This is a genomic window from Corallococcus aberystwythensis (assembly GCF_003612165.1).
Lineage (GTDB): Bacteria > Myxococcota > Myxococcia > Myxococcales > Myxococcaceae > Corallococcus > Corallococcus aberystwythensis.
In genome coordinates, this window is record NZ_RAWK01000047.1 from 1 (window position 1) to 43,948 (window position 43,948).

Sequence of the window (43,948 nt, forward strand, 5' to 3'; positions counted from 1 at the left end):
GTTCCCCCACCCTGGGGCCGCAGCACACAGAGCGCGTGCGACTGCACCACCGCCATCGCGGAGACACCCTCCTCCTCCACCTCCATCAACGAGGTCCCCATCGAGGATGGAGGCGACAGGAAGAACAGCCGGTCCTTGCCGTCCTTCAACCACAGTTGCTCATGCCCCCCCAGCGGATCCATCCAGCTCACGAGGTTCAACGGGAGCGCGTCCGACGCGGTATCCGGCCGCGTGGAGTCATGCATGACGTAGTAGCGCGCCTTCTGGAATCCCTCCCGCGTGCGCACCTTCCCGTGCATCACGTACGTGTCGTTGTGACGCGCGAGCACGAGCAATCCCCCCGAGGAGCGCCATCCGGCTGCGATGACCGTCTGGCCGGGAGGCACCTGGACGCGCCGGGGCCTGGGCACGCTCGCGCGCGGCGAATGCGGCACCGCCATGGCCTCGACAGCGCCATTCGCGGAGAACAGCAGCACGCGCCGGCCATCCCCCGCGAAGGCGAACTTCACGATGCGCCGGTCGCTCCCGCGAGACTGCAACCCCACCGGGCTCCGGTTGGAAGCGAAGGGGTTGCGCAGCAGGCGCAGGCAGTCGTCCGGAGAGGGCAACTCCAGCACCACCGAGCGAGGAACACGGGCCGAGGGCCGCACGTCCACGGTGAGCCGGTGCGCGCCGGGCTCCATCGGCTCGGAGACCTCCACGCGGGACATGCCCTCCGCGCCCTCCAGGCGGCCCAGACGCGAGGAGCCGATGAGCCACACGTCCTCGCGCGCGCGGGGAAGCGACAAGGCCTCACCCCACGCGGCCAGGTGCCGCGAGGACGCAGGCGCGGTGGAGCGCGCTTCGAGCCACGCGAGGAGCGACGTGCCGCCCAGGCCCGTATGGGTCGCATGAGCCGGGTCGGTCTGGAGCGCGCCCCAGGTGAACGCCGCGCCCGCGGCCTCTGCCCGGCGCGCGAGCACGACCAGCAGCGCGAGGTGCGCGATGCGCGGCAGGCCCAGTTGATCCGGTCCCACGTCCAGCAGCACCACGGTGCGCCGCGCCCCTTGGGGTTGCCGGAACGCGGGCTTGAGGAACGACAGCTCACCGAACGCCGCGCGGCGCACCAGCTCCTCCGGCGCCTCCAGCGCCCAGAGCCATTCACTCACGAGCAAACGGTCGAACGTCCCCCGGCGCGACAGGCCGTCATAGCCCTGCGGCTCACCGCCCTCGGCCTCACCGCGAGGGCGCAGCGTCCCAAGCGCCGCCGACAGCCGAGCGACATGCGGCCCCAGCTGCCGCGCCAGGTCCTCCGGGAAGAGCGACAACTGCGCCGCCCAGGGGCGCAGCACAGGAGGCAGCGCGGTCACGAACAGGACTCCGCGCCATTCAAGGCGAGCAGCCACGCGGCCCGCGAAGCACGCGCGACCACTCCGGATGCGGACACCACTGCCAGCGGAAGCGTGCTCATGAAGCGGCCTCGATGCCATCCGCAGCGAGCACCCACGCGGTCAGCGAAGCACGCACGACCACGCCGGATGCGGACAACACGACCAGCGGAAGGGCGGTCATGAAGCGGCTCCGGTGCCATCCGCGGCGAGCAGCCACTCGGTCAGCGAAGCACGCGCGACAGGCTGCGCCGATCCCACGGACACGAGCACGCCCGACGCGGGCAGCACCGCGAGCGGCGCATCCCCCTGCCCCGCGAGCAGCGCGCGCTCCAGCCACGAAGGCGCCACGTCCGGCTCCAGCGCGCAGGGCAGCAGCAGCGCGGGAGCCAGCGGGTCTCGGCCCAGGTACACCGCGCCATCCACCCAGGGCAGCGAAGCAGCGGCCCCCAGCAGCACGAGCACCTCCGGGCCCGCGACGCCGGTCCACGCGGCCAGCGCCGCGTCGTCCGCACGCGAAGCACGGTGTCCCAGCGCGAGCGCCACGGAGCCCGCACCCGCCACGGCCACGGGCTCCAGGGGCAGGACCCGGGGACGCCAGCGCACGGGGAGCCCCGCGACGGCCGGCTCCGGTGGCGGCCTCATGCTTCCGCGCATCCCGCGCCCGTTGTTCACCCCGCCACTCTAAACCGCCTCCCCCAGGGGACGAAACGGTCCGGGCAGCTCCCGCTGTACAGCGCACCGAGCCCCTGCCCATGCTCCCCCGCATGAGCACGACCCGGATCCGCCAACACGTGAAGGCCCCTCGTTCAAGCGTCTACCGCGCCCTGATTGACGCCCGCGCGGTCGCGACGTGGATGGTGCCCGACGGCATGACCAGCCACGTGCATGTGTTCGAGCCCCATGAAGGCGGCGCGTTCCGCATCTCGCTCACCTACGACGCGCCTTCGGGGACCGGCAAGACGACCGCGCACACCGACACGCATCACGGCCGCTTCGTGAAGCTCGTGCCGGACGAACAGGTCGTCGAGACCACCGAATTTGAAACGACCGACCCCGCGCTTCGCGGAGAGATGATCATCACCTTCACGCTCACCGGCGCGGAGGACGGGGGCACCGACCTCCTCGCCGTGCACGAAGGGCTGCCGTCCGGCGTGCCGCCCGCCGACAACGAGCTGGGCTGGCGGATGTCGCTGGCGAAGCTCGCGCACTACGTCGAGCACTCCACCTCACCGTGACGGCAGCTCCCGCGCATCACTCCAACGCTTGAGGACGCCCCACGGCGCGTCAGCCGGGCGAACAAGCAAGGTAGTCTCTCTGACACGCCGAAGTGAAGGAGGATGCATTGCAACGCCATGAGCGCCTGAGACTGAGACGTCTGCTGATGGGACTCGTCGTGCTCGCGGCATCGCAATCTCAGCTCGCCGCCGCGGACCCGCCCTTGACGAGGGCGCCTGGCTGCACCGCCCGAGGATGGCCCGCGACTGTTCCCTGCGGCAGCACCGCCTGCTTCGTTTCAAGCTGCGGCGAAGGCAAGTGCCCCTACTGTTTCATCAAGGGCACGGAGAACATCGCCATCAAGGGCTGGGCCGTCTACACGTGCATGAGCGGTGAAACCGTCACCGGGAAGGCCTTGCTGTTTCACACGTTGCCCTTCAACGCACGCCTTGGACCCTTCTGTGGATGAATCCTCGTGGGAACAAGAAGCAACCCAGGTGATGGAGGCGCTCAACCTCCTGACCGTACTGGCTGCGCCTCGCCTCTATAAGCGATGGTCCACACAGGCTCCGCCAGCCGCGCTGCGTGAGGCGCTCGACGCACGACTGCTCGCGCTTGCTTCGTTCTGCGAACGGGCCATGGGAAGCCCCGACGCGGAGCGCTTCCGAGCCGCGTCGCCCCAGGTGCGCGCGCTCGCGGACACCGTGACCCAGACTCCTCCCGAACACCTTTCAGGCGCAGACTGGATGTTCCCTTCACGGCAGTGCTTGGACGCTCTCGGGTTTCATGCGCCTCCCGAAGGATGGGATGCCTTTGAAGGATGGCCTGGATGACAAGCCCACCTCACGGTGACGGCAGCTCCCGCGCCGCGAGCTTCGGCAGGGCGCGGTACTCCTCCGTCAGCACGAACCCGTCCCCCATGTTGGTGACGCGGGTGAGCGCGTAGAAGTCCTGGAAGCGGTATTCCGCGCTCGCCTGCCGCAGCAGTCCCTGCCGCAGCTCCTCCACGCTGCCGTCCCCGGCCTGTTTCATGGGCGGACCCGCCAGCGTCGCCAGCGTCGCGTTCGCCTCGCGGAACGTCGCGCTGATGGGCTCCGGGTCCACCGCCCGGCTCACGGCAATCACAGACACCAGCCGGTCATCCGCGCCGAACGTGACCCACAGGTTCCGGATGGCCGCTTCACGCTTCAGCCCTGGGAACAGCGCCGCCGGTACGTCTTCACAGTCCAGGTCCCCCTGGCTGCGCGGCACCGTGCACTTCACCCCGTGCGCCTCCGCCCACTGGAGCAGGGACTCGCGCGTCGTCCCCTCCAGGTCGAACCCCAGCGCGGGCCGGGCCAGCGCGGGGCTCTCGCCCCGGTTGGAGGCCGCGAAGCGCATCCTCGCGGCCTCCTTCTGCTCGGGGCTCTGCTTCACGTCGTACCCCAGCGGGCACCCCGCCGCGGACGCGGCCTGCGGCATGGACATGCCCATCCACCTCAGGAGCGGCCGGCCGGACGGCGTATGGGCGAAGCCCATCACCGCCGTGAACAGCCCGGCCACCCCCACGGTGGAGAACAGCATGCGGCGCACGCCCCGCGGCAGAACGATGCGAGTCATGGTGCCCTCCGGAGGTGTGACTACTTGCCGACGATGGACGCCTTGAACGCCGCGTCCGTCACGATGGGAGCGAAGCAGGAGGACACGTCCGCGGCCGTCACGCCGTTGTCCGTGAGCGCCGGCACCACCATGTTCGCGATGAAGTAGTCGTACTGGGAGTTGGTGATGGCCATGCCCAGGTGCGCCGCCGCCATGTTCTGCGGGCCCGCGTACGTCTTGCCGTCCGCGTACATGATGGATTCCGGACCGCCGTAGGCATAGACGAGGAACGCCGCCAGCTTGCCCTCGAAGGTGGCCGCGTCGTCCGCGTACGCCGGGCCCTTGCTGTCATCACCGATATGGGTGAAGGACTCGCCCAGGTTCGCCGTGCCGTTGGGGCCGTTCAGCTCCGCCAGCGTCTTCGCGACAATGGACTTGTTCACCGCGACGAACGCGTTCGCACCGAACGTGTCCCACGCGTTCTTGTTGCTGCTCGTGCAGCGCAGCGACGTGCCCGGGCCCGTGCCCGTGGGCATGTAACTGGTGCCAGCGTCCGGCATGTCGTTGTCGTCATCGTCGCCACAGCCCGCCAACAGGGCCGCCGAGGCAAGCGCCAGCGCCGCGAAGGTGTTTCGCATGAAGTGTCTCCCATGGATGGAATGCCTTCGGTGCGCCGCACCGAAGGCGGCCGTCCCGCTGGCAGCCACCAATACGGCGCTCCGCATCCATTGGATTCCCCCGGAATTCCGGAAGGACTTCCGGCCCTGGGTCACGCCGCGCGAGTGCTCGCGTCCTCCAGCAACGCCGCCAGCGCACCACGCAGCTCCCGCAGGGCCTGCGGCAACGCCTCCGGAGCGAAGCCCGCGTCCATCTCGCGCGCCACGCCCTCCAGCTTGAGCCGCCACGCAGCCACCGCGTCCGCCTCCGTGGGCCGCGCCTCCAGCAACGCCTGCCCCGCCTGTGCGATGCGCTGCGCCCGGGCCAGCGGCCCCGCGCTCGCCTCCAGCGCCGCGGCCGGCAGCGCCGGGTTCTCCGACGCGGACAGCACGTCGCGCAGCACGTCGCGCGCCAGCGCCTGCGCCTCCTTCGTGGGCACCGCGTAGACGAGCGGCCACAGGTCCGCCACGCCCGGCGTCGTGCGCCCCGCCAGCGCCGCCGCCGCCGCGACCAGCCGCTGCACCTTCACCGCGCGCCGGTCCGACAGCGCGATGCCCGCCGCGCGCAGCGTCCGCAGCGCCTGCGCCAGGTGGGGACGCACCGGCCCCAGGTCCGCGCGCCGCGCCGCCTGGGACACCACGTCCAGGGACGCAAGCGACGCCACGCGCGGCGCCGCGTCCGCCCACAGCGACGCGCCGCCCTCCAGCAGCTCCTCCAGCCGCGGATCCGGCACCGGCTCCACGAAGATGCGCGCGAGGAAGCGATCCGCGAACGCGGCCAGCGCGTCGTCCTCCGGCAGCGCGTTGGACGCACCCACGCACACGCGCAGCGGGCACTGCATGCGCGTGTGGCCGCGCCGGAAGGTGCGCTCGTTGAGCAGGCCCAGGAGCGTGTTGAGGATGGCGGTGGAGCCCAGGAACACCTCGTCCAGGAAGGCCACCTCCGCCTCCGGCAGCATGCCCGCCGTCTCCGTCTCCACCAGCCCCTCGCGCAGCTTGCGCAGGTCCACCGGCCCGAAGATTTCGGACGGCTCCGTGAAGCGGCCCAGCAGGTATTCGAAGTAGGCGCCGCCCAGCGCGCGTGACGTCCTGCGCACCGCCTCGCTCTTGGCCGTGCCCGGCGGGCCCACGACGAGCAGGTGCTCGCCCGCCACCGCCGACAGCGCCACCAGCTCCACCATCGCCTCGCGCTCCACCAGACCCCGGCTTGCGTCGGTGAGCGCGTCGCGGACCTCGGCTGCCGCGACCTCGAAAGAAACGGACATGGCAGGCAGCCTAGCCTCGCCCCCGGTCCGGCATACAGTGGCGGCATGGATACGAAGTGGAAGTGGCTGGCCCTGGCAGGCGTGCTGGGCGCGGGGCCAGCGGTCGCGGACGGATGGCATGGCTATGCCTCCGTGGGAGCAGGCATCACCCTGGATCATTTCAGCGAGTGGCGCGCCAAGGGGCCCGCACTCCAGGCGTGGCTCGCCGTGGAGACACCGCCGGGCCTGTCCCTGGGCGTCGTCTTCGAGACGACCCAGACCTGGGGCCAGCAGTTCGCGGAGGCCCAGAACCCTTCCGAGATGAGCCGCGTGCAGCTGGACTACACGGCCGTGGGCCTGGAAGCCCGCCTGCGCTTCCTGGGCGACAAGCCGGTGACGCCGTGGGTGGGCGCGCGGCTGGCGAAGAGCTGGTCGCAGCCCTTCACGCCCGACAGCCTGGGCCAGCTGCGCCGCGAGGACTTCGACGTCACCAGCATGGCCTTCCGCGTGGGCCTGGACGGGTGGATTTCCGACCGGTGGGGCATCTCCGTCGCCACGGCCATCCAGTTCTGCGACGTGAAGTTCACGAAGGACGCGGACAACACCGGCGCCAGCGCGGGAGTGAGCGTGAACATGTGCGCCAAGCCGCTCCAGAGCATCGTCGCCGGGCCCGTGCTGCGCTTCTAGCGGGCGCGGGTACAGGTACGGATACAGTGGCCCGCCCATGAACGCGCCGCACCCCACCTCCGGTCCTCGCTGGCTCTACCTGCACGGCTTCGCCTCCGGCCCCCTCTCCGCCAAGGGCGTCTGGCTGGACGCGCACTGGGCGAAGCAGGGCATCCCCCTGGAGCGCCTCAACCTGCGCGTGCCGTCGCTGGAGCACCTGGGCCTGCACGCCATGCTGGACACCGTGAGGGACGCGCTGGGCGCGCCCAACGACCGCGCCGTCGTCATCGGCTCCAGCCTGGGCGGGCTCGTCGCCGCGCGCACCGCGGAGCAGGACGCGCGCGTGGGCGCACTGGTGCTGCTGGCCCCGGCCTTCCACTTCGTGGAGCAGCTCCAGCGCCGCATGGGCCCTCACGCCTGGGCGGAGTGGAAGCGCACGGGCTTCCTGGAGACGGACGACCACGCGGAGAAGCGCCGCACGCGCGTGCACCACGGCATCGTGGAGGAGGCCCAGGCCATGGACGCGAAGCGCGGCCCCTGGCCCGACGTGCGCGTGCCCACCCTCATCGTCCACGGCCGCCAGGACGACACCTGCGACGTGCGCTATTCGCGCGAGTGGGCGAAGGGCAAGCGCCACGTCCGTCTGGTGGAGGTGGATGACGGACACGAGCTGACCGCCTCGCTGGAGCTCATCGCGAGGGAGGCGGATGTCTTTCTTGCCCCGTGGCGGGGTGTGGAGAACGCCCGGCAGGTGTTCACTGGCGGCTGACCCGAGCGCGTCCGTGTGGCCGCCTCGCTTGCGCCGCGAACGCGCCGGTTAAGGTGCCGGCCATGAACCGCGAATACCACCGCTGGTACAGCCCGAGGTTGAACCGGGACATGGAAGCGCTGGTGTACGGGCACTCGGGCGAGCCCATCATCCTGGTGCCCACGAGCAAGGGCCGCTTCTACCAGGCCGAGGACTTCGGCCTCATCGGCGCCATCGCGGACTGCATCGCCGCGGGCCGCTACGTCGTGATGTGCGTGGACTCGGTGGATGAAGAGTCCTGGTACAACAAGGACGTCGCCCCCGCCGTGCGCGTGGCCCGCCATGCCCAGTGGGAGGACTACCTCGTCCACGAGGCGGTGCCGCTCGTCCGGGGCCGCGCCGCGGGAGGCCGGCTCACGCTCGCCGGGTGCAGCCTGGGCGGCTTCCACACGTACAACGTGGGCCTGCGCCACCCGGACGTCTTCCAGCGCCTCATCTCCATGGGCGGCAAGTTCGAGACGGAGGACTTCCTCGACGGCCACCACGACGAACAGGTGTACTTCCACACCGCGCCCCAGTGGCTGACGGGCCTGAACGACCCGGGGCGCCTGTCCGCCCTGCGCCGCGTGGAGATGACCCTGGCCGTGGGCGAGCACGACTTCTGCCGCTCCTCCAACGAGAACCTCTCCAAGGTCCTCTGGCAGAAGGACATCCGCAACGACCTGTCCATCTGGGACGGCGGCACCCACGACTGGCCCGTGTGGCGGCAGATGATCCGCCAGTACCTGCCGGCCTGAGCACCGCGCCGCCGGACACGACAAAGCCTCCGGTCGGAAGGACCCGGAGGCTCGCGTGATGCGCCATCGTGAGGAGCCGGAGGGCTACTCGATGGGCATGAACACCTTGAAGCCCGTGCGGCCGTTGTTCGTCGTGTTGCGCTCGATGAAGTCGCTGGCGGACGAGTGGCCGTCGCCCAGGGTGACGGCCGTGTGGCCGTAGATGCTGCCCAGGCGCGAGGAGGTGCTCTCCCAGGTGAGCACGAGGCCTGGGGTCTTCAGCGCCTCTTCCAGGGACATGTTCACCTGGCGGAACTTGTCGCGCGGCAGGTTGTTGTCAATCTGGTTGCCGTTGCCCGACACGCCGATGCCCATCGAGTTGCGGATGGCCCGGCTCACGCCCGTGGCGCACAGGCCCTGGCTGTTGTAGCCGCCCATGCCCATGGCCGCCGAGCGCGCCGCGTCCGCCAGCCGGCGCATCTTGTCGCTCGCGCTGCTGGGACCCGCGCCCGTCGGTCCGCCCACGTCCATGCCGCCCGTGTTGCCCCCGCGCACGCCCTGACGTCCGCCACCCGCGTCGAAGCTGTCCTTGCCCGAGTGGCCAATCTTCAGGTTGTTGCCCGAGAAGATGAGGTCCGGGTTGGAGATGTTGTTGTCCTTCGCCAGCTTCGAAACGGTGGTGCCGAAGCGGGCAGCGAGGCCAGAGAGGGTGTCGCCAGGGCGGATGCGGTAGTTGGACATGTAAGCTCCTGCGCCAATTGTCGGGTCTTCCCGATCCAGGTTGCGTCCGTTTCCTAGATTCTTGGACTTTTCACCCGCACCATAATTTTACCCCAAAAACCCCTCATCCCTCCAGGGGCCGGAGGGTGCCGGCGCTGACGCGCCAGAAGCGCCACAGCACGGCGGCGGCCACGGTGATGAGGCCCGCGCACAGGCCCCACCAGATGCCCAGCACGCCCATGCCCAGGTGGAAGCCCAGGAGCAGCGTCAGGGGCAGGCCCACGGCGTAGTGGCCCACGATGTTGGCCACGAAGGTGAAGCGCGTCTGGCCGGCGCCGCGCAGCACGCCCGCGCCCACGCCCTGCACGCCGTCGAAGACCTGGAAGATGGCGCTCACCATCAGGAGGGGCAGCAGGAGCGGCAGCACCTCCGGCGGCGCCCCGGCCAGCTTCGCCAGGCCCTGGGGGAAGAGCGCGAACACGAGCCCGCCGAGCGACATGACCACCGCGCCGACGGCGAAGGCCATCAGCCCGCTGCGCCGGGCCTGCGGCGTGTCATGGGCGCCCACGGCCCAGCCCACGCGCACGCTGCCCGCGTTGCCGATGCCCAGCGCCATGGTGAAGGTGAGGCTGGCGTAGGAGAGGGCGATCTGGTGCGCGCTCACGCTCACCGTCCCCAGCTTCGCGGCCAGCACGCCCGCCAGCGCGAACACACCCACCTCCGCCGCGATGTGCAGGCCAATGGGCAGCCCCACCCGGAAGGCCCGGAGCTGGTCCGCCTTCACCGGCTTGCGTGACGGCCTGCCCGGCACCGCGATGGCCTGCACCGCCCGCGCGACGATGATCACCTCCATCGCCGTGCACAGCAGCGTGGACAGCGCCGCGCCCGCCGCGCCCATGGCCGGCACGTGGGTGAGGGGCCCCGCCCACGCGGGCAACGACTGGCCGCCGAAGACGAACAGCGGCACCAGCATCACGTTGACCACGTTGGCCAGCACTGCGGACACCACCAGCGGCCGGGGCATCCCGATGGCCTGCAGGTACGCGCGCACCGTGAGGAAGATGAGCATCAGGGGCAGGCTGGGCGCCCGGAAGTGCAGGAAGGCGCGCACCTGGACGATCTGCTCCTCCGCCACGCCCACCCACGGCAGGGCCGCGGGCGTGCTGATGAGCACCGCCCACAGCACCACCCCCACGAACGCGGACAACCACACGCCCTGCCAGAGCACGTCCCGGGCGCGGACCGGGTTGCCCGCGCCAATGGCCTGGGACACCAGCGGGTCCACGCCCATCATCAGCCCCATGCCGAAGCTGCTGACGGCGAAGAAGAGGGCGTGGCTCAGGCCCACCGCCGCCAGGGCGGACGTGCCGGCCCGCCCGACGATGAAGGTGTCCGTCACGCTCATGAGGGACTGGCCGGCCTGCGCGATGCACAGGGGGACCGCCAGCGCCAGCAGGGCGCGCAGCTCCCCCCGGATGCCGCGGGCCGGGGGGGAGGACGACACGGAGGGCTCGGCGGCTTCGGGCGGCATGGCGGGCCTATAGGGAAGGGAGCGCGTCGGTGCAAGCGACGCAATCCCTTCTCCCGCCTGACTGCCCTCCCTCCTGCGTCAGGGTGTGCTGACGGGGAACGGCACCGTGACGAGCGGCGTCTGGAGGCGGTCCACCTTCGACACGCGCACCCCCGCGTCGCTGATGGCGTAGACGTAGTCATCCGCCATCACGCTGCGGCGCACGTCCGGCACGTAGGAGTAGCTCCACTGCGGATACCCGGTCGTCCTGAACAGGTCCGACATGGGCACCGAGCCCACCGGGGAGATGCCCGCCCCCAGGTCCACGCGGAACACGCGCAGCTCCGTGCGGAAGCCCTGCCAGTAGTCCTCGTAGGACGAATAGGACCTGGAGTAGTCCGTGAACGGGATGGCCACCAGCCCCTTGGCCGCGAAGTAGTTGAAGGCCTTGTGCTCGTAGAGGGCCTCGCTCCAGCCGTAGGCCTCGCCCACCAGCTGCGTGGCGACCTCCTTCGGGTGCGCCATGTCGCTCGCGTCGAAGAGGGACAGCTTCAGCGTGCTCGTCCCGCAGCAGCCGCCGTTCGGCGCCGACGTCTGGATGCCCAGCGTCAGCAGGTGGTGGTCGCCCACCGGGTGCATGTACGTGGAGAAGCCGGGCACCTTCAGCTCACCCACCTTGCGCGGGTGGGCGGGGTCGCTCAGGTCGAAGGTGAAGAGCGGATCCACCTGGAGGAAGGTGACGACGTAGCCGCGCGGGCCCACGAAGCGCGCGCTGAAGATGCGCTCGCCTTCCGCCAGGTCCTCGCTGCGGCCCAGCTCCGCCAGACGGCCGTTCTTCACGCCCAGCGTCGTCACGCGGCTGGCCGTCGTGGTGCGGCCCCACCACCAGTCCGCATGGTCCGGCTCCGGGAGGCGCGTCGTCACCGTGGTGGCCAGGCGCAGCACGCCTTCGTACTCATCCAGGGCGAACTGGTTGACGGGCGCGCCCTCCACCGTGCCGGAGCCCACGTACACCGCGCGGCCCGGCTGGCTCAGGTCGAACTTGTGCAGGTAGGTGAAGTCCTTCTGCCCGGGCATCGGCCACCACCAGGAGTGTTGGTGCGCCAGGTACAGCGACTCCCTGGACGCGTACACCGTGCCCGGCTCCGCCACCAGGCTGGTGCGTCCCGGCGCCGCGGTGCGCGCGTCCAGGTCCAGCGAGGCCACCGTCACGAAGCCCAGCGTGGACGGCGCGTTGCTCCGGTAGAAGTCACCGCAGGACGTGGGCAGCGGCGTCGTCACGCCCGCCGCGTCCACGTGCCGGCCCGCGGGCAGCCACTGGTCCAGCGTGTTCGCGCGGATGCTCTTCTCGTTGCTGGCGATGAGCGCGTCGATGGCCTTCTCGAGCTTGTCCTCGTCCTTGTAGAGGTCCTCCGAGTAGTCCACCCAGAACTTCACGTCCTCCGGCCAGCGGAACGCGTCCGCCAGCACCAGCCGCACGTTGCTGTCCACGCGGCGCGCCTGGTTGAAGACGCCGGGCAGGTAGAGCTGATCCACCACCGTGGGGTGCGCCACGTCCGACACGTCCACCGTGGTCACCTTGGTGCTGTCGGCGTTGTAGTAGCCGCAGCCGTAGCCGTAGCAGGCGATGTCCGCGACGGGGACCATGCCCCCGCCCACGCTCCCGCCGGGCTTCGCCGGGGTGCCCGGCAGCGACTGCGCCACCTGCGAGATGATGACCAGCCGGCCGTGCTCGTCGAGCAGCATCTCCCGGGGCCAGCCCTCCACCTCCAGCGTCGCCGCCAGCGTGAGCTGCTCCGCGGGCCACGAGCGGTGCGCGTACAGCCGGTTGCCGGACAGCACGAAGATGCGCGTGCCGTCGTTCTGCACGAAGTCGGATTCGTGCACGCCCTCCACCTGGTTGTTGGTGCCGGTGGAGTCCTTCGGCGCCGCGCTGCCGCCGCCCGCCGTCGCGCCGCCGCCCGCCGAGTCCTCCGCGGGCATCGGCCCGAAGACGACGCCGCCGCGCCCTCCCCGGCCGAAGCGCTCCCAATAGCCGGGCTTCTGCTGCTCCAGGCTGGCGCGCATCTGCTTGGACGCGGCGTCCTCGATGTACTGCTCCAGCGCCGTGCAGTCGTTGAAGGTCTCCAGCTTCAGCGACTGCTGCACGGGTTCGTTGTCCAGGCCCTCCGGCGCCTTGCCCCCGTCACCGCACCCCACCGCCAGGAGCGTGAGCCCCACCGTTCCGAAAAGACGTAGACGCATGCGTGAATCCTCCCTCGAAAGCCTCGCGGGGCGCAGCGCATTGCCACGCCCATGCCAGGGGGGAATCTCGCCTGGGCTGTCTGGGATTGCGGGGGGTTACGGCGCCCCAGGGGGCACCCGCCGCTCTCAGAAACCTGAGGCGCGCGCGGTGCCGGCACCAGGAAAACCGAGGGTCTGGGGCACGAAGCGCACGAAGCGCTGCTGCAGCTGCGCGTCCATGCCCTCCAGCTTCAAGCCCATGCCCGTCTGCGAGCGGAACGCGCTGCCCATCCCGGGCGGGTTGCACCACGCCACCACCGCCTGCGCCTCGCAGGGCGTGCGCTGGCCGGCCATCACCAGGCGCAGGGACAGCCGCGAGCCCTCGCGCGCGGGCGTGAGCGTGCGCACGAAGAGCCCCTGGGGGCTGGCGTCGTGGCTGAAGCCGCTGAGCGTGGGGCCGCCCTGCGTGTTGAACTCCACCACGGTGAAGAAGGGCACCCGCTCCGCGGCCCGCAGGGGGACCGTGGCCGGCGACAGGCGCGCCATCACCTTGGCCAGCAGCTCGTCCGCGCCCAGCTGGCGCTTGAGGAGCAGCGGCGCGCCGCTCAGCTCCTGCGCGCGCTCCAGCACGTCCGGCGCCTCCTCCACCCGCGACATCAGGACCAGCGGCTTGCGGGGGAACTGCTCGCGCAGACGCGTGGCCAGCGCCATGGCCTCGCGAGGCAGCCGCGACACGTCCACCACGAAGCCGTCCAGCCGCTCGCCGTGGGTGCTGGCCTGCGCCGCCGCGTCGTCCAGGTCCTTGGCGTAGAGCACGTGCAGGCCTTCGTGCTCCAGCGCTCCGCCCAGGAAGGTGTGCAGGAACCGGCCGCCCTCCACCAGCAGCACGCCCCGCCCGCGCGGAGGGCCCGTCCAGGCGCGCTCGCGCGACAGGCGCACCGCGGCCACCTTCGCCGCCAGCGCCTCCTGGCTCACCGGCTTGGGCAGGAAGTCGTCCGCGCCCGCGCGCCCGCAGTGCATCACCTCATGCGGTTCGTCCGCGGCGGTGAACATCACCACCGGCACGTTGCGGCCGGCGGGGTGCGCCTTCACCATGCGGCAGGCTTCGTCCCCCTGGAGCTTCTCCAGGTGCAGGTCCATGAGGATCAGCGCCGGCACCCGCTGCGCGAGCTCCGCCAGGCACGCATCCGCCCCCTCCAGCCCCACCACGTCGCAGCCCATGCGCGACAGGTGCAGCCGCATCACGTCTCGCGCCGTCCGCGAGTCGTCCACCACGAAGACCAGGTCTCTCGGGCGGGGAGAAAAGACGGGGGTCATCATGACTTCCGGAGATAGGCGGACTCCGCGAAACGCACCACGCACCCGGCGCCACAACGTGCGCTGGTGGACGCCTTTTTCGCGTTACGCGGGATGTCAGCCGCGGGGTTCCGCGCGACCGGACAGCAACTTCGTGAGTTGGCGTGCAATCAAGGCGCACTGCGCGGCGTCTCCCGCGGCCAGCGCGTCCTTGCCGCCCACCAACAGCTGCTGCACGGTGCCCACGGCCGTCTCGGCCTCCGGGCTGGGGTTCTCCCGGGCGCTCTGTTGGAGCAGGCGGGCGAGCTTCTCCCCGCGCTCCAATAGCTTGCGGAAGGTCTCCTCCGCCTTGCGCGCGTCCACCACGCCCTGCGCCTGGGCGTAGTGGGACTGCTCCTGGCCCAGCTTCTCCGCCTCGCCCTGCGGCAGGGTGGCCCGGGCCTCCAGGCGCACCAAGTCCATGTTGCCGGAGGTCAGGTCGGTGGCCTTCACCGCGAGGATGCCCTCACCGGACAATTCGAAGACGACCTCCAGCGGCGTCTCTCCGCGCGCGGCGACGTGCAGGTTCTTGAGGACCACCTCGCCCAGCTTGTGGTTCTCGTCCTGGAACTCGCTCTCCCCCTGGTACACGGGGATGCGCGCCTCGGCCTGGCCGGAGGTGCCCGGGTAGAAGATGTCGCGCGCCACCACCGGCACGCCCGTGTTCTTGGGGATGAGCCGCTTCACGCGCCCGCCCATCACGCCCACGCCCAGGCTCTGGCTGGCCACGTCCAGCAGCAGCGCCTGGCCCGCCTGCCGGATGAGCTCGTCCGCCTGCACCGCGGCGCCCAGCGCCACGGCCTCGTCCGGGTGCACGTCCGTGGAGGGCGCGCGGCCGAAGAAGTCCGCCACCAGCCGGCGCACCAGGGGCACGCGGGTCATCCCGCCCACCAGCAGCACCACGTCCACCGAGCGCGGATCCATCCGCGCCTCCGCCATCACGTTCTGGCAGACCTCCAGGCAGCGGCGCGACAGCGGCTCCGACAGCGTCTCGAAGAAGCTGCGCGTGAGCGCGGTGTTGATTTCCGTGAAGCGCTTCACGCCCGCGGTGTGGTCCCCCAGGCCGGACACGGAGATGGTGGCCTCCTCGGACTCGGTCAGCTCGCGCTTGGCCGCCTCCGCCGCCACCTTCAGGCGCCGCAGGGACTGCGCGTCCCTGGAGACCGCCTCCTGGAAGGAGTCCTCCACCTGCGCCAGCAGCCACTGGACGATGCGCTGATCAAAGTCCTCGCCGCCCAGCGCGTGGTCGCCGCCGGTGGCCTTCACCTCGAAGACGCCCGCCTTCACGTCCAGGATGGACACGTCGAAGGTGCCGCCGCCCAGGTCGAACACCAGCGCGCTGCCCTCGAAGCCGCGCGACAGGCCGTACGCCAGCGCCGCCGCGGTGGGCTCATTGACCAGCCGCACGACCTCCAGCCCCGCGATGGCCGCCGCCTCCCGCGTGGCCTGGCGCTGGTTGTCGTCGAAGTTCGCGGGGACGGTGATGACGCACTTGCGCACGTCGCGCCCGAAGTGCGCCTGCGCGTCCAGGCGCAGCTCGCCCAGGATGAAGGCGGACACCTGCGCCACGGGCAGCACGCGGCCGGACAGCTTCACGCGCACGTCGCCCGTGGGGCCGGCCACCAGCGGATAGGGCACCACCGCCTTCGCCTGCTGCACCAGCTCCGGCGTGTAGCGGCGTCCCAGGAAGCGCTTGGTGGCCCACACCACCGCGTCCGGGTGCTCCTCCCCCAGGGCCTGGGCCGGCTGCCCCACCAGGCGGTCGCCCGCCCGGGTGAGGCCCACCACCGAGGGCGTGAGGCGTCCTCCCGAGCGCGAGGGGATGAGGCGCGGACGGCCGTCTTCCACGGTCGCGACGACGCTGTTGGTGGTGCCCAGGTCGATGCCGATGACAGGTTCTTGCATGGCGCGGGGGTAGGCCCACGCTATGGGTAAGCGCCTGCTTCCGCCAAGTCCTGTTCCACCCAGGCCGTCCGTTGCCGTGCGGGTACATGACTCCGGGGGCCGGGGGACGGCCACCAGCGCACACCCGGAGTGTGCTCCCCTGCCCGCCGGTGCCAGGGGCCGGGTCCGGGACCCGCGCCGGCATCATTGCCGCCAGGGACGCCCCATGCTAAGGGCGCCAGCGTCATGGTGAACGTCTCCATCGCCCGCCGCTACGCCCGCGCCATCCTCGACGTCGCAGCGGAAGGCAACCGCACCGACGCCGTCGCCGAGCAGCTCAACGCCTTCGCAGCCGTCGTGGGCCAGAGCCCCGACCTGTCGGACGTGCTGCTCAACCCCATCTACAGCCGCGCCCAGCGCAACCGCGTGGTGGAGGCGCTGCTCCAGGCCATGCCCTCCCCCGCGGAGCCCGCGCTGGCCAACGCGCTGCGCCTCCTGGTGGACCGCAACCGCCTGGGCTACCTGCCCGACATCGCCCGGCTCTACCGCGACATGGCGGATGCCCGCGCGGGCCGCGTCCGGGGTCAGGTCACCAGCGCCGTCCCGCTCACGCCGGACGCCGTCACCCGCCTCCAGCAGTCGCTCCAGCAGCTCACCCAGCGCAACGTCGTGCTGGAGACCCGCGTGGACCCGGCGCTGCTCGGCGGCGTGGCCGCCCAGGTCGGTGGCACCCTCTACGACGGCAGCCTGCGCACCCAGCTGGAAGAGATGCGCCGCCAGCTGAAGTAGTCCGCCCATCCTCACCCCCGGTGCGGCCGACGTGCCGGGTTGTCCAGTTTGCCCCGCAGTCCTAGTCAAACCTGTATTTCCCGTCGGCCCGGGGAATGGGTATACTTCTGGGCAACGCGGACAAGCCCGCGTTTTCCGAGACGACCCGCCCATGCCGCAGCCTGTGTTCCAACGGCTTCCCGGAGCCCTTCCGTCCCCGGGGGTTCCCGAGGAGACCCTGCCATTCCTGGGTGCGTTGCTCAACGCGCCGGGTTGGGGGGTGGCGCTGGTGGACGGGGACTCCCGCCTCCTCTGGATGAACGACCTGCTGGCGTCGCTGTGCGGCCGGCCGTCGCAGCTGTGCGTGGGGCGCTACCTGACGGAGGCGTGGCCGGGCCTGGCGGCCCCCCTGTCGCCGCTGATGGCGCGGGCGCAGTCCGGTGAGCGCGTGGCGGAGGAGCTGGTGTCGGGCCGCTTCGGCGAGGTGGGCACGCTGCGCCACCTGACCGTGAGCGCGATGCCGGCGGGCCCGGCGGGCGTGGTGCTGCTGCTGAAGGACTCCTCCACGCGCCTGCGTGAGGAAGCGGCGCTGCGCGCGAGCGAGGAGCACATGCGCTCCATCGTGGAGGTCTCCTGCGACGGGTACTTCTTCCACGACCGCGGGCAGTTCCTGGAAATCAGCCCCGGCCTGGGGCGCCTCCTGGGCTACTACGAGACGGCGGAGCTGATCGGCCGGAACATCCTGGACTGCGTGGCGCCGGAGTTCCGCGCCCGCGCGCGGGACGTGATGGAGCGCGGCCTGGAGGCCCCGTACGAGCTGGCGGTGCTCCACCGCGACGGCCGCCGCATCCCCGTGGAGGTCATGGGCCGGCCCGCCACCTTCCAGGGCCGCGCGGTGCGCATGGGCGCGGTGTGGGACGTGAGCATCCGCAAGGCCGCCGAGGAGCGCCTGATGCGGATGGAGCACTTCCGCGACCAGTTCCTGGACGCGGCGGGGGACGGCTTCAAGGCCCCGCTCCAGTCCCTCCACTCCGAGGTGCTCGCCCTCCAGCACGCTCCGTCGATGCCCGAGGGCCTGACGGAGCAGGTAGGGCGGGTGGGCCAGGGCGTGCGCCGGGTGGAACGGCTGATCCACCAGCTGCTGGACTTCACCCGCGCCCGGCTGTCCAACGGCCTGCCCGTGCACCCCACCCCCGTCCACCTGGGACAGCTGGCCGAGCGCGTCCTGGCGGACCGGCAGCGGGCCCACCCGGGGCGCGACATCCGGCTGGTCACCAGCGGCGACCTGAAGGGCACCTGGGACGGCGACCGGCTCTTCCAGCTGATGGACTCGCTGGTGGGCAACGCCCTGCACCACGGCCCGGCGGCCTCTTCCGTGGTGCTCCAACTGACGGGGCGCTGGGACAGTGTGACGGTGCAGGTGCACGACCCGGACTGCCGGGTGCCGCCGGAGTACCAGGGCACCCTCTTCGAGCCGTTCAAGCACCGCGCCGTGTGCGCTGCGGACGACGGGCTGGGGCTGTCGCTCTTCATCGTCCGGCAGATCGCCATGGCCCACGGCGGGCGCATCTCCGTGGAATCAGGGGCGGCGGACGGCACCCGCTTCATCGTGTGGCTGCCCCGCGAGGACGGCCCCTCCGTTTCCAGCTCCTGAAGCCAGGCCCCTGAAGCCGGTTTCCCCCAGGGCGGCCTGCAGGGCCTGCGGGCGGGCGGGGCCCGTCCCGTCCGGGCCACCGGCTTACGTGCGCGATAAAGGGGTGCGGGGGTGGGGGAAGTCGCGGGTGCGTGGTGCGTTGCGATGGGACCGGCGGCCGTGATAGGGGGCCACCCGGTACATCAAGCTTCGTGGCGGCCCACCCCGTTCCTCCAGGCCGCCCCCTCCGCAAGGACGCTAGACGCCCATGGAAATCCGCGCCGACGAGATCAGCAGAATCATCCGGGAGCAGATCAAGGACTACGGCAAGAAGGTCACCGTCGCCGAGACCGGCTCCGTGCTGTCCGTGGGCGACGGTATCGCCCGCGTGTACGGCCTGGAGGGCGCGCTCGCCGGCGAGCTGGTGGAGTTCACCAACGGCGTGCAGGGCCTGGTCCTCAACCTGGAAGAGGACAACGTCGGCATCGCCATCATGGGTGACTTCAAGGGCATCCGCGAGGGTGACACCGTGAAGCGCACCGGGCAGATCGCCTCCGTGCCGGTGGGCAAGGGCCTGCTGGGCCGCGTGGTGAACGCGCTGGGCCAGCCGGTGGACGGCAAGGGTCCCATCGAGTCCACCGAGCAGCGCCGCCTGGAGGTGAAGGCGCCCGGCATCGTGAAGCGCAAGTCCGTGCACGAGCCCCTGCAGACGGGCATCAAGGCGCTGGACGCGCTGGTGCCGGTGGGCCGCGGTCAGCGCGAGCTCATCATCGGTGACCGCCAGACGGGCAAGACGGCCGTCGCGGTGGACGCCATCATCAACCAGAAGGGCCTGGGCGTTTACTGCATCTACGTCGCCATCGGGCAGAAGCAGTCCACCGTCGCGCAGGTGGTGGAGAAGCTGACCAAGCACGGCGCCATGGAGTACACGGTGGTCGTCGCCGCGAACGCGTCCGACCCGGCGCCCATGCAGTACTTCGCGCCGTACGCGGGCGTCGCCATCGGCGAGTACTTCCGCGACAACAAGATGCACGGCCTCATCGTGTACGACGACCTCTCCAAGCAGGCCGTGGCGTACCGCCAGCTGTCCCTGCTCCTGCGCCGCCCGCCGGGCCGCGAGGCGTACCCCGGCGACGTGTTCTACATCCACAGCCGCCTGCTGGAGCGCGCCGCCAAGCTGTCCGACGAGGAGGGCGCGGGCTCCCTCACGGCGCTCCCCATCATCGAGACGCAGGCGGGTGACGTGTCCGCCTACATCCCGACGAACGTCATCTCCATCACCGACGGGCAGATCTTCCTGGAGACGGACCTGTTCTTCTCCGGCGTCCGCCCGGCCATCAACGTGGGCCTCTCCGTGTCGCGCGTGGGTTCCGCGGCGCAGATCAAGGCCATGAAGCAGGTCGCGGGCTCCATGAAGCTGGAGCTGGCGCAGTACCGCGAGCTGGCCGCCTTCGCCCAGTTCGGCTCCGACCTGGACAAGGCCACGCAGGAGACGCTGGCGCGCGGCGCGCGCATGGTGGAGCTGCTCAAGCAGGGCCAGTACGAGCCCCTGTCCGTCGAGCGTCAGGTCATCCAGATCTACGCCGCGACGAACAAGGACGACGCCGGCAAGCGCGGGTGGATCCGCCAGGTGCCGGTGGGTGACGTGGTCCGCTGGATGAAGGAGATGCTGGAGTTCGTGGACAGCAAGTACCCGAACATCGTCCAGGACATCGTCGCCAAGCGCGAGCTGACCGCCGACATCAAGGCGAACATCAACAAGGCGTTCACCGAGTTCAACGACCTGTTCCAGGCGACCCCGGGCGCCAAGGTCTAAAGCTTCGCGCCCCACGCGCGTCTGCTGCAACGAATGCCCCGTCCTCCCTTCAGCTGGGAGGCGGGGCTTTTCGTCTGGCGCCCTGCTTCAGCGCAGCCGGGGCAGGATGGCGCGCAGGCTCTTGTCCGCGCTGCCCCGCACGCCCAGGCGCTCCACCGCGGCGCGCTCGTAGGGCATCACGTTGGCGCGCTCCACCAGCTGCACGTGCGCGCCCAGCGCGGCGGGCATGGCCAGGTCCAGTTCGAAGATGTCGCCCGCGACGAGCGTGGACTCCGGGCCCGTGTGCGTGGCGTCCCAGATGCGCTTGAGCGCGGAGAAGTAGCGCCCGCGCCGCAGGTACACCGGCCGGCCCAGCACGCCGTCCAGGTGCAGCGCCTCCGGCAGCGCGTCGAAGCGGGCATCCTGGGGCTGCGTGTCCTCCAGCTGGAACTTGCGCGCGTCGCCGAAGACCTTCAGCCGCTCGCGGCCCTGGGGGGCCAGCTTGTCCAGCTTCGCCTCCACCAGCTCCGTGTGCGCGTTGGTCACCACGGACACGGGCAGGCCCGTGGCGAGCAGCGCCTCCAGCACCTCCTTCGCCTCCGCCTTGAAGGCCGTGGCCGAGTGCCGGTACGCGTCCCGGTACAGCGTCTGCACCGTGTCCGTGCGCACCGCCTCGTCATCCCCCTTGCCGTAGCGCTTGAGCAGCCGGTGCGCGGTGCAGGTGGCCGTCAGGTAGGGGTCCGCGGTGGCCGGCGCCACGATGCGCCCCGCCACCTCCCAGCCGTACTGGTCCACGCCCTCGTGCAGCGCCGCGACCTCCTCGGCCCACGCCTGGGACGCGTCCTGCCCCAGCACCCCGTACAGCGCGTCCTGGAAGTGCCTCAGGAAGGGCTCGCCCTCCGCCAGCACGTCCGTGAAGGTCCCATCGAAGTCCAGCACCACGCACGCGATTCCCATCCACCGGTCCTTGAAACGAAGCGCGGCCGTGGGGAACACGGCCGTGAACGAAAGCCCCGAATGACGCCCCGTCGGCCGCTGCGAATCAAGCCCCCTGCCCTGCCTCCGGGTGGAGCCGGGTGCCAACTCCCGGAAACCCGGCTCCTCCCCGGGTCGGGTGGTCCCCCATCGTCGCCACCCCCACCCTAAGACGTCCTGCGGGGGAGGGGGGCTCCGCGCTCATGTCCGAGCCGACTGGCACCTTTCTGGCGGAGTCCACACCCGTGCCGCAGGAGTGGCTGCGCACGGTGCTGCAGCTCCTGCCCGTGGGCGTCGTCATCGTGGACACGGCGGGACGCCTGCTCGCGGCCAACGCCGCCGCCAGCGCGCTGTGGGGCCAGGTGGCACTGGCGGGGATGCGGCTGGAGAACTTCGGCGGCTTCGAGGCGTACTGGCCCGGCACCGGCAAGCGGCTGCGCGGCGAGGAGTGGGCCGTGGCGCGCACGCTGAAGAGCCGGCAGACCTTCTCCAACGAGGAGGTGGACATCGTCGGGAGGGACGGCGCGCGCCGCACCATCCTCAACTCCTCCGCGCCGCTGTACGCGGGCGAGGGCCGGCTCGTGGGCGCGGTGAACATCAACGTGGACATCACCGAGCGCAAGGCCACCGAGCGCGCGGAGTTCTTCGTCAGCGAGGCCTCCCGGCTGCTCGCCGAGTCGCTGGACTGGGAGACGACGCTCAAGGCCGTGGCGCGGCTGGCCACGCTGGAGTGGGCGGACTACTGCATGGTGGACGTGCTGGGCCCCGACGGCGCGCTGCACCGGCTGGCGCTCAGCGCGAAGGACCCGCGGCGCCAGGGGCTGCTGGACCAGACGCTGGGCTTTCCGCCGCAGGCCGGCTCGGGCTCGCCGCTCGCTCAGGTGCTCACGCGGGGCAAGCCCGTGCTCGTCGCGGACATCACGCCCGAATGGCTGGACGCGGTGGCCCTCTCGCCCGAGCACCGCCAGTTGCTGGAGCAGCTGGCGCCGCGCTCCTCCATGCTGCTGCCCCTGGCGGTGGGCCGGCGGCGCTTTGGCATCATCAACCTGGTCTCCGCGTCCCCCGCGCGCCGCTACACCCGGCGCGACCTGGGGTACGCCACGGAGTTCGCGCGCCGCGCGGCCCTGGCGGTGGAGAGCGCCCGGCTGTACCGCGAGGCCCGTGAGGCCCTGCGCGAGCGCGACGCGTCCGCGGCCATGCTGGAGGCCTTCTTCGCCGCGTCGCCGGTGGGCATGGGCTTCGTGAACCAGGACCTGCGCTACGTGCGGCTCAACAAGGTCGTCGCGGAGAACAACGGCATCCCCCTGGAGCGGCACCTGGGCCTCACGCCCCGCGAATTGATGGGCCAGGCGGGCGGCCCCATCGAGGACCTGCTGCGCGAGGTGCTGGAGTCGGAGGAGGCCGTGGTGGACGACCCGGTGGAGTACGTGAAGGGCCCGGAGCCGCGCACCTTCCTGGCCACGTACTTCCCCGTGCGCTCCGGCATGGAGCTGTTGGGCGTGGGCGGCGTAGTGCGCGAAATCACCGAGCAGCGCCGCATGGAGGACCACCTGCGCTTCCTCACGGACGCGACCACGCAGCTGGCCACGTCCCTGGACTGGCGCACCACCGTGCGCAACGTGGCGGAGCTGGTGGTGGCGCAGCTGGCGGACTACTGCCTGGTGGACATGCTGGGCGAGGACGGCGAGCACCTGGAGCGCGTGGAGCGCCGCGCCCGCAGCGACGAGCTCCAGGCCCAGTTGGAGAGGTCCATGCCCTACGCGCCGTCCCCCGGCGCCGACACCCTCCTGCGCCGGGTGCTGGAGACGGGGCGCTCGGAGCTGGTGAGCGAGGTGGACGAGGCCGCCATGCGCGCCTTCGCCGTCAACGACGCGCACCGGAACATCCTGGAGCGGCTGAGCCCGCGCTCGGTGATGGTCGTCCCGCTGATGGCGCGCGGGCGCACGCTGGGCATCGTGAGCGCGGCGACGTGTTCCTCCGCTCGGCGCTTCAGCACACGGGACCTGTCCCAGCTGGAGGACCTGGCCTGGCGCGCGGCGCTGGCGGTGGACAACGCGCGGCTGTACCGGCAGGCGGAGCAGGCCGTGGCCGCGCGCGACGAGTTCGTGGCGGTGGCGACGCACGAACTGCGCACGCCCCTGTCCGCGCTGCACCTGCAGCTGTCGTCGCTGCAGCGCACGGTGGACAAGCTGGCGTTGGACGAATCCGAGCGGCTGGGCCAGGGGCTCCAGGGGGCGCTGCGGCAGGCGGACCGGCTGACGCGGCTGGTGACGCACCTGTTCGACGTGGCGCGGCTGGGCACGGGGCAGATGGCGCTGGAATTGGGCCCGGTGGAGCTGACCGCGCTGGTGCACGCGCTGGTGGCGCGGATGGAGGAGGCGCTGGCCACCGCGGGCTGCGTGGCGGTGGTGCACGCGGACACGCCGGTGGTGGCGCTGGCGGACCGGCCGCGCGTGGAGCAGGTGCTGATGAACCTGCTCACCAACGCCATGAAGTACGCGCCGGGCCTGCCGGTGGAGCTGAACGTGGAGCGCGACGGAGACACGGCCGTCATCGCCGTGCGGGACTGGGGCCCGGGCATCCCCCCGGAGGCACGCGAGCGCGTCTTCGAGCGCTTCACGCGCAACACCGGCGCGCACGCGCGCGCGAGCCTGGGCCTGGGCCTCTACATCTCCCGGCAGCTCGCCCGCGCGCACGGCGGCGACCTGTTCGTGGAGGCGCCGACGGACGGCGGGCCCGGCTCGCGCTTCGTGCTGCGCCTGCCCCGGTGGAAGAAACCGTCCGGGACGGCACCGGGGTAGAGCAGGCGGGCGCATGTCGCACGGCGCCGCCTTGCCGCCCACACCCGGGGGGCCATTACCCTTGAAGGCCATGGACGACGCGCGAACGACAGCAGCGCTCGGCCGCTGGCGGTGGCTGCCCTGGGGGCTGCTGGCCGTCGCGGTGGCGGTGGCCTCCACGGGCGCGTGGCTGGGCTCGCGCTCGCTCCAGGCGCTGGAGGCCCGGAGCGCGCAGCTGGAGCGCGAGGCCACCGAGTCCGAGGCCCACGTGGCGCAATTGCAGACGCTGCGGCAGGCCATGGAGCGCAGGCTGCGCGCGCTGGAGCGGCAGCAGCAGGCGCAGGAGTGGGGCGGCGCGGCGGCGGAGCTCCAGGCGAAGAACATGGAGGCGCAGCACACGCGGCGCGAGGCGGCGCTCGAGACGCTGGGCAGGACGCTGAAGGACCCGCTCAAGGCGGGTGACGTCACCCTGTCCCTGGAGGACGACGCCCTGCGCGTGGACGTGTCCGAGCGGCTCCTCTTCGCCCCCGCGGGCACGGCGCTCACGCAGGAGGGCGCTGGCGTGTTGAAGCAGGCCGCGGCGGTGCTGCGGGGTGCGCTCGCCGACCACCGCGTGGCGGTGGAGGCCCACACCGACGAGGTGCTCCCTCCCGCGCCCGGCGGCCCCGCGACCACCGCGTGGGAGCTGTCCGCCTCGCGGGCCGTGGCGGTGGTGCGCCAGCTGGGCGAGCGCGAAGCACTGGCCCCGGAGCGCCTGAGCGCCACGGGCCACGCCGCGTACCGGCCGCGCGTCCCCAACGACAGCCCGCCCCACCGCGCCAGCAACCGGCGCGTCACCCTGCGCGTGTTCCCCACGCCGGTGACGCCGGAGAGCGCGGCCGTGGCCCGCACGGAGCCGCCGTCCCGGCCCACGAAGCGTCAGGCGAAGGCCAAGGCCAAGGCGAGCGCGCACCGCTGACGCGCGGGCCGGAGTGAATAGAACCGCCCCGCTCCACGTCAGGGGTGCGGAGGGCTTCTCCCCGCCCTTGCCCCGGAGCCTCCCGTGTCCACCTTCCGCCCCGCGCTGTGCGCCACCTTCGCCGCCGGCCTCCTCCTGGCCGCGCCCGCCGCGGAGGCCCGCTTCGGCAAGAAGTCGCCGGACACCTCCGACAGCAAGAAGGACGACGACAAGGGCGGCTCCAAGGTCCACGCCGCGACGCCCATCCGCTCCGGTTCGCGCGACGAAGCGCCCAGCCGCCCGGCGCCCTCGCGCGACGACGACTGCTGCTACAGCGCGCCCGCGCGCAGCCGGCCTTCGTACTCCGCGCGCATCCACGGTGACGCGGTCCTCGCGGCCGCGGAGCTGCTCACCATCGCCGTGGAGGCCTCCGACCCGGGGCCCTCCATGGCCGTCCGCGAGCAGCGCGCCGCGCCGCCGCTGGACGTGCGCATGGGCCTCAACGTCGGCGCCATGGGCGGCGGCACCGCCGGGGACGTCTTCCTGGGCATCGAAGGCGAAGCGCTGGGCATCGTCGTGCAGGGCACGCAGCTGACGCTGCCCACCGACGACGGCACGGCCGGCACGGACGACCTCCGCCTGGTGTCCATGCACCTGACCTGGGCGGCCCTGTCCACCGACCGCATGCGCTGGCGCTTCGAGGGCGGCGTCTCCACCGCCCACGCACCGGACGTCCTATTCGTGGGCCCCAGCCTCGCCACGTCCCTGGAGGTCTGCGTGGTGGGCCCGCTGGACCTGGAGGCGCGCGTGCAGGGCACCGCCGGCACCTACCGGCAGCTGGACGCGAGCGCGGGCCTCGCGCTGCACCTGGGCGCCCTCAACCTGCGCGGCGGCGTGCGCGGGCTCATCCTGGACGACGCGGGCCAGGTGGACGGCATCCAGCACGTGGACCGCTTCGTGGGCCCCTATGCGGGCGCCGGCTTCGTCTTCTAGGACGCCCGCGTGTCCAGGGGTGCACATGCCCCCTTCCGGACACCGTCCCCCACCCCGGGGGCGCTGGTCTCCTCCGGGGTGATAGGGGTTGAATATTCCGGGCGAGCAGGCGTCCTGATGCGCGCGGCCCATCCCGTGGGCCCATGAAGAGGAGAGGTCGCCGTGGGCTTCTGGAAGACGCTGTGTGCCGCGCTCGCCGTCACCGTCCTGCTGGGGTCCTCGCCCGCCGAGGCCCGCTTCGGCAAGCGCTCCAAGCCGAGCACCTCCGACTCGAAGGACTCCGGCGACAACGACGGCAAGAAGGAGCACCGCGCCACCCCGGTGGGCCGCCACTCGCCGGACGCGCCCGTGCGCTCCAGCGTGCGCGCCTCCGGCGTCGGCGTGGGCTGGTTCGACGTCCTCTTCATCAGCGGCCCGGCCAGCTACCACCGCCGCGCGCGCGTGACGGCGCCCCGGGCAGCCCGCGCGCCCAGGCCCGCGCCGCTGGTGCACCTGAACCTGCAGGGCGACAGCTTCGGCGACACCGGAGGCGCGCTGGACCTCTTCATGGCCCTGGACGGCCAGCGCTGGGGCATGGACGCGCGCGTGAGCGGCATCGCGCTCAACGCGGACGACGGCTCGGACGCCACGGACCGGCTGACGCTGCTGGACGCGCACCTGACCCTCTCGCCCTGGTCCAGCGAGCGCGGCCGCTTCCGCATGGAGGCCGGCATCGCCAGCGCGCACGCGCCGGACGCCATCTTCGTGGGCCCCAGCCTCGCCGCGTCGCTGGAGGCGTGCATCGGCCCGTCGCCCTTCGACATCGAGGCGCGCATCCAGGTGGTGCCCTTCCCGCACCGCCAGGTGGACATGCAGGCCGGCCTGGCGCTGCACCTGGGCGCCCTCAACCTGCGCGGTGGCTGGCGCACCCTGTACCTCAACGACGGCGGCCACCTGGACGGCGTGGTGCACGCGGACCTGTTCTCCGGTCCCTACCTGGGCCTGGGCCTGTCGTTCTGAAGGCCGGCGGCCTGAAGTAAAAACTCCCGGGGTCCCTGATCCGCGCCCCCGGGAGCGCTCCCGCGTCGAAGGGCTACTCCTCCGACGACGCCGCGTAGGACGTCGGGGTGGTGTCCGCCCCGGAGCCGTTGGACGCGCCCGTGCGCTTCATGCGCCGCTTGGGCGGCGGGGCCAGCTTCACTTCCGTGCTGAAGACGCGCCCGTAGATCTCCGGCGTGTTGACGTTCACGATGACGCCGGGGTCCTTCACGTTCAGGCGGCGCGGGTTGAGCGTCTTGAGCGCCGCCTCCAGGTCCTCGCCCTCCGCCTCGAACAGCTTGCGCGCCGCGGCCTTGGACAGCACCACCGGCCAGCCCGTGGCGTTGTCGTACTCCGGCCGGATGGCCAGGACGCCCTCCGTGCCGCCGCGCTCCATGTCCTTGAGCATGGACTTCACGGTGGTGACGCGCAGCGCCGGCATGTCCACCGGGTGCAGCAGCATCACGTCCGCGTCCTCGGTCAGGGCCGCCTCCAGCCCGGCCTTCACCGACGCCAGCAGGCTCTTCTCCCAGTCCCTGCTCGTCACCAGCTCCAGACTCGGGTGCTGATCTCGCACCATCTCCTCGTCGCTGCCCACCACGCCCAGCACCCCGCACCCCGCCTTCCCGAAGGTGGACGCCAGCGACTGAAGGAAGCTCTTGCCTCCCTCGTGCTCGATGAGCGCCTTGGGGTGGGACATCCGCCGGGCCTTGCCCGCCGCCAGGATGATCGCCACTGCCTTCATGACCCGCCTCCTCGCCCTCGACGGAAAGCCGGGGGCACCGCCAACAGGCTGTTGACCTCCTTCCGGGATTGCAGCCCGCCCGCCAGTACGAGTCGTCAGACAGCCGCCAGTCACACGAGGAGGTGTTGGCTGTCGGCCCATTCGGCAAGGGCGGGTGTCAACCAGCGGTCAGCCGGACAGGCCACCGGGCTTCCCCTCCCCCGCGACGGATGGCCCCGCGAAGGCCTTCAGTGCAGCCAGCCGCTGGTGGCCGCCAGCCGCAGCGGGGCGGCCGTCTCCACGGTCGTTTCTTCCGGCGCCGCCAGCGCCTTGACGGTCAGAATTTCAGCCAGCCGGGCCAGCGGGCGGCGGCGGGCCACGCGGTGCAGCTCGTCCTCGGTCACCTCGCCCAGCAGGTTGCCGCCACGCCCCTCCACCACGGGCAGCATGTGCACGCCGTGGCGGTACATCTGCTGGAGCGCTCCCAGGACGGTGTCCTCCGGGAACAGGGTGATGGCGCGGGAGATGAGGTTCTGGAACTCAGGGCTGCGGCACATCGACACGTGAGGCCTCCGGTGCTCGGCGTTCGGGCGCCGTGTGCCGGAGGCCTTAGCAATCCGCTTGCCGACGTCCGCGACGGCCTTCCCGCAGCGCTCCGGAAGCCCCCGCGGATCCGCCCGTCCCCCTACTTCTTCGCCGCCGGCTTCACCGACTCCACCATCTTGCGGAAGCCCTTCTCCGCGCCGTTCACCGTCTTCTCCGGCCCAGTGAGCTTGTAGAAGAGGGCGCCCTCCGGCCCCTCCACGATGGCGCCGCGCAGCTTGAAGTTCGGCTTGGGCGCGGCCGGTCCCATCATGGGGCCACCGCCCGCGTACGTGCCCTTCACCTCCACCGTCGTGACGGGCAGCCCGTTCACCTTCTCCTGCTTCGTCTTCGCGTCCTTGTCCTCCAGGGGCTTCCCATCAGGCTTCTGGAACTGCGCCACCCAGCGCTTCACGTTCGCGTCCACCGCGCCGCCCTGCCCCTGTCCGAAGTAGAAGACAGCCAGTTCCGCGTCTTCCGTGTCTCCCTTCGCCGCGGGCACCTTGTAGGTCGCCGCGCGCATGGGCCGCGCGGGCTGGGCGGCCCACTCCGCGGGTGCACTCCACGTCAGGCCTCCGGCCTCCTCCGCGCTCGCGCCCATCGCCACGGTCATCACCAACACTGCCAGCAGTCGTCTCATGGGGCGGCAGCGTAGCCGCGTTCCCAGCTGACTCGCCGCGTCAATCCCTCTCACTTTGTGACCAGGGGAGGGCGTGCTACTCACTGCATTGTTTCCAGCAGTTCACCTTGGGCTGGAGGGGATTCCCACCATGAAGAAACAGTTGTTCCTCGGGGCCATGGCCCTGGGAGCTGTTGCCTGCACGCCTGAAATCGCGCAGGACGCTCCGAATACGAACGTTGGCCTGGCGGAGTTCGATCCCACGGGTTCTCCCGCCGTGGTCCCCTCCCCCAACGACCTGGCCATCAATCGGGCCACGGGCTTGGTGAACGCGCCCATCAACCCGACGGCGTCCGCGGCGGAGCAGGAGTTCACGCGCGACTACCTGAACTCGCTCAACGGCTTCCCGACGTCCGCCATCGCCAACACCAAGGTGAAGGACCTGGACGCGTTCACGGTGAACACGCGCACGGTCGTCTTCATCGACCTGTACGCGGGCACGCCGCTGGCGAAGAAGCCGGTGACGCCGACCATCGCGTACAACGAGGACACGGACCTCATCAACCTCATCCCCCCGGTGGATCCGAACACCGGCCTGCCGGCGTGGCCGAAGGGCGGCCGCTACGCGGTGGCGCTCATCGGCGGTGAGAACGGCCTGAAGACGACCTCTGGCCACCCCATCATCGGGTCCGCCACGTGGGCCTTCGCCAGCTCCCCCAAGCCGCTGGTCACCTGCGAGGACCTGACCTCGCCGGACTGCGCCCCGGCCACGGAGATCATCCCCTCCACGGAGACGGACGCGGCCAAGCGCCTGGCGGACCAGACCGCCAGCGCCCTGCAGCTGGAGCAGCTGCGCCGTGGCTACGCGCCCATCATCGAGGGCCTGGTCGCCAAGGGCATCAAGCGCGAGGACGTCGTGCTGGTGTGGACGTTCAGCATCGTCAACCAGCCGGAGGCCACCATCAACCTGTCGGCCAACGCGCGCGTTCCGACCATCATCCCCTTCCCCAACGACCTGCTGCGCACGCCGGCCACCAAGACCGCGCCGGCGCACCTGAACTTCCCCGTCCCGACGACGCCGGGCCTGCAGCAGGACCTGTTCACGGGCCTCAACACCCTGGACGGCTTCTCCACCACGGGCGCCATCGTCGCGGAGAACGGCGATGCGCAGGGCGTGCTGGACGGCACGATGTTCCGCGAGGCGGCGGACGGTCCGGTTCCCACGGTGGATCCGTCGTCGCTGGCCGCGGGCGTGAAGTTCTTCAAGCTGTCCAACCTGGACAAGGGCACCAAGCCGGACGTGGTGCCCTGCCTGGTGAACAACACCGGTGACTGCGGCACCAGCGTGGGCGCCGCGGGCGTCGTGCCCGTGCCCCAGCAGCTGCAGATCGTCCCGAAGGCGCCGCTGGATGGCGCCACCCAGTACGGTGCGGCGCTGACCACGGACCTGAAGGACACCCAGGGCCGCAACGTCGCCCCGGCCACGGCGTTCGCGCTGATGCGCCTGGCGAACCCCGTGTTCGTCAACGGCAAGAGCACCATCTCCTCCGTGCCGGACGGTCTGGCGCAGGCGCTGGAGCCGGTGCGCGCGGCGCACAAGCCGTACTTCGACGCGCTGGCGGCCGCGGGCCTGCCGCGCTCCAAGGTCGCCCTGGGCTGGACGTTCACCACCCAGAGCACCACGTCCATCCTGCAGCAGCTGTACGCGCTGCCCGCGGCGTTCGGGACGCCCTCGGCGCCCAGCTCCGTCTTCCCCATCACGCCGCAGGTGACGGGGGCGATGACCGCGGCCGGGTTCGATTCCGGCAACATCAACGCGGTCTACGAGGTGCGGGCCAACACGCCGTGGCTGCTCACGGGCCCCTTCGGCACGCTCAACCCCGCCGAGCCGCGCCCCACCCGCTACCCGTTCATGCTGTTCGTGCCCAACGGCACGGCGCCCGCTGGCGGCTGGCCGGTGCTGGTGTTCGGCCACGGCCTGACCAGCAACCGCACCGCGGTGCTCGGCGTGGCCAACAAGATGGCCGGCGCGGGCTACGCGGTGGTCGCGATGGACGCCGCCTACCACGGTGAGCGCACCAGCTGCGTGGGCTCCGCCGCGGTGCTCCCCACGCCGAACCCGGTGGGCGACGACGCCGCGTGCGCCAGCCCCCAGACCCAGCGCTGCGAGAACAGCCCCGCCAGCCTGTCCTACGGCCGCTGCGTGGCGCGCACGGATGCGGGCCGCGCGAGCTGCGCCGCCGCCGCGCTCCCGGACGGCGTGCCGGCCGACACGTACTGCGCCAACATCTCGCAGGGCCAGTGCATGGCGGACAGCAAGTGCGAGGGCGGTGACTTCCTGCGCAACGCGCAGGGCGTCCCGGCCATCTCCGGCTGGAACTTCCTGAACCTGGGCAACCTGTTCACCACGCGCGACAACTTCCGCCACCACGTGGTGGACTTCAGCCAGTTCCTGCGCGTGCTGGCCAGCCAGGATCTGTCCACGGCCGTGGGCGCGCAGCTGAACGCGGCCCAGGTGGACTACGTGGGCCAGAGCCTCGGCGGCATCCTGGGCACCATGTCCACCGCGGTGTCCCCGCGCGTGCGCCGCTCGGTGCTCAACGTGGCCGGTGGCAACCTGGCCGGCGTGCTGCTGACCTCGCCCGCCTTCGCGGCGCAGCGCACCGCGTTCCTGGGCTCGCTCGCCTCCGCGGGCGTCAACCCGGGCACCCCGACGTTCGACACGTTCATCAGCTTGGCGAACACCATCCTGGACCCGGCGGACGCGCGCAACTACGCGTACCTGCTGGAGAACAACGCGGCGGCCGGCACGGACGCGAAGGTGCACCGCGCGTTCATCCAGTACATCGAGGGCGACCAGGTCATCCCGAACGCGAACACGCAGGCGCTCATCAACGCGGCCAACCGCGCGGACGCGCCTCGCACGGTGGCCACGTACATGTTCCCGGAGGCCGTCATTGGCGCCATCCCGGCGGCCGGCCGTCACGCGTTCCTCAACAACCCGCAGATCCCGCAGACGGTGCGCGACGCGGCCCAGGACCAGATCATCGGCTTCCTGGCGACCGGCGCCGTGGCGCAGTAACGCGAACCACTGAGAGAGGAATCAGACACCCATGAAAAAGACACTCTCCCTCGTGGCAATCCTGGCGGCTGGTACCAGCCAGGCCGCGGGCTTCCAGATTGACACCCAGGGCGCGCGCGCCACCGGCGCGGGCGGCGCGGCCACGGCATGGCTGGAGGACTCGTCCTCCATCTATTACAACGTGGCCAACATGGTCGGCGTGAAGACGCTGGACATCACGCTGGGCGACACGGGCATCCTGCCCAGCATCACGTTCCAGCGGCCGGGCATGGAGGCGGAAGGGCAGCGCACCACGCTGTCGCCTCCTCCGCACCTGTTCATCGTCTACAAGCCGTTCGAGAAGGCGGCGTTCGGCGTGGGCGTGTTCACGCCGTACGGCGCGCGCAGCCGCTGGGAAGAGGGCTTCAGCGGCCGCTTCCGCGGCTACGAGTCCTCGCTGGCGACGTACTACATCAACCCGTCGTTCGCGTATGAGCTGCACCCGCGCTTCCGCTTCGGCGCGGGTCTGGACATCGCCCGGGCCACCATCGAGCTGACGCGTGGGCTGGACTTCGTGAACAGCGAGGGCGCCGTCCACCTGGGCGGCGCGGACTGGGGCTCCGGCTTCAACATCGGCGTGCAGGCCAAGGTGCTGGACAACCTGGACATGGGCCTCCACTACCGCAGCGCCGTGGACATCGAGTTCAAGGGCCAGGCGGACTTCCAGAACATCCCCGTGGAGTTCCAGAGCCGGCTGACGGACCAGGCCGCGCGCGCGGACGTCACCCTGCCGTCCACCGTGACGGCGGGCCTGGCGTACCGGCCCCTGAACAACCTGCTGCTGGCGTTCGACGCGAGCTGGGTGGACTGGTCCTCGTTCGCGGAGCTGGCCATCCGCTTCGAGAACCCGGCCATCGACAACCCCATCCCCAAGCGCTGGCACGCGAAGTGGAAGTACGCGCTGGGCGCGGAGTACGGCGTGACGGAGGCCCTGCAGGTTCGCGCGGGCTTCGTGTACGACCCGTCCCCCAGCCCCAACAGCACGCTGACGCCGGACCTGCCGGACGCCAACCGCATCAAGGTGACGGCGGGCGTGGGCTACCAGTTCCGGCCGTTCCGCGCGGACCTGGGCTACCAGTTCGTCGCGCTGGCGGACAAGAACAGCACGGCTCCGGGCATGCCCGGCACGTACGCCGGTTCCGCGCACGTGTTCGGCCTGACGCTGGGCTTCAGCCCCCAGTAACCCGCTGAACCGTTCCTGAAGCACCGGGGCGCCCGGCTCCTTCCGTTCGTGGAAGGGCCGGGCGCTTTCGCTTACGGTGCCGGGCCGTGAGCCCTTCCAAGCCCGGCCGCAACGACCCGTGCCCCTGTGGCAGCGGGAAGAAGTACAAGGCCTGTCACGCCGCCGAGGACCGCGCGAAAGCCGCGCCTCCTCCCTCCGCCCCCGCCCACCCGCTGAAGCAGGACCTGGAGGCCGCCATGGCGCTCCTGGGTGACGCGGACGTGTCCCGCCTGTCGCAGGCGCTGGAGCACCTGGGCGTGCTGCTCCAGGCCGCCGGGCCCCAGCCGGGGCTGAGATACGACGACAAGGCCTTCAGCGACCACGTGGGCCAGGCGCTCGCGAAGCTGGCCGCGCAAGAGGGCCTGGACGCCATGGCGGCGCGCAACAGCTTGCGCGTGGGCGTGGTGCGGGAGCTGGGCACGCGCGGCTTCCAGGAGAAGTTGGGCGCGGGGCTGCTCGCGCAGGCGGCCAAGGGCGGGCGCACGCCGGAGGAGCGGCGGGCGCTGTGCGTGGGCGCGCTGCTGGCCACGGCGGCGAAGAAGACGGGCAAGGTGCGGCCGGAGGACAACCCGGTGCTGGACGTCGTCTTCGACGTGCAGTTCCGCGAGTGGAGCCAGAAGCACGCGGAGGTGGTGCGCAAGTACGAGTCGCTGATCGCGAGCATGGAGGAGCAGGAGTCCCTCACGCCCGAGGCCTCGGAGGCCCTGCGCAAGGCGGAAGCGGGCGAGCTGGACGCGCTGGTGAAGCACGTGCAGGCGGACCCCGCGCTGGTGGAGCGCATCTCGCGCGAGGCGAAGGAGCGCGCGCAGCGGGTGGAGGCGAAGCTGCGCGACCCCGCCACGCCGTCCGTCTTCTCCCCGGAGGAGGAGCTGTGGCTCACCTGCGTGCTGTGGGAGCCCCTGCGCGCGATGAAGTCCCAGCCCAAGGACCCGGAGGGCCGGCGGGCGGTCATCGCGGGGCTCTTGCGCGCGGTGAAGGGCGCGGTGGACGCGGAGTTCCTGGAGGGGATGCTGGAGCGGATGCGCGCGGGGGCGAAGGACCCGGCGGCGGACGAGCCCACGCGCGAGTGGCTCACCGACGCGGCCATCGCCTTCGAGGCGGAGCCCGCGCGGCTGGTGCTGGCGGCGCTGCTCACCGCGCGGCAGGAGGCGCGAGGACGCAGCGCGGAGGAGATGGTGGCGCTCGCGGACCTGAAGGCCCTGCCCGCGTGGACGCCGGAGCAGCTGGAGCCGTACCGTCAGCTGCTGGAGAAGGAAGGCCGCGCGGCCGGCGCCTGGCGGATCCGCCGCGCCCAGGACTGGCTGCGCGAGCACCCCGTGCAGCTGGACCCGGAAGCCTGAAGCCTCCTGACGCGGCCTAGACGAACAGCGCCTTCGCGGTCTGCTGGAGGCGCTCCGTGCCCATGCGCATGAGCTGGCCCTTGAGGCCGGGCTGGCTCACGACGTGCCGCTCGAAGGCGGCGCGCTCCAGGCGCAGCACCACGCACGGCGTCTTCGTGCGCACCGTCGCGGACACGGGCTTGTCCAGCAGCAGGGAGATTTCCCCGAACACGTCGCCTTCGCGCAGCTCCGGCAGCAACAGGATGCGGCCCGGCTGCTCCAGCGACAGCTGCACCTGGCCGCGCAAGAGCAGGTAGAAGGCGTCACCCGGCTGGCCTTGCGTGAGGAGCACCTGTCCCGCGGGGACGACGCGCAGGTCGAACTCGCGCGACATGGCCTGCTTCAGCGCGGGCGGCAGGTTGGTGAACAGGGGGCTGGTGCGCAGTAGGTTCTCCACCAGCCGGCGCTGGTAGAAGGCCTGCACCGCTGACTCCACCTCCGGGTGCGCCGCGCCCACGCGGTCCAGGGAGGAGCGCTTGAACTCCAGCAGCACGGAGCGCTCGCGCACCTCCACGCTGGCCAGCCTGGGCCCCTCGGACACCAGCGCCACCTCGCCGAAGAAGTCCCCCGGCCCCAGCGTGGCCACCAGCTGGCGCGCGTTGCCCTCCACCCGCCGCGTCACCTCCGCGCTACCCTCCACCAGCGCGAACATGGAGTCACCCGGCTGCCCCTCCTCCACCACGCGCTGGGCCGGCCAGAAGGCGCGCACCTCCAGCGCCTCCACGAGCGCCACGAAGGCCTCGCGCCCCACGCCGGACAGGACGGGCACGCCCGGGTCCTTGCCGTCAGGGACCCAGGCGAAGGTCGGCGCCAGCGCGCCCGGCGGCAGGGCGAAGCGCTCCGCCAGGGTGCGCACCGTCTGGGGCCGGGCGCCGCGCAGGCCTCGCGACAGCACCGTGGCGGCCACCGCGCGCAAGAGCCCTCCCGCGCGGGTCCAGGCGAGCGCCGCGTCGTCATAGGCGCGGGCGGCCTCCGGAGTGCGCTCCAGCCACTCGAGCAGCTCGGCGACGCGCTGGTGCACCTCCGCGTCCTCCGGCGACGCGCGCAGGGCGTCCTGGTAGCCGGCCAGCGCCGCTTCCAGCTTCCCCTCGGCCGCGAACGTCGCGGCCTGGGCCTTCAGGGACTGAGCGTGTGGGGAGTCCGCCATGCGGGCCTCTGTAACCCAGCCGCGCCGCGCACGCATCCGTTCGGAGGTCCCGGCGGGGTGTCCCCTGTCACACCCGGGACTTTCAGCTGCTCAAATCCCGCACCCGCTCCGCCAGGCTCTGGGTGAAGAGGCGGTAGATGCGCAGGGCCGCGGCCTCGTGCGTCTCCAGGAAGTATTGGAAGTCCATCCGCGTGACGCGCAATGCCCGCACCACCGTGTGCGCGCGCACGTGCGCGGACACCGGGCCGTCCAGGATGAGTGAAATCTCCCCCAGGAACGCCCCCGGCCCCAGCATGTTGAGCTGGCGCGCGTCCCGGCCCGGGCCGGTGGACACGCTCACCATGCCCTCCAGCAGGACCACCAGCCCCATTCCCTTCGCGCCCTTCTCCAGCACCGTCGTCCCCGCCGGCAGCAGCATGGGCCGGGCCAGGCGGTAGAGGTCGCGCATGTCCTCCAAAGACAGACCATCGAAGATGGGAATGGCTTTCAGATAGCCATAGCCATCCACCACCGGCGGCGCCTTCTCCGCCGCGGCCGCGCCCTCCGGCGCCGACGCCAGCCCCAGCTGCTGGAGCAGCCGCGCCTGCTCCGCCTGGAGCAGCAGCAGCCCCGACCCCGTCGCGTGCTTGATGCCGTCCGCCAGGAGCACCAGCGCGCGCCACGTCGCGCCCTCCGCGTCCAGCAGCTCGCACATGCGCAGCACCGCCTCCGGCCGCTGCGCGTCGTCCGAGGGCACCGCGCGCAGCATCTCCAGCTCCGCGTGCGCGTTGCCCAGCACCCGGAACACCTGCGCCGCCTCCATGGGCCGGTGCATGCGGCCCAACAGGTGCGCCAGCGACTCGCGCGCGCCCAGCGCCTGGTACAGCGCCAGCGCCTGCTCCAGCGAACCGGCCCGCTCGAAGGCCGCCGCCGCGCGGGCCTGCTCCCCCACCCGCAGCCACGCCTCCGCCGCCAGGAGCGGCGCGCCCGCCTGTTCGTACAGCGGCGCCGCGCCCCCGTCGTCTCCCTCCGATTCCAGGAGCCGCGCCGCGCCCGCGAAGTCGCGCGCCTGCCGCAGCACCTCCACCAGCTGGGCACGCGTGGCGGCGGGCACCACCAGCGCCTCCTCCAGGACCCGCTCGCGCTGCCCCGCGCCCATCGCCTCGTAGGCGCGCACCGCCTCCACCACCGCGCCCTTCATCACCCGCGCCCACACCCCGCGCGTGACGCTGGAACCAGGGCCCACGGCCACGTCGCTCGCATTCAAGTCGTCTGGAGTCACGGCCTTGTCGTTCCCCCCGGACACCCTGGCGGACAGAGGCTGTCCACGCCGGGGTCCGGGCTCCTGATTCCGTAGCATCCTGAAACAGGGAAAGCCAGTCATCACGGGTAGATAGGGCAGGCCCTGGACGCACTGTCCACCGCTCGAATCGGATGCGCGGAACCTGAGAGGTTGGGGGCCGTCATCACCCTGCGCTTCAGGGTGGCTGTCTGGATTGAGAGGGATTCCCCACCTTCAAGAAGCCCTTCCCCAGGGCCTCCTACCCAAGGTGTCTTCCCCCATGACGTCTCGTCCCGTTCCTTTCCGTTCTCTCAAGGTCCTGGAGTCGTCCCACCTGCACCGCGCGCTGGCCACCCTCGCGAGGGGAGGCTGCCTGTTGCTGCTCGCGTCGGGCGTCGCGCGCGCCAACGAGCCCGAGCCGCCGGATTCGGCCGCCGCGCCGGTGCAGACCGAGGCCCCGGTCCAGGCCACGGGGGCGGAAGGGGCCGCGGACCCGGCGGATGACGCGGTGTGGGGCGAGGAGGCGCTGGCGCAGGCGGAGCTGCCGGCGTCGATGGTGGACGCAGCGCGGACGCTGGGGGAGGCGCCGGTGGTGGTGTGCTCGGGGTCGCTCCAGCTGGCCTACCGTCCCGGCCTGCTGCTCACGACCCCCCGGGACACGGTCCAGCGCGAGTCGCTCCAGTTCAACGGCTGCCCCGTCAACGACGGCGTGGTGATGACGTCCGTGGGGTTGGAAACCCTGCACCTGAAGCGCGCGACGTGCATCGGCAATGCGGGAGGGGCCTCTACCGCTACGGTGACGTGGTCCAACGGGGAGAAGTCCTCCGTGCGGTTGGACCGCGTGGAGGCTCGTGCGGATGGTGCCATGCAGGTCTTCACGTCCGAGGGGACCATCGGCTCCGGGCGCCATGCGGGCCTCGGGGTGCGCCTGGTCACCGCCGTGCCCACGCTCACCACGCTGGCGGCCTGCGTCCAACCGTCGGGCCTCACGGCGAACGTGGGCATCGCCACCCTCACCCTCCTGGGCCCGCCGTCTCAGGAGCCGTGACGGGAGCCCTGAGCGTGCGGTTGCTCCGCTGCTGAGCAGGCCGTACGCACCGCTATGCAGGCGCGGGCCGGGCGTTATCGTGGGGGGGCCATGAGGTCTGCCCCGGAGCGCCGGATGCGAAAGCGACGAATCACGGGGGTTTGGAGGGCGGCGGCGGTGGCCGGCCTCCTGGGCTCGAGCGCGGCGTGGGCGCACGCGGGCCTGCCGGAGACGTCCAACGTCACGCTGCGCAAGGGCCACCCCGAGGACTACTTCGTGGGGGCCACGTTCGGCGCGGTCATCTCGCGCGACAGTGGGCGGACGTGGCGGTGGGTGTGTCCGGATGCCATGGGGTATGGCGGCTGGCGCCCGGAGTCCTTCGTCTGGCGCGGGACGGGAGAAATCCTGGCGGCCACCGGCAACGCGCTCCTGTCCTCGAAGGACGGCGCGTGTTCGTGGGCGTCGCACCCGGCGTTCAAGGACACCTGGGTGACGGGGCTCTCGGTGCACCCCACGGATGACGCGGTGCTGTACGTGGCCACGGGCCGCTCCACCCTGGCGACGAACGGGGTGTTCCGTTCGGAGGACGGCGGGGAGACGTGGCGGGCGCTGCCGCTCCAGCGCGCGGGGGTCCTCTTCTCCGCCGTGCGCGTGTCCACGGCGGATCCGCGCACGCTCTACGTGTCCGCGTCGGACACGGCGCGCATGTACCTGTTCCGCAGCGACGACGCGGGCGAGACATGGGAGGAATTGCCCCAGGCGTTTCCGGACCTGGTGCGCCCGTTCGACTTCGTGGTGACGGCCACGGATCCGGTGGACGCGCAGGGCGTCTGGGCGCGCGTGTCCGCGCAGGGCGCCACGCACATCCTCCACAGCACGGACGGCGGGCGCACCTTCACCGCTCGCACGGGCGCCGGCATCGATGACGTCTTCGTCAACATGGACGTCTCCGCCGACGGCGGCACCGCGTGGGTGTCCACCTACAACTCCTTCTTCCGCAGCCGGGAGGGCGGGGCCTTCAACAAGCTGGAGCTGCCCACCGGCAACGCGTGCGTGACGCGCGTGGGAGACGTCCTCTACGGCTGCGGCTCGCCGTGGCTCCATGACTGGTCGCTGGCGCGCAGCCATGACGACGGCACCACCTGGGAGCCCCTCTTCAGCCTGGAGCAGATTCAGGGCAGCCATCAGTGTCCGGTGGGCACCCCCGTGCGGGAGCTGTGCCCGTCGCGCTGGCCCCAGGTCGCGGAGACGATTGGCGCGCCGCTCTACCCGGATGGCGTCCCGGACGCGGGCGTGCCGGATGCGGGCGTGCCGGATGCCGGCGTGCGGCCCACCGAGGACGCGGGCACGCCCGCCGACCCGAAGCCCAAGCCGTCCTCCGGCTGCGCCGCCGCGCCCGCGGGCACACTGCTTCCGTTGTTCCTTCTCCCCCTGTGGCGTCGCGGCCGGCGGCGCGAGGACCCATGACCATGAAGCTGAAGACGTCCCTGCCGTGGAGCACCGCCGCCGTCGCACTGCTGGCCCTGAGCGCGTGCAACGGCGATGACGAGCCCCAGACCACCGAATGCGACGAGCCGCTGTACGCGGGCGGTGCCACGGACGAGGCGTGGCGCACGCTGCTGGATGCCCGGAACCAGCCCCAGGACAGCTCGCGCGCGGTGACGCTCATGTCGCCCGAGTCCGGGCAGGCGTACTGGACGGATCAGTCCGCGCCGGTGTGGCAGTGGACGTCGCCGCTGCGCGCGTCGCTGGAGCGGCCCGGCCGCACGGTGCCCGCGCTGGAGGGCCACCCGCGCGAGTCGAAGCGCTCGGTGCTCGCGTGGCTGGGGAACCTGGTGCTGCCCACCGCGGAGGCCCACCTGCCGCCGTACACGGGCGACCTGTACTGGGTGAAGGTCTTCGCGCAGGGGCGCGAGTGTCCCATCGCGCAGGTGTTGACATCGGAGTTGCAGTGGCAACTGGATGACGGCTCCTGGCGGACGCTGAAGGACTCGGCGGGCAAGGCGCTGTCGGTGCAGGTGGTGAGCGCGTACCTCGTGCAGAACCGCATCACGGAGGGGCCGTACTCGCTGGGAGCGGCGGTGCCCATCACGATGGGAGCGGCCCGGTGAAGCGCGCCGTCTGGCTCTGCGCGCTGGCCCTGGGCGCGTGCAACGACGGCGAGCTCCGGGCGGACGGCCCGCTGGAGGTGCCCGCGCTGACGTACGCGGATGCGAATCCGTGGACGCGGGGAGGCTCGGCGGTGCCGCCTCCGGGAGCTTCCGGGCGGCTGCTCGTCACCAACAGCCTGGATGACTCCGTGGGCCTGCTGGAGATGGACGGGCTGGGCACGCCGGGCTGGGGGGAGCTGGCGCGCGTGCCGGTGGGGCTCAACCCGGTGGAGCTGGAGGGGCCGCACCACACGGCGGTGTCCCCCGCTGGCGACTATTACTACGTCGGCATCTCCAACTACGTGCCCGGTGGCGGCTCCGGACCGCACGGTGCGCACGGCACGGGCACGGCGGACGGCTACTGCCTGAAGCTGCGCGCGAAGGACAACCGGCTGGTGGCCTCCGCCCGCGTGGACCGCAACCCGGGGGACGTCATCGTCAGCGCGGACGGACGCACGCTGTACCAGACGCACTTCGACCTGCTGCGCATCGCGGACGTGGCCCGGAAGGGCGGGCCGGAGGAGGACATGGTCGCGCGCCTGGTCATCCTCGACGCGGAGACGATGACGGTGAAGGAGCGGGTGAAGGTCTGTCCCGCGCCGCACGCGGTGCGCCTGTCCGCGGACGAGCGCACGGCGTACGTGGCCTGCTGGTCGGACGAGGTCGCGGTGGTGGACCTGGCGGCGGAGGGCAAACCGGTGACGCGCGTGAAGGTGGCGGCGGGCTCGGGCACGGCGACGAATCCGCGTCATCAGCCGTACGCGCTGACGGTGTCGCCCACGACGGGGGACGTGTGGGTCAGCTCGCTGGCGAGCAAGCAGGTGCAGGTGCTGGAGCCCGGCACACGCACGATGAACCCGGAGCGCACGGTGTACCTGCGCGGCGCGCCCATGTTCGGCGCGTTCACCCAGGATGGGCGCACGCTGTACCTGCCCTATCAGCAGGAGGACGCGGTGGCGGTCATCGACGCGGCGGCGTCCACGGTGCTGCGCACGGTGCCGCTGTCGCAGGCGGGCTGCCTCAACGTGCACCAATTCATGCTGACGCCGGACGAGCGCCACGGGCTGGCGGTCTGCGAAGGGGACCACATCGGCCCGGGCACGTTGCATGTCGTGGACCTGGCGGAGGGCACGGTGGTGTCCACGGTGAAGATGGGCATCTTCCCGGACTCGGTGAGCCTGCTGCGGGGGAAGCCGTGAGGGGGCTGCGCGAGGGTGTGACGGCGCTGCTCGTGGGGGTGCTGGCCGGGTGTGGGGGCGAAGAGGAGCCCCGGTCCGCGGCGGACTTCGGGGAGGCGCTGTTCCAGGACGCGCGGTTGTCGGAGAGCACGTTCAACCGCTTCTCGTGCGCGACGTGCCACGTGACGACGCCGGAGGTGCCGGCGGGGCGCATGGATTCGGGCCACTCGCTGTACAACGTGGCGGCGCGGCCGAGCTGGTGGGGCGGTTACGAGACGCACCTGCTGGACGCGGTGAACTTCTGCTACGTGAACTTCATGCGCGGGGTCACGAAGCTGGAGGCGGAGGATCCGCGCTCCCGCGCGCTGTACGAATACCTGTCGCGGATCAGCCCGGACGCGCAGGCGCCCGCGTTGCCGTTCACGGTGGTGAAGGACATCCAGGACGTGCCCCGGGGCGATGCCACGCGCGGCGAGGCGGTGTACCAGGCGGCGTGCCAGAGCTGCCACGGTGCGACGCACACGGGTGAAGGCCGGCTGACGGACCAGGCGTCGGTGCTGCCGGAGGTGACGCAGGACTACGACCGGCTCTTCCCGGGCATCCCGCACGCGCAGGTCATCATCGAGAAGGTGCGGCACGGGCCGTTCTTCGGCGTAGGGGGCAACATGCCGCTCTACGGCACGGAGGCCCTGTCCGACGCGGACCTGGGCGCGCTGCTCACGTACCTGGGGCTGTAGCGGTCCGCGGCTCCTGGCTGACCAGCAAACGGGCAAGGCGGGAAGCGCCGTGCTTCCTGCCCCTGCCCATGCGCGCCGGGCCTCCGCACCTCTTAAGAATTCATGACTGCGCCGGGGACACAGGAGCGGGGCCCTTCCTCCGATGGGCCAACGCCCATGAGGGGCAGGTCCCCCGCGTCCCTGGCCGAGCTGCTGGACACCGACCGTCAAGCGCTCGTGGACGACTGGGTCGCCCGGGTGTCGCCCCTCTTCGCCACCCTGCGCCTGTCACGCGAGCAGATTGTCGACGCCCTGCCCCCCATCCTCGATGAGCTCCGCGCCTCGCTCGTGGAAGCGGAGGAGGACACCGACAGCCTCCCCCCGCTCCACCACAGCGAGGCCGCTGGAGCACACGGCCGCCAGCGCCTGCGCCTGGGTGTCGACGTCTCCCTGCTCACGCGCGAATACGCGCTCCTGCGCGACTGCATCCTCGCGCGGGCCGGACGCGAGGACGTGGACGTCACGCTGCCGCAACTGCGCGTGCTGTGCACCTGCCTCGACAGCTCGCTGGCCCAGGCCGCCATCCCCTTCGCGTTCGACAGCGCCGAGCGCCGTCACGCGGAGACCGAGGAGCGCGAGCGCTTCTTCCAGCTGTCCCCGGACATGTTCAGCGTCGCGGGCATGGACGGGTACTTCAAGCGCGTGAACGCGTACTTCGTCCAGGTGCTCGGCTGGAGCGAGGCGGAGCTCTACCAGCACCCGTTCATGGACTTGGTCCACCCCGACGACCAGGAGTCCACCCGCGAGGAGTCGCGCAAGCTGTCCCAGGGCATCCCCACCCTGCGCTTCGAAAACCGCTTCCGCACCCGCGACGGACGCTACCGGTGGCTCGCGTGGGCCGCGCGCCCCGTGCCCGAGCTGGGCCTCATCTACGCCGCCGCGCGCGACATCACCGAACAGAAGGCCGTGGCCCACGAACGCGAGCGCCTGCTGGAGGCCCTGCGCGACAGCGAGGCCCGCTTCCGCAACATGGCGGACCACGCCCCCGTCATGCTCTGGGTGACGGACGGACAGGGCTCCACGACCTACATGAACCGGGGCTGGTATGCCTTCACCGGTCAGACCGAGGCCACGGGCCTGGACTTCGGCTGGTTGGACGCCGTCCACCCCGATGACGTGGAGCGCACGAAGCGGATCTTCGTGGACTCCAACGCCGCGCGCAGGGCCTTCCGCCTGGACTACCGGCTGCGCGGCGCGGACGGCCACTACCGCTGGGCCGTCGACACCGGCTCGCCCCGCATCGACGCGGAGGGCCACTTCCTGGGCTACATCGGCAGCGTCATCGACATCTCCGACCGCAAGCAGGCGGAGGATGAGCGAGAGGCCCTGCTCGTCCGCGAGAGCGCCGCGCGCAAGGAGGCCGAGGAGGCCAACCAGCTCAAGGACGAGTTCCTCGCCACCATCAGCCATGAGCTGCGCACGCCGCTCACGGCCATCCTCGGGTGGGTACAGCTCTTGCGCACCGGCCACCTGCCCGAGCCCCGCCGCGAGCGCGCGCTGGAGACCATGGAGCGCAACGCGCGCGCGCAGGGCCAGCTCATCGAGGACCTGCTCGACGTCAGCCGCATCGTGTCCGGCAAGCTCAAGCTGGACGTGACGCCGGTGGAGCTGTCCACGGTGGTGCAGCAGTCGCTCGAGTCCGTGCGGCCCGCGGCGGACGCGCGTGGCGTCCAGGTGCGGGCCACGGTGGACACCACCAGCAGCGTGATGGGAGATCCGCACCGGCTCCAGCAGGTGGTGTGGAACCTCTTGTCCAACGCGGTGAAGTTCACGCCCCGGGGCGGTCACGTGCGGCTGGTGGTGGCTCGGCGCGACTCCACCGTGGAGCTCACCGTGGAGGACACCGGCCAGGGCATCGCCGCGACCTTCCTGCCCCACGTCTTCGAGCGCTTCCGCCAGGCAGACAGCGGCACCACGCGCAAGACGGGTGGGCTGGGGC

General features: G+C 71.6%; 37 protein-coding genes. 21 read left to right on the top strand and 16 right to left on the bottom strand.

Annotation, left to right across the window (positions count from 1 at the left end; all coding sequences use genetic code 11):
- Both D7W81_RS09985 and D7W81_RS09990 read right to left on the bottom strand, forming a co-directional pair.
- On the bottom strand, positions 1–1,349 hold a 1,349-nt coding region (locus D7W81_RS09985; RefSeq protein WP_120555111.1), incomplete at its 3' end, for an LpqB family beta-propeller domain-containing protein.
- 198 nt (positions 1,350–1,547) lie between these two features.
- Positions 1,548–2,012 carry a bpX5 domain-containing protein gene (locus D7W81_RS09990; protein ID WP_120555112.1) on the bottom strand — a complete coding sequence of 155 codons (465 nt, stop codon included), beginning with the start codon at positions 2,010–2,012 and terminating at the stop codon, positions 1,548–1,550.
- A 122-nt stretch (positions 2,013–2,134) separates the two neighbouring features.
- On the opposite strand from D7W81_RS09990, the gene D7W81_RS09995 reads away from it, so the two are divergent.
- Positions 2,135–2,605: an SRPBCC family protein gene (locus D7W81_RS09995; RefSeq protein WP_120555144.1), complete on the top strand. Its 471-nt coding sequence runs from the start codon at positions 2,135–2,137 to the stop codon at positions 2,603–2,605.
- A 146-nt stretch (positions 2,606–2,751) separates the two neighbouring features.
- On the top strand, positions 2,752–3,054 hold the full coding sequence (locus D7W81_RS41900; protein WP_147445415.1) for a hypothetical protein: 303 nt from the start codon (positions 2,752–2,754) through the stop codon (positions 3,052–3,054).
- A 374-nt stretch (positions 3,055–3,428) separates the two neighbouring features.
- On the opposite strand, the gene D7W81_RS10000 is transcribed toward D7W81_RS41900, so the two are convergent.
- The 3 genes from D7W81_RS10000 to D7W81_RS10010 form a co-directional block, all read right to left on the bottom strand.
- On the bottom strand, positions 3,429–4,184 hold the full coding sequence (locus D7W81_RS10000) for a hypothetical protein (protein ID WP_120555113.1): 756 nt from the start codon (positions 4,182–4,184) through the stop codon (positions 3,429–3,431).
- 20 nt (positions 4,185–4,204) lie between these two features.
- On the bottom strand, positions 4,205–4,801 hold the full coding sequence (locus tag D7W81_RS10005; protein WP_120555114.1) for a globin family protein: 597 nt from the start codon (positions 4,799–4,801) through the stop codon (positions 4,205–4,207).
- Between the two features lie 131 nt (positions 4,802–4,932).
- Positions 4,933–6,084: an AAA family ATPase gene (locus tag D7W81_RS10010; RefSeq protein ID WP_120555115.1), complete on the bottom strand. Its 1,152-nt coding sequence runs from the start codon at positions 6,082–6,084 to the stop codon at positions 4,933–4,935.
- A gap of 45 nt (positions 6,085–6,129) precedes the next feature.
- Here D7W81_RS10010 and D7W81_RS10015 point away from each other — a divergent pair, with 45 nt between their 5' ends.
- The 3 genes from D7W81_RS10015 to D7W81_RS10025 all read left to right on the top strand — a co-directional run bounded on the left by D7W81_RS10015 (position 6,130) and on the right by D7W81_RS10025 (position 8,274).
- On the top strand, positions 6,130–6,750 hold the full coding sequence (locus D7W81_RS10015) for a hypothetical protein (protein ID WP_120555116.1): 621 nt from the start codon (positions 6,130–6,132) through the stop codon (positions 6,748–6,750).
- A 37-nt stretch (positions 6,751–6,787) separates the two neighbouring features.
- Complete coding sequence (locus D7W81_RS10020; protein ID WP_120555117.1) at positions 6,788–7,498, top strand: YqiA/YcfP family alpha/beta fold hydrolase; 711 nt, start codon at positions 6,788–6,790, stop codon at positions 7,496–7,498.
- Positions 7,499–7,560: 62 nt separating this feature from the next.
- Positions 7,561–8,274: an esterase family protein gene (locus D7W81_RS10025; protein WP_120555118.1), complete on the top strand. Its 714-nt coding sequence runs from the start codon at positions 7,561–7,563 to the stop codon at positions 8,272–8,274.
- 84 nt (positions 8,275–8,358) lie between these two features.
- Here D7W81_RS10025 and D7W81_RS10030 read toward each other — a convergent pair whose 3' ends face one another.
- The 5 genes from D7W81_RS10030 to D7W81_RS10050 form a co-directional block, all read right to left on the bottom strand.
- Positions 8,359–8,994, bottom strand: a complete 636-nt coding sequence (locus D7W81_RS10030) for a LysM peptidoglycan-binding domain-containing protein (protein WP_208721246.1) — start codon at positions 8,992–8,994, stop codon at positions 8,359–8,361.
- Positions 8,995–9,097: 103 nt separating this feature from the next.
- A complete protein-coding gene (locus tag D7W81_RS10035) occupies positions 9,098–10,504 on the bottom strand; it encodes an MATE family efflux transporter (protein ID WP_120555120.1) in 1,407 nt (468 codons plus the stop codon).
- Between the two features lie 78 nt (positions 10,505–10,582).
- Complete coding sequence (locus D7W81_RS10040) at positions 10,583–12,727, bottom strand: beta-propeller domain-containing protein (RefSeq protein ID WP_120555121.1); 2,145 nt, start codon at positions 12,725–12,727, stop codon at positions 10,583–10,585.
- A 126-nt stretch (positions 12,728–12,853) separates the two neighbouring features.
- On the bottom strand, positions 12,854–14,026 hold the full coding sequence (locus tag D7W81_RS10045) for a TIGR02266 family protein (RefSeq protein WP_244227111.1): 1,173 nt from the start codon (positions 14,024–14,026) through the stop codon (positions 12,854–12,856).
- Between the two features lie 93 nt (positions 14,027–14,119).
- On the bottom strand, positions 14,120–15,946 hold the full coding sequence (locus tag D7W81_RS10050) for an Hsp70 family protein (RefSeq protein ID WP_120555123.1): 1,827 nt from the start codon (positions 15,944–15,946) through the stop codon (positions 14,120–14,122).
- A gap of 225 nt (positions 15,947–16,171) precedes the next feature.
- Between D7W81_RS10050 and atpH the strand changes: the two genes are divergently transcribed.
- The 3 genes from atpH to atpA all read left to right on the top strand — a co-directional run bounded on the left by atpH (position 16,172) and on the right by atpA (position 20,142).
- A complete protein-coding gene (gene atpH, locus D7W81_RS10055; RefSeq protein ID WP_120555124.1) occupies positions 16,172–16,714 on the top strand; it encodes an ATP synthase F1 subunit delta in 543 nt (180 codons plus the stop codon).
- Positions 16,715–16,865: 151 nt separating this feature from the next.
- On the top strand, positions 16,866–18,347 hold the full coding sequence (locus D7W81_RS10060) for a PAS domain-containing sensor histidine kinase (protein ID WP_120555125.1): 1,482 nt from the start codon (positions 16,866–16,868) through the stop codon (positions 18,345–18,347).
- Between the two features lie 247 nt (positions 18,348–18,594).
- Positions 18,595–20,142, top strand: a complete 1,548-nt coding sequence (atpA, locus tag D7W81_RS10065; protein WP_120555126.1) for a F0F1 ATP synthase subunit alpha — start codon at positions 18,595–18,597, stop codon at positions 20,140–20,142.
- A gap of 87 nt (positions 20,143–20,229) precedes the next feature.
- Here the strand turns inward: atpA and D7W81_RS10070 are convergent, their stop codons facing one another.
- On the bottom strand, positions 20,230–21,078 hold the full coding sequence (locus D7W81_RS10070) for an HAD family hydrolase (RefSeq protein ID WP_120555127.1): 849 nt from the start codon (positions 21,076–21,078) through the stop codon (positions 20,230–20,232).
- 221 nt (positions 21,079–21,299) lie between these two features.
- On the opposite strand from D7W81_RS10070, the gene D7W81_RS10075 reads away from it, so the two are divergent.
- The 4 genes from D7W81_RS10075 to D7W81_RS10090 all read left to right on the top strand — a co-directional run bounded on the left by D7W81_RS10075 (position 21,300) and on the right by D7W81_RS10090 (position 26,805).
- Entirely contained in the window at positions 21,300–23,897 is a 2,598-nt protein-coding gene (locus tag D7W81_RS10075; RefSeq protein ID WP_120555128.1) for a sensor histidine kinase, read from the top strand.
- Positions 23,898–23,967: 70 nt separating this feature from the next.
- The gene (locus D7W81_RS10080; protein WP_120555129.1) at positions 23,968–24,834 is read left to right on the top strand and encodes an OmpA/MotB family protein; all 867 of its coding nucleotides are present in this window, start codon (positions 23,968–23,970) and stop codon (positions 24,832–24,834) included.
- An 84-nt stretch (positions 24,835–24,918) separates the two neighbouring features.
- Positions 24,919–25,806: a hypothetical protein gene (locus D7W81_RS10085; protein ID WP_120555130.1), complete on the top strand. Its 888-nt coding sequence runs from the start codon at positions 24,919–24,921 to the stop codon at positions 25,804–25,806.
- A gap of 162 nt (positions 25,807–25,968) precedes the next feature.
- Complete coding sequence (locus D7W81_RS10090) at positions 25,969–26,805, top strand: hypothetical protein (protein ID WP_120555131.1); 837 nt, start codon at positions 25,969–25,971, stop codon at positions 26,803–26,805.
- A 73-nt stretch (positions 26,806–26,878) separates the two neighbouring features.
- On the opposite strand, the gene D7W81_RS10095 is transcribed toward D7W81_RS10090, so the two are convergent.
- From D7W81_RS10095 to D7W81_RS10105, 3 genes are all read right to left on the bottom strand, one after another.
- Positions 26,879–27,568, bottom strand: coding sequence for a nucleotidyltransferase family protein (locus D7W81_RS10095; protein WP_120555132.1), 690 nt, complete (start codon positions 27,566–27,568; stop codon positions 26,879–26,881).
- Between the two features lie 227 nt (positions 27,569–27,795).
- Positions 27,796–28,104, bottom strand: a complete 309-nt coding sequence (locus D7W81_RS10100; protein WP_120555133.1) for a CBS domain-containing protein — start codon at positions 28,102–28,104, stop codon at positions 27,796–27,798.
- A 128-nt stretch (positions 28,105–28,232) separates the two neighbouring features.
- A complete protein-coding gene (locus D7W81_RS10105) occupies positions 28,233–28,769 on the bottom strand; it encodes a hypothetical protein (RefSeq protein WP_208721248.1) in 537 nt (178 codons plus the stop codon).
- A 130-nt stretch (positions 28,770–28,899) separates the two neighbouring features.
- Here D7W81_RS10105 and D7W81_RS10110 point away from each other — a divergent pair, with 130 nt between their 5' ends.
- The 3 genes from D7W81_RS10110 to D7W81_RS10120 all read left to right on the top strand — a co-directional run bounded on the left by D7W81_RS10110 (position 28,900) and on the right by D7W81_RS10120 (position 34,431).
- Positions 28,900–31,830: a hypothetical protein gene (locus D7W81_RS10110; RefSeq protein WP_120555135.1), complete on the top strand. Its 2,931-nt coding sequence runs from the start codon at positions 28,900–28,902 to the stop codon at positions 31,828–31,830.
- Between the two features lie 31 nt (positions 31,831–31,861).
- The gene (locus tag D7W81_RS10115) at positions 31,862–33,052 is read left to right on the top strand and encodes an OmpP1/FadL family transporter (protein ID WP_120555136.1); all 1,191 of its coding nucleotides are present in this window, start codon (positions 31,862–31,864) and stop codon (positions 33,050–33,052) included.
- 86 nt (positions 33,053–33,138) lie between these two features.
- Positions 33,139–34,431: a YecA family protein gene (locus D7W81_RS10120; RefSeq protein WP_120555137.1), complete on the top strand. Its 1,293-nt coding sequence runs from the start codon at positions 33,139–33,141 to the stop codon at positions 34,429–34,431.
- A gap of 16 nt (positions 34,432–34,447) precedes the next feature.
- Here D7W81_RS10120 and D7W81_RS10125 read toward each other — a convergent pair whose 3' ends face one another.
- Positions 34,448–35,617: a cyclic nucleotide-binding domain-containing protein gene (locus D7W81_RS10125; RefSeq protein WP_120555138.1), complete on the bottom strand. Its 1,170-nt coding sequence runs from the start codon at positions 35,615–35,617 to the stop codon at positions 34,448–34,450.
- 82 nt (positions 35,618–35,699) lie between these two features.
- On the bottom strand, positions 35,700–36,914 hold the full coding sequence (locus D7W81_RS44060) for a cyclic nucleotide-binding domain-containing protein (protein WP_120555145.1): 1,215 nt from the start codon (positions 36,912–36,914) through the stop codon (positions 35,700–35,702).
- A gap of 244 nt (positions 36,915–37,158) precedes the next feature.
- Here D7W81_RS44060 and D7W81_RS42295 point away from each other — a divergent pair, with 244 nt between their 5' ends.
- The 6 genes from D7W81_RS42295 to D7W81_RS10155 form a co-directional block, all read left to right on the top strand.
- Positions 37,159–37,926, top strand: a complete 768-nt coding sequence (locus D7W81_RS42295) for a hypothetical protein (RefSeq protein WP_158621530.1) — start codon at positions 37,159–37,161, stop codon at positions 37,924–37,926.
- Positions 37,927–38,082: 156 nt separating this feature from the next.
- Entirely contained in the window at positions 38,083–39,372 is a 1,290-nt protein-coding gene (locus tag D7W81_RS10135) for a WD40/YVTN/BNR-like repeat-containing protein (RefSeq protein WP_244227115.1), read from the top strand.
- Positions 39,373–39,374: 2 nt separating this feature from the next.
- Positions 39,375–40,016 (top strand): hypothetical protein, encoded by a 642-nt coding sequence (locus D7W81_RS10140; protein WP_120555140.1) that lies wholly within the window; start codon positions 39,375–39,377, stop codon positions 40,014–40,016.
- On the top strand, positions 40,013–41,254 hold the full coding sequence (locus tag D7W81_RS10145) for a YncE family protein (RefSeq protein ID WP_120555141.1): 1,242 nt from the start codon (positions 40,013–40,015) through the stop codon (positions 41,252–41,254). The genes D7W81_RS10140 and D7W81_RS10145 overlap by 4 nt, the downstream gene beginning before the upstream one ends.
- Positions 41,251–41,970: a c-type cytochrome gene (locus D7W81_RS10150; protein ID WP_120555142.1), complete on the top strand. Its 720-nt coding sequence runs from the start codon at positions 41,251–41,253 to the stop codon at positions 41,968–41,970. Before D7W81_RS10145 ends, D7W81_RS10150 begins: the two co-directional genes overlap by 4 nt.
- Positions 41,971–42,126: 156 nt before the next feature.
- On the top strand, positions 42,127–43,948 hold a 1,822-nt coding region (locus tag D7W81_RS10155; protein WP_120555143.1), incomplete at its 3' end, for a PAS domain S-box protein.

Excerpts from the sequence above, each read along its gene's own strand:
- D7W81_RS10125 (WP_120555138.1), bottom strand. The coding sequence starts at position 35,617 with ATGGCGGACTCCCCACACGCTCAGTCCCTGAAGGCCCAGGCCGCGACG.
- D7W81_RS10030 (WP_208721246.1), bottom strand. The coding sequence starts at position 8,994 with ATGTCCAACTACCGCATCCGCCCTGGCGACACCCTCTCTGGCCTCGCT.
- D7W81_RS10115 (WP_120555136.1), top strand. The coding sequence starts at position 31,862 with ATGAAAAAGACACTCTCCCTCGTGGCAATCCTGGCGGCTGGTACCAGC.
- D7W81_RS10080 (WP_120555129.1), top strand. The coding sequence starts at position 23,968 with ATGGACGACGCGCGAACGACAGCAGCGCTCGGCCGCTGGCGGTGGCTG.
- D7W81_RS10000 (WP_120555113.1), bottom strand. The coding sequence starts at position 4,184 with ATGACTCGCATCGTTCTGCCGCGGGGCGTGCGCCGCATGCTGTTCTCC.
- D7W81_RS10140 (WP_120555140.1), top strand. The coding sequence starts at position 39,375 with ATGAAGCTGAAGACGTCCCTGCCGTGGAGCACCGCCGCCGTCGCACTG.
- D7W81_RS10045 (WP_244227111.1), bottom strand. The coding sequence starts at position 14,026 with ATGATGACCCCCGTCTTTTCTCCCCGCCCGAGAGACCTGGTCTTCGTG.
- D7W81_RS10110 (WP_120555135.1), top strand. The coding sequence starts at position 28,900 with ATGAAGAAACAGTTGTTCCTCGGGGCCATGGCCCTGGGAGCTGTTGCC.
- D7W81_RS42295 (WP_158621530.1), top strand. The coding sequence starts at position 37,159 with ATGACGTCTCGTCCCGTTCCTTTCCGTTCTCTCAAGGTCCTGGAGTCG.
- D7W81_RS10025 (WP_120555118.1), top strand. The coding sequence starts at position 7,561 with ATGAACCGCGAATACCACCGCTGGTACAGCCCGAGGTTGAACCGGGAC.
- D7W81_RS41900 (WP_147445415.1), top strand. The coding sequence starts at position 2,752 with ATGGGACTCGTCGTGCTCGCGGCATCGCAATCTCAGCTCGCCGCCGCG.
- D7W81_RS10050 (WP_120555123.1), bottom strand. The coding sequence starts at position 15,946 with ATGCAAGAACCTGTCATCGGCATCGACCTGGGCACCACCAACAGCGTC.
- D7W81_RS10020 (WP_120555117.1), top strand. The coding sequence starts at position 6,788 with ATGAACGCGCCGCACCCCACCTCCGGTCCTCGCTGGCTCTACCTGCAC.
- D7W81_RS10010 (WP_120555115.1), bottom strand. The coding sequence starts at position 6,084 with ATGTCCGTTTCTTTCGAGGTCGCGGCAGCCGAGGTCCGCGACGCGCTC.
- D7W81_RS09990 (WP_120555112.1), bottom strand. The coding sequence starts at position 2,012 with ATGAGGCCGCCACCGGAGCCGGCCGTCGCGGGGCTCCCCGTGCGCTGG.
- D7W81_RS10040 (WP_120555121.1), bottom strand. The coding sequence starts at position 12,727 with ATGCGTCTACGTCTTTTCGGAACGGTGGGGCTCACGCTCCTGGCGGTG.
- D7W81_RS10105 (WP_208721248.1), bottom strand. The coding sequence starts at position 28,769 with ATGAGACGACTGCTGGCAGTGTTGGTGATGACCGTGGCGATGGGCGCG.
- D7W81_RS10035 (WP_120555120.1), bottom strand. The coding sequence starts at position 10,504 with ATGCCGCCCGAAGCCGCCGAGCCCTCCGTGTCGTCCTCCCCCCCGGCC.
- atpA (WP_120555126.1), top strand. The coding sequence starts at position 18,595 with ATGGAAATCCGCGCCGACGAGATCAGCAGAATCATCCGGGAGCAGATC.
- D7W81_RS10095 (WP_120555132.1), bottom strand. The coding sequence starts at position 27,568 with ATGAAGGCAGTGGCGATCATCCTGGCGGCGGGCAAGGCCCGGCGGATG.
- D7W81_RS10005 (WP_120555114.1), bottom strand. The coding sequence starts at position 4,801 with ATGCGAAACACCTTCGCGGCGCTGGCGCTTGCCTCGGCGGCCCTGTTG.
- atpH (WP_120555124.1), top strand. The coding sequence starts at position 16,172 with ATGGTGAACGTCTCCATCGCCCGCCGCTACGCCCGCGCCATCCTCGAC.
- D7W81_RS09995 (WP_120555144.1), top strand. The coding sequence starts at position 2,135 with ATGAGCACGACCCGGATCCGCCAACACGTGAAGGCCCCTCGTTCAAGC.
- D7W81_RS10100 (WP_120555133.1), bottom strand. The coding sequence starts at position 28,104 with ATGTGCCGCAGCCCTGAGTTCCAGAACCTCATCTCCCGCGCCATCACC.
- D7W81_RS10075 (WP_120555128.1), top strand. The coding sequence starts at position 21,300 with ATGTCCGAGCCGACTGGCACCTTTCTGGCGGAGTCCACACCCGTGCCG.
- D7W81_RS10015 (WP_120555116.1), top strand. The coding sequence starts at position 6,130 with ATGGATACGAAGTGGAAGTGGCTGGCCCTGGCAGGCGTGCTGGGCGCG.
- D7W81_RS10070 (WP_120555127.1), bottom strand. The coding sequence starts at position 21,078 with ATGGGAATCGCGTGCGTGGTGCTGGACTTCGATGGGACCTTCACGGAC.
- D7W81_RS10060 (WP_120555125.1), top strand. The coding sequence starts at position 16,866 with ATGCCGCAGCCTGTGTTCCAACGGCTTCCCGGAGCCCTTCCGTCCCCG.